General features: G+C 65.3%; 50 protein-coding genes (2 of these 50 running past the window's edge). 26 read left to right on the top strand and 24 right to left on the bottom strand.

Going from position 1 to position 55,859, the window contains the following annotated elements; translation table 11 throughout:
- From RTH46_RS06005 to RTH46_RS06030, 6 genes are all read left to right on the top strand, one after another.
- Positions 1-1,874, top strand: partial view of a heavy metal translocating P-type ATPase gene (locus RTH46_RS06005; protein WP_153785493.1) — the 3' portion only. It extends 379 nt beyond the left edge of the window; only the last 1,874 of its 2,253 coding nucleotides appear in the window; its start codon lies beyond the left edge, outside the window; it ends in the stop codon at positions 1,872-1,874.
- Between the two features lie 152 nt (positions 1,875-2,026).
- On the top strand, positions 2,027-2,896 hold the full coding sequence (locus tag RTH46_RS06010) for a LysR family transcriptional regulator (RefSeq protein WP_153785494.1): 870 nt from the start codon (positions 2,027-2,029) through the stop codon (positions 2,894-2,896).
- 198 nt (positions 2,897-3,094) lie between these two features.
- A complete protein-coding gene (locus RTH46_RS06015) occupies positions 3,095-4,153 on the top strand; it encodes a putative 2-aminoethylphosphonate ABC transporter ATP-binding protein (protein ID WP_153785495.1) in 1,059 nt (352 codons plus the stop codon).
- Between the two features lies 1 nt (position 4,154).
- Complete coding sequence (locus RTH46_RS06020; protein WP_316905223.1) at positions 4,155-5,879, top strand: putative 2-aminoethylphosphonate ABC transporter permease subunit; 1,725 nt, start codon at positions 4,155-4,157, stop codon at positions 5,877-5,879.
- A 30-nt stretch (positions 5,880-5,909) separates the two neighbouring features.
- Positions 5,910-6,935 carry a putative 2-aminoethylphosphonate ABC transporter substrate-binding protein gene (locus RTH46_RS06025; RefSeq protein WP_316905224.1) on the top strand — a complete coding sequence of 342 codons (1,026 nt, stop codon included), beginning with the start codon at positions 5,910-5,912 and terminating at the stop codon, positions 6,933-6,935.
- Positions 6,936-7,019: 84 nt separating this feature from the next.
- Complete coding sequence (locus RTH46_RS06030; protein ID WP_153785498.1) at positions 7,020-7,571, top strand: phosphonate degradation HD-domain oxygenase; 552 nt, start codon at positions 7,020-7,022, stop codon at positions 7,569-7,571.
- A 105-nt stretch (positions 7,572-7,676) separates the two neighbouring features.
- Here RTH46_RS06030 and RTH46_RS06035 read toward each other — a convergent pair whose 3' ends face one another.
- Positions 7,677-9,035 carry a GTPase/DUF3482 domain-containing protein gene (locus RTH46_RS06035; RefSeq protein ID WP_316905225.1) on the bottom strand — a complete coding sequence of 453 codons (1,359 nt, stop codon included), beginning with the start codon at positions 9,033-9,035 and terminating at the stop codon, positions 7,677-7,679.
- The gene (locus tag RTH46_RS06040; protein ID WP_316905226.1) at positions 9,028-10,419 is read right to left on the bottom strand and encodes a DUF2868 domain-containing protein; all 1,392 of its coding nucleotides are present in this window, start codon (positions 10,417-10,419) and stop codon (positions 9,028-9,030) included. Before RTH46_RS06040 ends, RTH46_RS06035 begins: the two co-directional genes overlap by 8 nt.
- A gap of 54 nt (positions 10,420-10,473) precedes the next feature.
- Between RTH46_RS06040 and RTH46_RS06045 the strand changes: the two genes are divergently transcribed.
- The 4 genes from RTH46_RS06045 to RTH46_RS06060 all read left to right on the top strand — a co-directional run bounded on the left by RTH46_RS06045 (position 10,474) and on the right by RTH46_RS06060 (position 15,084).
- On the top strand, positions 10,474-10,992 hold the full coding sequence (locus tag RTH46_RS06045) for a dihydrofolate reductase (protein ID WP_316905227.1): 519 nt from the start codon (positions 10,474-10,476) through the stop codon (positions 10,990-10,992).
- Positions 10,993-11,066: 74 nt separating this feature from the next.
- Entirely contained in the window at positions 11,067-11,600 is a 534-nt protein-coding gene (locus RTH46_RS06050) for an RNA polymerase sigma factor (protein WP_110992128.1), read from the top strand.
- Positions 11,597-12,580, top strand: coding sequence for a FecR family protein (locus tag RTH46_RS06055; protein ID WP_316905228.1), 984 nt, complete (start codon positions 11,597-11,599; stop codon positions 12,578-12,580). The genes RTH46_RS06050 and RTH46_RS06055 overlap by 4 nt, the downstream gene beginning before the upstream one ends.
- A gap of 119 nt (positions 12,581-12,699) precedes the next feature.
- Entirely contained in the window at positions 12,700-15,084 is a 2,385-nt protein-coding gene (locus tag RTH46_RS06060) for a TonB-dependent siderophore receptor (RefSeq protein ID WP_316905229.1), read from the top strand.
- Positions 15,085-15,187: 103 nt separating this feature from the next.
- On the opposite strand, the gene RTH46_RS06065 is transcribed toward RTH46_RS06060, so the two are convergent.
- The gene (locus tag RTH46_RS06065; RefSeq protein ID WP_316905230.1) at positions 15,188-16,579 is read right to left on the bottom strand and encodes an L-cystine transporter; all 1,392 of its coding nucleotides are present in this window, start codon (positions 16,577-16,579) and stop codon (positions 15,188-15,190) included.
- 247 nt (positions 16,580-16,826) lie between these two features.
- Here RTH46_RS06065 and RTH46_RS06070 point away from each other — a divergent pair, with 247 nt between their 5' ends.
- Positions 16,827-17,882, top strand: a complete 1,056-nt coding sequence (locus RTH46_RS06070; protein ID WP_316905304.1) for a haloacid dehalogenase-like hydrolase — start codon at positions 16,827-16,829, stop codon at positions 17,880-17,882.
- Positions 17,883-18,024: 142 nt separating this feature from the next.
- Here RTH46_RS06070 and ilvD read toward each other — a convergent pair whose 3' ends face one another.
- On the bottom strand, positions 18,025-19,866 hold the full coding sequence (gene ilvD / locus RTH46_RS06075) for a dihydroxy-acid dehydratase (RefSeq protein WP_316905231.1): 1,842 nt from the start codon (positions 19,864-19,866) through the stop codon (positions 18,025-18,027).
- Between the two features lie 320 nt (positions 19,867-20,186).
- Here ilvD and RTH46_RS06080 point away from each other — a divergent pair, with 320 nt between their 5' ends.
- On the top strand, positions 20,187-21,863 hold the full coding sequence (locus tag RTH46_RS06080; RefSeq protein WP_316905232.1) for a DUF4153 domain-containing protein: 1,677 nt from the start codon (positions 20,187-20,189) through the stop codon (positions 21,861-21,863).
- A gap of 152 nt (positions 21,864-22,015) precedes the next feature.
- Positions 22,016-23,083 carry a phosphatidylinositol-specific phospholipase C gene (locus tag RTH46_RS06085; RefSeq protein WP_153785506.1) on the top strand — a complete coding sequence of 356 codons (1,068 nt, stop codon included), beginning with the start codon at positions 22,016-22,018 and terminating at the stop codon, positions 23,081-23,083.
- A 57-nt stretch (positions 23,084-23,140) separates the two neighbouring features.
- Here RTH46_RS06085 and RTH46_RS06090 read toward each other — a convergent pair whose 3' ends face one another.
- The gene (locus tag RTH46_RS06090; protein WP_316905233.1) at positions 23,141-24,337 is read right to left on the bottom strand and encodes a class I SAM-dependent rRNA methyltransferase; all 1,197 of its coding nucleotides are present in this window, start codon (positions 24,335-24,337) and stop codon (positions 23,141-23,143) included.
- A gap of 362 nt (positions 24,338-24,699) precedes the next feature.
- Between RTH46_RS06090 and RTH46_RS06095 the strand changes: the two genes are divergently transcribed.
- Positions 24,700-25,518, top strand: a complete 819-nt coding sequence (locus RTH46_RS06095) for an HDOD domain-containing protein (protein ID WP_316905305.1) — start codon at positions 24,700-24,702, stop codon at positions 25,516-25,518.
- A gap of 3 nt (positions 25,519-25,521) precedes the next feature.
- Positions 25,522-26,334, top strand: a complete 813-nt coding sequence (gene mutM / locus RTH46_RS06100) for a bifunctional DNA-formamidopyrimidine glycosylase/DNA-(apurinic or apyrimidinic site) lyase (protein WP_153785508.1) — start codon at positions 25,522-25,524, stop codon at positions 26,332-26,334.
- A gap of 88 nt (positions 26,335-26,422) precedes the next feature.
- Here mutM and ggt read toward each other — a convergent pair whose 3' ends face one another.
- From ggt to RTH46_RS06130, 6 genes are all read right to left on the bottom strand, one after another.
- On the bottom strand, positions 26,423-28,105 hold the full coding sequence (gene ggt, locus RTH46_RS06105; RefSeq protein WP_316905234.1) for a gamma-glutamyltransferase: 1,683 nt from the start codon (positions 28,103-28,105) through the stop codon (positions 26,423-26,425).
- Positions 28,105-28,356 (bottom strand): YfhL family 4Fe-4S dicluster ferredoxin, encoded by a 252-nt coding sequence (locus tag RTH46_RS06110; RefSeq protein WP_011531711.1) that lies wholly within the window; start codon positions 28,354-28,356, stop codon positions 28,105-28,107. The genes ggt and RTH46_RS06110 overlap by 1 nt, the downstream gene beginning before the upstream one ends.
- Positions 28,357-28,475: 119 nt before the next feature.
- Positions 28,476-28,955, bottom strand: a complete 480-nt coding sequence (gene coaD / locus RTH46_RS06115; protein ID WP_153785509.1) for a pantetheine-phosphate adenylyltransferase — start codon at positions 28,953-28,955, stop codon at positions 28,476-28,478.
- Positions 28,956-29,066: 111 nt separating this feature from the next.
- Positions 29,067-30,665 carry a GMC family oxidoreductase gene (locus RTH46_RS06120; RefSeq protein ID WP_316905235.1) on the bottom strand — a complete coding sequence of 533 codons (1,599 nt, stop codon included), beginning with the start codon at positions 30,663-30,665 and terminating at the stop codon, positions 29,067-29,069.
- 66 nt (positions 30,666-30,731) lie between these two features.
- Entirely contained in the window at positions 30,732-31,217 is a 486-nt protein-coding gene (locus RTH46_RS06125; RefSeq protein WP_316905236.1) for a twin-arginine translocation pathway signal protein, read from the bottom strand.
- Between the two features lie 16 nt (positions 31,218-31,233).
- Complete coding sequence (locus tag RTH46_RS06130; protein WP_153785512.1) at positions 31,234-32,664, bottom strand: coniferyl aldehyde dehydrogenase; 1,431 nt, start codon at positions 32,662-32,664, stop codon at positions 31,234-31,236.
- A 170-nt stretch (positions 32,665-32,834) separates the two neighbouring features.
- Between RTH46_RS06130 and RTH46_RS06135 the strand changes: the two genes are divergently transcribed.
- Positions 32,835-33,500, top strand: coding sequence for a TetR/AcrR family transcriptional regulator (locus tag RTH46_RS06135; RefSeq protein WP_110996027.1), 666 nt, complete (start codon positions 32,835-32,837; stop codon positions 33,498-33,500).
- 35 nt (positions 33,501-33,535) lie between these two features.
- Complete coding sequence (locus RTH46_RS06140) at positions 33,536-34,390, top strand: sulfurtransferase (protein ID WP_316905237.1); 855 nt, start codon at positions 33,536-33,538, stop codon at positions 34,388-34,390.
- 99 nt (positions 34,391-34,489) lie between these two features.
- Here RTH46_RS06140 and RTH46_RS06145 read toward each other — a convergent pair whose 3' ends face one another.
- From RTH46_RS06145 to RTH46_RS06170, 6 genes are all read right to left on the bottom strand, one after another.
- On the bottom strand, positions 34,490-35,482 hold the full coding sequence (locus RTH46_RS06145) for a hydrolase (protein WP_316905238.1): 993 nt from the start codon (positions 35,480-35,482) through the stop codon (positions 34,490-34,492).
- Positions 35,483-35,542: 60 nt separating this feature from the next.
- Positions 35,543-36,748, bottom strand: coding sequence for a pitrilysin family protein (locus tag RTH46_RS06150; RefSeq protein WP_316905239.1), 1,206 nt, complete (start codon positions 36,746-36,748; stop codon positions 35,543-35,545).
- A 154-nt stretch (positions 36,749-36,902) separates the two neighbouring features.
- Positions 36,903-38,201, bottom strand: a complete 1,299-nt coding sequence (locus tag RTH46_RS06155; protein WP_316905240.1) for a pitrilysin family protein — start codon at positions 38,199-38,201, stop codon at positions 36,903-36,905.
- Positions 38,202-38,295: 94 nt separating this feature from the next.
- A complete protein-coding gene (rsmD, locus tag RTH46_RS06160; protein ID WP_153785517.1) occupies positions 38,296-38,898 on the bottom strand; it encodes a 16S rRNA (guanine(966)-N(2))-methyltransferase RsmD in 603 nt (200 codons plus the stop codon).
- Complete coding sequence (locus RTH46_RS06165; RefSeq protein WP_316905241.1) at positions 38,898-40,391, bottom strand: pitrilysin family protein; 1,494 nt, start codon at positions 40,389-40,391, stop codon at positions 38,898-38,900. Before RTH46_RS06165 ends, rsmD begins: the two co-directional genes overlap by 1 nt.
- Positions 40,384-41,739, bottom strand: coding sequence for a pitrilysin family protein (locus RTH46_RS06170; RefSeq protein ID WP_316905242.1), 1,356 nt, complete (start codon positions 41,737-41,739; stop codon positions 40,384-40,386). The genes RTH46_RS06165 and RTH46_RS06170 overlap by 8 nt, the downstream gene beginning before the upstream one ends.
- A gap of 234 nt (positions 41,740-41,973) precedes the next feature.
- Here RTH46_RS06170 and ftsY point away from each other — a divergent pair, with 234 nt between their 5' ends.
- The 4 genes from ftsY (at position 41,974) to rpoH (ending at position 46,184) form a co-directional block, all read left to right on the top strand.
- Positions 41,974-43,527, top strand: coding sequence for a signal recognition particle-docking protein FtsY (gene ftsY / locus RTH46_RS06175; protein WP_316905243.1), 1,554 nt, complete (start codon positions 41,974-41,976; stop codon positions 43,525-43,527).
- Positions 43,524-44,195 carry a cell division ATP-binding protein FtsE gene (gene ftsE / locus RTH46_RS06180; RefSeq protein WP_011531723.1) on the top strand — a complete coding sequence of 224 codons (672 nt, stop codon included), beginning with the start codon at positions 43,524-43,526 and terminating at the stop codon, positions 44,193-44,195. The genes ftsY and ftsE overlap by 4 nt, the downstream gene beginning before the upstream one ends.
- On the top strand, positions 44,192-45,220 hold the full coding sequence (gene ftsX / locus RTH46_RS06185; RefSeq protein ID WP_125465933.1) for a permease-like cell division protein FtsX: 1,029 nt from the start codon (positions 44,192-44,194) through the stop codon (positions 45,218-45,220). Before ftsE ends, ftsX begins: the two co-directional genes overlap by 4 nt.
- A 109-nt stretch (positions 45,221-45,329) precedes the next feature.
- Positions 45,330-46,184 carry an RNA polymerase sigma factor RpoH gene (gene rpoH, locus RTH46_RS06190; RefSeq protein WP_153785522.1) on the top strand — a complete coding sequence of 285 codons (855 nt, stop codon included), beginning with the start codon at positions 45,330-45,332 and terminating at the stop codon, positions 46,182-46,184.
- A gap of 213 nt (positions 46,185-46,397) precedes the next feature.
- Here rpoH and mtgA read toward each other — a convergent pair whose 3' ends face one another.
- Complete coding sequence (gene mtgA / locus RTH46_RS06195; RefSeq protein WP_153785523.1) at positions 46,398-47,108, bottom strand: monofunctional biosynthetic peptidoglycan transglycosylase; 711 nt, start codon at positions 47,106-47,108, stop codon at positions 46,398-46,400.
- 64 nt (positions 47,109-47,172) lie between these two features.
- Between mtgA and RTH46_RS06200 the strand changes: the two genes are divergently transcribed.
- The 5 genes from RTH46_RS06200 (at position 47,173) to RTH46_RS06220 (ending at position 50,326) form a co-directional block, all read left to right on the top strand.
- Complete coding sequence (locus tag RTH46_RS06200; RefSeq protein ID WP_153785524.1) at positions 47,173-47,544, top strand: DUF423 domain-containing protein; 372 nt, start codon at positions 47,173-47,175, stop codon at positions 47,542-47,544.
- A gap of 102 nt (positions 47,545-47,646) precedes the next feature.
- Positions 47,647-47,847 carry a sulfur carrier protein ThiS gene (gene thiS, locus RTH46_RS06205; RefSeq protein WP_153785525.1) on the top strand — a complete coding sequence of 67 codons (201 nt, stop codon included), beginning with the start codon at positions 47,647-47,649 and terminating at the stop codon, positions 47,845-47,847.
- Positions 47,848-47,899: 52 nt separating this feature from the next.
- Entirely contained in the window at positions 47,900-48,712 is an 813-nt protein-coding gene (locus RTH46_RS06210) for a thiazole synthase (RefSeq protein ID WP_125860906.1), read from the top strand.
- A gap of 9 nt (positions 48,713-48,721) precedes the next feature.
- Entirely contained in the window at positions 48,722-49,444 is a 723-nt protein-coding gene (gene trmB, locus RTH46_RS06215; RefSeq protein WP_110996014.1) for a tRNA (guanosine(46)-N7)-methyltransferase TrmB, read from the top strand.
- A 66-nt stretch (positions 49,445-49,510) separates the two neighbouring features.
- Complete coding sequence (locus RTH46_RS06220; RefSeq protein ID WP_316905244.1) at positions 49,511-50,326, top strand: hypothetical protein; 816 nt, start codon at positions 49,511-49,513, stop codon at positions 50,324-50,326.
- A gap of 1,296 nt (positions 50,327-51,622) precedes the next feature.
- On the opposite strand, the gene RTH46_RS06225 is transcribed toward RTH46_RS06220, so the two are convergent.
- The 6 genes in view from RTH46_RS06225 to RTH46_RS06250 are tightly spaced (at most 25 nt apart) and all read right to left on the bottom strand, a layout consistent with a single transcriptional unit that may run on beyond the window.
- Positions 51,623-51,949 carry a DUF3392 family protein gene (locus RTH46_RS06225; RefSeq protein WP_011531731.1) on the bottom strand — a complete coding sequence of 109 codons (327 nt, stop codon included), beginning with the start codon at positions 51,947-51,949 and terminating at the stop codon, positions 51,623-51,625.
- 9 nt (positions 51,950-51,958) lie between these two features.
- Entirely contained in the window at positions 51,959-53,137 is a 1,179-nt protein-coding gene (hemW, locus tag RTH46_RS06230; protein ID WP_316905245.1) for a radical SAM family heme chaperone HemW, read from the bottom strand.
- A complete protein-coding gene (gene rdgB, locus RTH46_RS06235) occupies positions 53,134-53,730 on the bottom strand; it encodes an RdgB/HAM1 family non-canonical purine NTP pyrophosphatase (RefSeq protein ID WP_153785528.1) in 597 nt (198 codons plus the stop codon). Before rdgB ends, hemW begins: the two co-directional genes overlap by 4 nt.
- On the bottom strand, positions 53,727-54,161 hold the full coding sequence (locus RTH46_RS06240) for a DUF4426 domain-containing protein (RefSeq protein WP_153785529.1): 435 nt from the start codon (positions 54,159-54,161) through the stop codon (positions 53,727-53,729). Before RTH46_RS06240 ends, rdgB begins: the two co-directional genes overlap by 4 nt.
- Before the next feature lie 25 nt (positions 54,162-54,186).
- Positions 54,187-54,807 carry a methionine biosynthesis protein MetW gene (gene metW, locus RTH46_RS06245; protein ID WP_153785530.1) on the bottom strand — a complete coding sequence of 207 codons (621 nt, stop codon included), beginning with the start codon at positions 54,805-54,807 and terminating at the stop codon, positions 54,187-54,189.
- A gap of 7 nt (positions 54,808-54,814) precedes the next feature.
- On the bottom strand, positions 54,815-55,859 hold the 3' portion of the coding sequence (locus RTH46_RS06250; RefSeq protein WP_110996008.1) for a homoserine O-succinyltransferase MetX. The gene runs 95 nt beyond the window's last position; 1,045 of the gene's 1,140 nt are visible here — the last part of the coding sequence; its start codon lies off the right edge, out of view — the gene reads right to left on this strand; it ends in the stop codon at positions 54,815-54,817.

The raw sequence follows: 55,859 nt of genomic DNA on the forward strand, positions 1-55,859 counted from the left end.
GCGCCGCGCCTGCCGCCAAGACCCGTTGGTGGCCGCTGGCATTGTCCGGTGTGGCCGCGATCGCCGCCGAGCTCGTGCACTTCTCTGGCAAGGCGCCGGAATGGGTGGTCGCAGCATTGGCCCTGGTCGCCATCCTCGGCTGCGGCCTGGGCACCTACAAGAAGGGCTGGATCGCCCTGAAGAACCGCAACCTCAACATCAACGCGCTGATGAGCATCGCCGTGACTGGCGCGGTGCTGATCGGCCAGTGGCCGGAAGCGGCCATGGTGATGGTGCTGTTCACCGTGGCTGAACTGATCGAGGCCCGCTCGCTGGACCGTGCGCGCAACGCGATCGGAGGCCTGATGCAACTGGCGCCGGACATGGCGACCGTGCAGCAGGCTGACGGGCAGTGGCGCGAAGTCGAGGTGCGCCAGGTGACGCTAGGCGCCCTGGTGCGGGTACGCCCGGGTGAGCGAATCGGCCTGGACGGCGAGGTGGTCAGTGGGCAATCCAGCGTCGATCAGGCACCGATCACCGGCGAAAGCCTGCCGGTCGAGAAGGGCGTGGGCGACAAGCTGTTCGCCGGCACCATCAACCAGGCCGGTTCGCTGGAGTACCGCGTCACTGCGGGAGCCGGCCAGTCGACCCTGGCACGCATCATCAAGGCGGTCGAGGAGGCCCAGGGCGCCCGTGCGCCGACCCAGCGCTTCGTTGACCAGTTCTCGCGCATCTACACCCCGGTGGTGTTCGCCGTGGCCCTGGCCGTGGCGATCATCCCACCGCTGTTCATGGCCGGCGCCTGGTTCGACTGGATCTACCGCGCCCTGGTGCTGTTGGTGGTGGCCTGCCCCTGCGCCTTGGTGATCTCCACCCCGGTGACCATTGTCAGCGGCCTGGCCGCCGCGGCGCGCAAGGGCATCCTGATCAAGGGCGGAGTGTACCTGGAAGGTGGGCGCAAGCTCGACTTCCTGGCCCTGGACAAGACCGGCACCATCACCCACGGCAAACCGGTACAGACCGACAGCAAGGTGCTCGACCCGTTGTTCGAAGGCCGCGCCCAGGCGCTGGCGGCAAGCCTCGCCGACCGCTCCGACCACCCGGTGTCCGGCGCCATCGCGCTCTTCGCCAAGGGGCAAGGCCTGGCACTGAGCGAAGTCACCGAGTTCGCCGCCCTGGCCGGCCGTGGCGTGCGCGGCGACATCGACGGTGAAACCTACCACTTGGGCAACCATCGCCTGGTCGAGGAACTGGGCCTGTGCTCGGCGCAGCTCGAGGCCGAGCTCGACCAGCTGGAGCGCCAGGGCAAGACCGTGGTGCTGCTGCTCGACCGCAGCGGCCCGCTGGCGCTGTTCGCCGTGGCCGACACGGTCAAGGACAGCAGCCGCCAGGCCATCGCCGAACTGCATGAGCTGGGTATCAAGACGGTCATGCTCACCGGCGACAATCCCCATACTGCCCAGGCCATCGCCGCCCAGGTGGGGATCGACCGCGCCGAGGGCAACCTGCTGCCGGCGGACAAGCTCGCCACCATCGAGCGCCTGTATGCCGAGGGCCACCGGGTCGGCATGGTCGGTGACGGCATCAACGACGCGCCGGCCCTGGCCCGCGCCGAGATCGGCTTCGCCATGGCTGCCGCCGGTACCGACACCGCCATCGAGACCGCCGACGTGGCGCTGATGGACGACGACTTGCGCAAAATCCCGGCGTTCGTCAGGCTGTCGCGCCAAAGTGCGGCGATCCTCACCCAGAACATCGTGCTGGCCCTGGGGATCAAGGCGATATTCCTGGCAATCACCTTCGCCGGCATGGCCACCATGTGGATGGCAGTGTTCGCCGACATGGGCGTGAGCCTGCTGGTGGTGTTCAACGGCCTGCGCCTGCTGCGCAAGTAGCACAGCGCTCAGCTCTGCTAAACGTGGCAACGTGGCAACGTGGCAACGTGGGAGCGGGCTTGCCCCGCGATGGAATGGCGCGGCAGCGCCGGTATCGCGGGGCAAGCCCGCTCCCACAGTTCATGCAACTGTTCCACAAGAGGTTATCCACAATGCTCAGCGCCGAGCTCAAAGCCTTCTACATGGTGGCCCGCCAAGGCAGCATCACCCTGGCGGCCAAGAAGCTCGGGCTCAGCCAGCCCACCGTAACCACGCAGATCCGCAACCTCGAAAGCCAGTACAACGTCGAGCTGTTCTACCGTGGCGGCCGGCGCCTGGTGCTGAGCGAGGAGGGCGTGCGCCTGCTGCCGATGGTCAAGGCACTGCTGCAGCAGGAAGCCGACATCGAGTTCGAACTGCGCAACAGCGGCCAAGCCCAGGGCAGCCTGCGCATCGCCGCCACCGCGCCGTACTACATCCTGGACCTTGTGAAGATCTTCCGCGAGCGCCTGCCCCAGGTCGAGGTGGCGGTGGAGATCGGCAACTCGCAGCAGGTGCTGGAAATGCTCGAGGACTACCGGGTGGACATCGCCGCCTCGTCGCAACTGCTGGAAGACGCACGCCTGGTACGCCGGGTGCTGGGCACCGACCCGCTGGTGCTGGCGGTGCACCGCAACCATCCCCTGGCACAGCGCCAGGCAGTGTCGATCGACGTGGTGGCCGGGCATTGCCTGTTGATGCGCGAGAAGGGTTCGACCACCCGCAAGCTCACCGAGCAGATGATGCAGGACGCCGGGGTGAAGGCCGGGGCGCTGCTGGAGATCGGCAGCCGTGAGTCGATCCGCGAGGCGGTGCTGCGCAATATCGGCATCAGCATCATTGCCCGCCATGAGGTGCCGCATAACCCCGAGTTGCGGGTGCTGGCGCTGGAGGATGCGCCGGTGATGCATGAATACCTGTATTGCCTGAAGGAGCGCCGCCAGGCGCGGTTGCCGGCGGCGTTCCTGGGGGTGGCGCAGGAGGTCGTTGGTTCGCAATTCTGACAGGGCCCTATCGCGGGGCAAGCCCGCTCCCACGCAGCCAATACGCAGACTGCGTGGGAGCGGGCTTGCCCCGCGATAGGGCCGGTATGGCCACTACCAAATCTGCCTATACCACTATCACCGGCTTTTGCCCCAACGCCACAGAACCTTCGCACAGCCTGCCTAGCATGGCCCCCATCGCTTCGATGAGGACCTGCCATGAACCACGTCACCCCGGGCGCACAGATGAAAGTGCGCGGCATCCACAAACGCTTCGGTGCCTTCACCGCGCTCAACGACGTGTCCCTGGACATCGCCGCTGGCGAGCTGGTGTGCCTGCTCGGCCCCTCGGGCTGCGGCAAGACCACCCTGCTGCGCTGCATCGCCGGCCTGGAACGCCAGGACCGCGGCAGCCTGTACATCGGCGACCGCGATATCTCCGAGCTGCCGCCCCAGGCCCGTGACTACGGCATCCTGTTCCAGTCCTACGCGCTGTTCCCCAACCTCACCGTCGAAGCCAACATCGCCTACGGCCTGACCGCCAGCAGCCGTGACCAGGTGCGCGAGCGTGTCAGCGAGATGCTCGAACTGGTCGGCCTGTCGGGCAGCGAAAAGAAATACCCCGGCCAACTCTCCGGCGGCCAGCAGCAACGCGTGGCCCTGGCCCGTGCCCTGGCACCCAAGCCATCGCTGCTGCTGCTCGACGAGCCGATGTCGGCACTCGACGCCCGGGTGCGCGAGCACCTGTGCACCGAACTGCGCCAGCTGCAGCGCCAACTGGGCATCACCACGCTGATGGTCACCCACAACCAGGACGAGGCCATGCTGATGGCCGACCGCATCGCCGTGATGAACAACGGCCAGGTCGAGCAGTACGCCACCCCGCAGGAAATCTACGACCAGCCGGCCACGCCGTTCGTCGCTGAGTTCGTCGGCCAGGGCAACTGGCTGCCGTTCCAGCGCAGCAGCGACAGTCATGCCCAGGTCGGCAGCATGAACATGCGCCTGGCGGCCAACGCCGGCCGTGCCAGCAGCGGCCGCTTGTTCTGTCGCCCCGAGGCGATCACCGTCAACCCGGTGGTGCACGAGGAAAACCTGTTCCCGGCCAAGGTCCGCGAGATCACCTTCCTCGGCAACCGCTGCCGCATGAGCTTCGAGCTCAAGGCCCTGCCGGGCCATGCTCTGCTCGCCGAGCTGGCCCCAGAAGCCATGCCGCGTCTGGGCTCGCAAGACATCTGGGTGGCCCTGCCACCGCAGAGCCTGCAGGTGTTTGCCTGAGATGGCCGCGCCCATGACCCTGCCCCTGAACACCGCCAAGGCCGCGCCGCGCAGTGGCGTCGCCTTCGGTGACCGCCTGTTCGTCGTAGGTGGCAAAAGCCTGCTGCTGACCCTGCTGGTGCTGGCGGTGCTGATGCCGTTGCTGGCGATCTTCTGGAAAGGCTTCAGTGCCGATGCCGGCCAGGGCGGTGGCCTGGTGGCAGCCCGCGAGTTGTTCGCCAGCGCCAACTTCCACTGGCTGCTCGGCAACAGCCTGTCGGTGGCCTTTACCGTCGCGGCCATCGTCGTGCCGCTGGCCTACCTGTTCGCCTATGCCCTGCAACGCACGCTGATCCCGGCCAAGGGCCTGTGGCGCGGCATTTCCTTGCTGCCGCTGCTGGCGCCGTCGATGCTGCCGGCCATCGCGTTGGTGTACCTGTTCGGCAACCAGGGCCTGCTGCGCGGGCTGCTCAGCGACAACATCTACGGCTTCTGGGGCATCGTCCTCGGCGAGGCCATCTACACCTTCCCCCATGCCCTGATGATCCTGCTGTCGGCGCTGTCGCTGGCCGATGCCCGGCTGTTCGACGCCGCCTCGAGCATGGGCGCCGGGCCAGCCCGGGCCTTCTTCAGCATCACCTGGCCGGCCACGCGCCAAGCCGTGTTCGCCGCGTTCTGCCTGGTGTTCACCCTGACCATCACCGACTTCGGCGTGCCCGTGGTGGTCGGTGGCGACTATCAGGTGCTGGCGCTGGAGGCCTACAAGGCCGTCGTTGGCCAGCAACAGTTCGGCCGTGGCGCGCTGATCGGCATGGTGCTGCTGGTGCCGGCCTTGCTCAGCTTTGCGGTCGATGCCTGGCTGCGTCGCCGCCAGGGCGATGCCATGAGCGGCCGGGCCCAGGTGTTCGAGCCCAAGCCTTGCAGGCTGCGCGATGCCTGCTTCCTGGCCCTGGTGCTGCTGGTGTGCGCGGCGTTGCTGGCGGTGATCGGCATGGCGGTGTATTCGTCGCTGGTCAAGTTCTGGCCCTACAACCTGTCGCTGTCGCTCAACCACTACCAGTTCGACGACACCGCCGGTGGCGGCTGGCTGGCCTACCGCAACAGCGTGACCATGGCCCTGTGCACCGCGCTGATCGGCAGCGTGGTGATCTTCAGCGGCGCCTACCTGATGGAGAAGACCCAAGGCCAACGCCTGCTCAACCAGGCCCTGCGTCTGCTCAGCTTCATTCCCATGGCCGTGCCCGGCCTGGTACTCGGCCTGGGCTACGTGTTCTTCTTCAACCTCAACGGCAACCCGCTGCATGTGTTCTACGGCAGCATGGCGCTGCTGGTGGTGTGCACCATCGCCCACTACCTGACCACCGCGCAGATGACCGCCACCACCGCCCTGCGCCAGCTCGACGGCGAGTTCGAAGCCGCCGCCCTGTCGCTCAAGGCGCCGCTGTACAAGCATTTCATGCGCGTCACCGTACCGATCTGCCTGCCAGCGCTGCTGGACATCGTCCGCTACCTGTTCGTCTCGGGCATGACCACCGTGTCGGCGGCGATCTTCCTCTACAGCCCCGACACCATCCTCGCCGCCGTCGCCGTGCTGAACATGGATGACGCTGGCAACGTCGGCGGCGCCGCCGCCATGTCCACCCTGATCCTGCTCACCAGCGCCGCCGCCTCTTTGCTGCTGGCCGCTGCTTCACGCGGCCTGCTGCGCCGCTCCCAGGCCTGGCGCCAACGCGCCCCCGGCCATTGACCGACTGCCCACAACGATAGGAACCGCACCATGTTCAAGCCCCTCGCACTTGCCGCTGCCGTATCCGCTGTGTTCAGCCTGCAGGCCTCGGCTGCCGCCACCCAGCTGACCGTCTACACCGCCCTTGAGGCCGAGCAGCTCAAGAGCTACAAGCAGGCCTTCGAGAAGGCCAACCCGGACATCGAGATCAAGTGGGTGCGTGACTCCACCGGCATCATCACCGCCAAGCTGCTGGCCGAAAAAGACCGCCCGCAGGCCGACGCGGTGTGGGGCCTGGCCGCCTCCAGCCTGGCCATCCTCGACCAGAACGGCATGCTCGACGCCTATGCGCCGAAAGACCTGGGCAAGATCTCGCCCAACTACCGCGACGCCGCCAACCCGCCGGCTTGGGTGGGCATGGACGTGTGGGCTGCGACCATCTGCTTCAACGCCGTCGAGGCTGAAAAGCAGGGCCTGACCAAGCCGCTGAGCTGGCAGGACCTGACCAAGCCCGAGTACAAGGGCAAGATCGTCATGCCCAACCCGGCCTCGTCCGGCACCGGCTTCCTGGATGTCAGCGCCTGGCTGCAGACCTTCGGCGAGCCCCAGGGCTGGGCCTACATGGACGCCCTGCACCAGAACATCGGCCAGTACGTTCATTCCGGCTCCAAGCCGTGCAAGCTGGCCGCCGCCGGCGAGTTCCCGATCGGCATCTCGTTCGAGTACCCGGCCGTGCAGCTCAAGCGCCAGGGCGCGCCGCTGGACATCGTGCTGCCGAAGGAAGGCCTGGGCTGGGAGATCGAGGCCACTGCCGTGATCAAGGGCTCGCCGAAAGCCGATGCGGCCAGGCGCCTGGCAGATTTTTCCGCCAGCCCCGCCGCGATGGAGCTATACAAAGAGAACTTCGCCGTGCTCGCCGCACCGGGCATCGCCAAGCCTCAGACCGAGTTGCCGGCGGACTACGAGCAGCGCCTGATCAAGAATGACTTCGCCTGGGCCTCGAAGAACCGCGACGAGATCCTCAGCGAATGGCGCAAGCGCTATGACGGCAAGTCGGAGAAAGTCGCCCAGCAGTAAGGGCCCCATCGCGGGGCAAGCCCGCTCCCACGACGCCCGTAGGAGCGGGCTTGCCCCGCGATGACGTCTTCAAAGGAAAACACGATGCCCAATTCGCACCAGACCATCGACAACACCTTCGCCCTCTATGAACACCACGGCAGCGCAGACTACATCGGCGAAGCCATCACCCAGCTCGAACATATGTCCCAGGCCGCGCAACTGGCTATGGCTGAGGGCCATGACGACGAAGTGGTGCTGGCGGCGTTCTTCCACGACATCGGTCACTTGCTGGGTGAAGGCGAAGCCAGCATGGGCGGCTATGGCGTGGTCAGCCACGAACGCCTCGGCGCCGACTACCTGCGCCGTTGCGGCTTCGGCGAGCGTATGGCGCGCCTGGTGGAGTACCACGTCGAGGCCAAGCGCTACCTGACTTTGCGTCAGCCGGGGTACTACGACCGGCTGAGCGAGGCCAGCCGGCGCACGCTGGGGTATCAGGGTGGGGTGATGAGCGATGCTGAAGCGGATGCGTTCGAGGGGGATCCGTTGTTTGCGGTGAGCCTGCGGATGCGGGAGTGGGATGAGCTGGCTAAGGAGGTCGGGGTGCCGGTGATGGACCTGATGGTGCTGAAGCAGAAGGCCTTGGCATTGCTCTGAGACTTTGATGGCCTGCACCGGCCTCTTCGCGGGTAAACCCGCTCCCACAGGTCATGTGCAGGTCCTGTGGGAGCGGGTTTACCCGCGAAGGGGCCGGACCTGTTCTCAAAGCTGTGTGACCAACGCCACCAACTGCTCCTGGCGTTCTGCCTGATTCACCTTGCCCCCCGGGTTGAGCGTCGACCACTGCGGATGTGCCCGCGCCTTGCTCAGCGCCTCGGGCAGCTTGCCTTCGCGCCAGGCCTTCTCGTCCAGCGCGCCCAGGCGAATGCTGTCCTGCGCCGCATGCCCGCGGCTATCCAGCGTCACCATCAACTGCTGCTGACGCAGCGCCAGCAGGCGCAGCACGGTGTCATCCACGGTCAATTCCCGTTGGCCCTTGAGCTTGCCCATCAACCGCGCGCCATAGTTGCGCGCCGTTTGCAGCGCGCCACCGGCAATGGCCCCGGCCAGCGCGGCGGCGCCCAGGGTCAGGCCGCCGACCAGCAGATCGACGCCGGCACCGGCCGCGGCACCCGCCGCCACCCCGCTGCCCAGGCGCACGCCCAGCAACTTCAGGGTTTCCGGGTTGAACAGGTCATCGCCCCAGCGGCCATCCAGCAATGGCAGGTCACCGGCATCGGCATCTTCGCGGCGGAAGGCATACAGCTTGAGCAGCGCCTCGACACAGCGCTGCTCGCGCTGGCGCACGTCCCGGCGCAGGGCCTCGATGGCCTTGGCTTCGTCGGCGGGCTCGACACTGCGCCGGCAGGCGGCGCAATCGAGCAGCAATTCGGCGATCAGGCGTTTGCCGCTGTGCTGGCGGGCCAGGCGCTGCGCCTGCTGGTCATCGATCAGCCGCTGCAGGGCCGGGCGGGCTTCTTCCAGCAACAGGGCGAGGCTTTCGTACAGGCGTCGTTCGCCGTCCTCCGGCGGGGCCACGCTGTCAAACCGCACCAGCGCGTGCAGGCCCAGCCGTGCCAGGGCTTCGCGCCATTCCGGCTCGCGGTGCTGGTGGCTGGCGACGAAGTTGAGCACCGGCAGCAGTGGCTTGCCGCAACCGGCCAGTACCTCCAGCTCGTCGCGGTACTTGGCCAGCACCGGTTCGCGGGCGTCGATCACATACAGCCCGGCGTTGCTTGCCAGCAACTGGCGCAGCACCTTGGCTTCCTGTTCGAAGCGTTGGCGCGCCTCGCTGCCCTGGAGGAAACGCTCAAGCCGGGCCGGGCCATCGAGCCGCTCGCCTGGTCGCTCGAGGCGTTCGAGGTAGTCGAGCAGGGCGATGGCGTCTTCCAGGCCAGGGGTGTCGTACAGCTCCAGCAGCGGCTCGCCGTCCACCGACAGGCGCGCGCCTTCGACATGGCGGGTGGTGCTGGGGCGGTGCGAGACCTCGCCGAACCCGACATCGCGGGTCAGGGTGCGCAGCAGCGAGGTCTTGCCGACGTTGGTGTGGCCAACCACGGCCAGTTTCAGCGGCTCAGTCATGGCCATGCTCCAGCCAGGTCAGCGGCGAGGTGTCGGCGTGGGGCAGGCCCAGGCGGTCGAGGGCGTCGTGCCAGTCGCCCAGGCGCGCGGCGTCCAGCGCCTGGCCGGGTTGTGGCTGCAGCAGCCAGATGCGCGTGGCGCCGGCATTGCGCGCCAGCTCCGCGAGCAGTGCCAGGCTGCCACGGTCCGGTGAGCGGCGCGGATCACAGGCGATGGCCAGGCGCGCCGGGGGGAAGCGGCCAAGCTGTTCGAGCAGTTTGTTGCGCGATTCGCGGCTGTCGAGTACGCCGGCGTTGGTCACGCTTTTCGGCAGGGCTGGTGGCCAGGGATGCTGGTCGTCCAGCTCCAGGCCCACCAGCAGCGCGCCGCTGCTGCCGCTGTCCAGTTGCCCGGCCGCGAACTGCGGGAGCGCCTCCGGTGCCGCGTCCTGCACGCCGATCCGCTCGCTGCGTGGCATCAGTGCTTCACGCAATTGCGCATAGCCGGGCAGGTTGAGGTCCAGGGCCAGCCGCTGGCGGCCCTGGCGCCAGCGCCACAGGCACAGCGCGGCCAGCACCAGGCGCGGCAACAGGCCGTAGACCAGCACCACGCCGAGCAGCCAGCTGGCCCAGGCCTGGCGCGCCAGGTCGAGGGCCGGCAGGGTGTCGCCGCTGGCGCGGATCATGGCCTCGTCCGGCACGGCGAAGCCCAGCAGCGAGGGCAGGGCGCCGAGGGCGTGGGTGAGGGCGATGAAGGGTTCGGCGGCGAGCAGCGTGGTTTCCCAGACGAAGCCGTAGCGCCGGGTCGCCAGCAACGCCAGCAACATGCCCAGCGCCGCCAGCATCGCCAACAGCCACAGGCCATGCACCAGGGCACCGAGCAGCCAGCGATTCAGGCGTTGGCGCTGCAACAGCACCAGCAGCGCCGGGGCCAGCTGCGCGGCCTTGGCATCACGGGCCAGGCGTTCGCTCAGCCACAGCCACAGGCGGCCCAGCGTTGCGCCCTGTTCGCCGGCGTAGAAAAAGCCGATGGCCCAACCGGCCAAGAGCAAAACGTTGAGCCCGAGCAGGCTGCCCAGGGCCCAGAATACGTTCACCGGGCGCTGGCCATCGCCCAGCGCGGCAAGGCCCAGGCCGGCGCCGCTGAACACGGCCAGCACCATCAACGCCATCAACGCCAGGCGGGCGCCTTGCTTCCAGTGGCGCAGCGCCTCGGCCATGCCGTCGCGTTCGGCCAGCCACAGGGCCCGGGCCTCGATGCGGGTAGCCAGGTCGCCACCCTGCTGGCGGGCGCGGCGGTTGGCTTCCTGGTCCTCCAGGGGGCCGGCGTGTTCTTCGCGCAGGCGCACCGCTTCGGTGAGCCAGCGCTTGTCCAGTTCAGTCAGTGCAGTCACAAGCTCGTCCATTGCACAGGTCAGGGCGCAAGCATAACCCACGTGCCCGGTGCTATCCTCGCCGCCATGACTACCTCACTCCCCCTCAGCCTGATCGCGGCCCTCGCCGAGAACCGTGTGATCGGCATCGACAACACCATGCCCTGGCATCTGCCGGGGGACTTCAAGTACTTCAAGGCCACCACCCTGGGCAAGCCGATCATCATGGGGCGCAAGACCTGGGATTCGCTGGGCCGGCCGTTGCCGGGGCGCTTGAACATCGTCGTCAGCCGCCAGCCTGGCTTGCAACTGGCCGGCGCCGAGTTGTTCGCGTCGCTGGAAGCCGCGCTGGTACGCGCCGAGCAATGGGCCCGGGAGCAGGGCGTCGAGGAGCTGATGCTGATCGGCGGCGCGCAGCTTTACGGCCAGGCGCTGGAAAAAGGGCTGGTGAGCCGCATGTATCTGACCCGGGTCGAGCTGTCGCCCCAGGGCGATGCCTGGTTCCCCGAGTACGACCTGGGGCGGTGGCAGTTGGCCTCGAGCCAGGCCCAGGCCGCCGAGGGCGATGGCCCGGCCTACCATTTCGAGGTCTGGGATAAACGCTGATCAGCAGCAATTGCGAATTCATCTCATCTTCTGCTAGCGTGCGCACCTCTTGAGACCTAGAGCCAGGACGTGCCGTGTCTTCATGGAACAAGCAGATCGCCCGGCTGTTCACCGAGCACAAGAAGGCCCTTGAGGCCTTCGTGGCACGGCGCACCGGCAATGCGCAGGTGGCCGCCGACCTGACCCAGGAGTCCTTCCTGCGGCTGGCGCGGCTGCCTGCCGACAAGCAGATCGATAACCTGTCGGCTTTTCTGTTCACCATCGCCAGCAACCTGGTGCGCGACCACCAGCGCCAGGCCATTCGCCGTGAGCGCCTGGACGCCGGCGAGCCGAGCGAGGAGCTGGCCAGCGAAGCTCCCGCTGCCGAAGACCAGTTGGCCGCACAGCAGGAGCAAGCCCTGATGCAGGCCGCCATCCAGGCCTTGCCCGAGGCGACCCGGCACATCTTCCTGCTCTATCATGTCGACGGTTGCACCTACCGCGAAATCGGCGAGCGCATGAACACCACGCCACGCAGCGTCGAATACCAGCTGCGCAAGGCGCTGCTCGACTGCCGTGCCTTCATCAAGGCGCAGCTGGCCGGCGACGGTGGGAGGCAACGCCCATGAGCCAGGATCCCGAGAGCACCATTGACCCCATGAGCGACATGCCCGACAGCGAGCAGCTGTTCGCCGAAGCCACCGCCTGGTACTACCGCCTGCAAGCCGACGATGTCACCGCGGCCGAACGGCAGGCGTTTGCCGACTGGCACCTGCAGGGGCCGGAGCAGGCTCAGGCCTGGGCCGAGGTGATCACCTTGCTGGGCGCCCTGCAGGCCCCGGCCAGGCGCGTGCGCGAGCAGCAGCGCGGGCAATGGCGCACAGCGCCACGGCGGGCCTGGCCCAGGGTTGCAAGTGCTGCCGCCGCGGTGCTGACGCTGGGGCTGCTGCTCAGCCAGACGCCCTGGCTGGACCGCTGGCGTGCCGACTACGCCACTGGCACCGGCGAGTCGCGCAGCGTGCAGCTGGCCGATGGCTCGCGTATCCAGTTGAACACTGACAGCGCGCTGCAGGTGGAGCTGGCCCATGGCGAGCGGCGCGTGCACCTGTTGCGTGGCGAGGCCTGGTTCGAGGTGACCCGTGACCCCGACCGGCCCTTCGTGGTGCGCGCCGGCGACGGTTGGGTGCGGGTGGTCGGCACGCAATTCAGTGTCGCCCTCGAAGGCGAACAGGCCCGTGTGCAATTGGCCCAGGGCAAGGTACAGGTACGTGCGGGGGAAAGCCCCGGGGTGTTCCTGGCTCCGGGGCAGGCGGTGGAGTACGCGGCCAACGGGCCGGGGGCCGTACACCCGTTCGAGCCGGGCCGGGCGTTCGCCTGGCGGCAACGGCAACTGGTGTTCAGCCAGCAGCCCCTGGCTGAAGTGGTGGCCGAACTGAACCGCTATTGGCCGGGCCAGACCCTGGTGCTGGGCGATGCCCTGCGCCAGCGCAAGGTGTCCGGGGTGTTCGAAATCGACAAGCCGGACGCCGTGCTCCGGGCCCTGACCCACACCCTGGGTGTCCACGCCGAGCAATACACCCCTTACTTGCGCATTCTGCGCGAGGGATGAAAAAAGTTTCGGGGATTCCCGCGGGTCCGTCGTCCTTGAATGAGCAGGCGTAAATAATAAGCACTCTCAGATGGTGCAGCGCCACTCAATGACTTGGACGATTTCGGGGAGCTCCACTGATGAAGATTACCGCCACTCGGACCGTGCTCGGCCTGGCCATCGCGCTGGGCAGCGCAGCACTGGCCGCGCCGCTGCAGGCGCAGGCCGCAGCGCAGGCACAGGTTTACCGTTTCGAGATCCCGGCGCAGTCGCTGGACTCGGCGCTGGCGGCCTTCAGTGCAGTCACCCGGGTGCAGGTGCTGGTGCCGGGCGAGTTCACCCAGGGCCTGCGTTCGTCGGGCCTCAATGGCAGTTATCCACAGGACCAGGCACTGGCCAGGCTGCTGCAAGGCACCGGGCTGAGCGCCAGCGTGATCGACGCCGACAGCGTCACCCTGGAGCGCCAGCGCGCGGCCGGCGACACCTCGATGCAGCTGGGCGCAACCAAGATCGACAGCAGCGCGCTGGGGGCCACCACCGAGGGCAGCGGCTCCTACACCACGGGTGCGCTGACCATCGGCAAGGGCGAGCAGAAACTCAAGGACATCCCCCAGTCGGTCTCGGTGGTTACCCGCCAACGCTTGAACGACCAGAACATGAACAGCCTGCAGGACGCCATGCGCCAGGTGACCGGGGCGACGATCAAGAGCTACAACAGCGGCTCCAACCTCAACGATGTGTACATGCGCGGCTTCCTGGTCGACCAGGTGCAGGTGGACGGCGTTTCGCAGCTGACCGGGCAGGGCGACATGGCCACCAGCTTCGACCTGGCGATGTTCGACCGGGTCGAGGTACTGCGCGGCCCCTCCGGCCTGTACCAGGGCGCAGGGGAGCCGGGCGGTACCATCAACCTGGTGCGCAAGCGTGCGCTGGGCACCTTCGGCCTGAGCGGCGAGCTGTCGGCCGGCAGTTGGGACCGCTACCACTCCACTGTCGATGTCACCGGCCCGCTGAACGGCGACGGCACCCTGCGCGGGCGTTTCGTGACCGCCTACGAGAACAACCAGTCGTTCGTCGACCATGCGCAGAACGAGCGGCCCATGGTCTATGGCCGCCTGGAATACGACGTGAGCCCGGCCACCACGCTGTCCCTGGGTGGTGCCTATCAGCGCAACAACTCGACGCCGGCGTTCGGCCTGCCGGCCTATGCGGACGGCAAGCTGCTGGATGTGAGCCGCTCGAGCTTCGTCGACGCCAAGTGGAACGAGTTGGACGAGCGCGTGTGGGAGGGCTTCTTCGAGGTGGACCACGCCCTGGACAATGGCGGCCAGTTCAAGACCTCGCTGACCTACCGCGATGCCGAGACCCCGACCCGCAACTTCACCTGGACCGATGGCGCGGTGGACCGGGCGACCGGCGCCAGCTCCGCAGTGGCCTACGCCTACTACACCCATATCAAGACCCTCGGCCTGGACAGCTTCGTGACCTTGCCGGTGGAGGCGTTCGGGCGCAGCCACGAACTGACCGTGGGCGCCGAATACCAGCACCTGGACAAGGACTTCACCTACGGCGGAGGGGAGTACTTCGACATCAATGTGTACGACCCGGGCAGCATCAATATCCCCAAGCGCGACTACGAGATGGTCAACGGCAACTGGGTCAAGTCGCAGCAGTACGGTGTGTATGCGCGCACCAAGATCAGCGCCACCGACTGGCTGGACGTGATCCTCGGCAGCCGGGTGACCTGGTTCGAGAGCGAAGGGCGTAACGCCAATGCCTTCTTCGACAACTTCAGCAACACCGAGACCAACATCGACCGCAAGGTGATCCCTTACGCGGCGCTGGTGGCCAAGCTCACCCCGGAGCTTTCGGCCTACGCCAGCTACACCAGCGTGTTCAAGCCGCAGACCGACGTGGACGCCAGCGGCAAGCCGATCGACCCGCGCGAGGGCGAACAGTACGAGCTGGGGCTCAAGCGCGAGTTTCTCGATGGCCGCCTGAACGGCAGCGTGGCGTTGTTCCGCATCTATGACGAGAACCGTGCGCAGTCGGTGCAGCGCACCGCCTACTTCGAGGCTCAGGGCAGGGTCCGTAGCCAGGGTTGGGAAACCGAGCTGTCCGGCAACCTGACCGACAACTGGAGCATCAGCACCGGTTACGCCTTCACCATGCTCAAGTCGATGAACGAGGAGAACTACCAGGGCATCAGCATCACCCCCAAGCACAACTTCAACCTGTGGACGCGTTACGAGTTCAAGGATGGGCCGTTGGACGGTTTCAGCGTGGGTGGCGGTGTGCGGGCGGTCAGTCAGACCTATTACAAGCGTGACGTGGACTTCGTCCAGGGTGGTTACAGCGTGGCCACCGCGCAGGTGGGGTATCGCTTCAACAAGCACCTGTCGTCCACGCTCACGGCCAACAACCTGTTCGACCGCAAGTATTACGAGCGGGTGGACAGTGCCTGGGGGTCGAACTTCTATGGCGAGCCGCGCAACCTGACGTTGACGTTGCGGGCCAGTTACTGACTTGCAGCCCTATCGCCGGCAAGCCGGCTCCCACAGGAAAATGCATGACCCCGTGGGAGCCGGCTTGCCGGCGAAAGGGGCGCAAAGCGCCCCCAGCAATTTCTCAGGAGTGACTCAGCTCGGCATGCTCATCCCCGCCCAGCACCTGCTGGTCGGTCTGCTTGAGCAACTGGCTGGTCACCACGCCCGCAGTCATCGAGCCATTCACGTTCAACGCCGTGCGCCCCATGTCGATCAGCGGCTCCACCGAGATCAGCAGCGCCACCAGTTCCACCGGCAGGCCCATGGCCGGCAGCACGATCAGCGCGGCGAAGGTCGCACCACCGCCCACGCCGGCCACACCGGCCGAGCTCAGGGTGACGATGGCCACCAGGGTAGCGATCCACAGCGGGTCGAAGGTGTCGATGCCCACCGCCGGGGCGACCATCACCGCGAGCATCGCCGGGTACAGGCCGGCGCAGCCGTTCTGGCCGATGGTGGCGCCGAACGAGGCGCTGAAGCTGGCGATCGACTGCGGCACGCCCAGGCGCTGGGTTTGCGCCTCGATGTTCAGCGGGATGCTGGCGGCGCTGGAGCGGCTGGTGAAGGCGAAGGTCAGTACCGGCCACACTTTACGGAAGAAGCGCAGCGGGCTGACGCCGGTCAGCGCCAGGATCACCCCGTGCACCACGAACATCAGGCCCAGGCCGATGTACGACACCACCACGAAGCTGCCCAGCTTGAGGATGTCGTCGAGGTTGGAGCTGGCCACCACCTTGGTCATCAGCGCCAGCACGCCATAGGGGGTGAGTTTCATCACCAGGCGCACCAGGCGCATCACCCAGGCTTGCAGCACGTCGATGGCCGACAGCGCGCGTTGGCCTTTGTCCTTGTCGTCCTTGATCAGTTGCAAGGCGGCCAGGCCCAGGAACACGGCGAAGATCACCACGCTGATGATCGAGGTCGGCTTGGCCCGCGCCAGGTCGGCCACCGGGTTGGTGGGGACGAACGACAGCAGCAGTTGCGGGATGTTGAGGTCGGCGACCTTGCCTGCGTAGTCGCTGTGGATCGCCTGCAGCCGCGCGCTTTCCTGCACGCCGGCCACCAGACCCTCGGCGCTGAGGCCGAACAGGTTGGTCAGGGCGATGCCGAGCAGCGCGGCGATGGCGGTGGTCAGCAGCAGGGTGCCGATGCTCAGCACGCTGATGCGGCCCAGGCTCGAGGCATTGTGCAGGCGGGCCACGGCGCTGAGGATCGAGGCGAAGATCAGCGGCATGACGATCATCTGCAGCAGGCCGACATAGCCGTTGCCGACCAGGTCGAGCCAGGCAATGGTGGCTTTGAGTACCGGGTGGCCGGCGCCGTAGACCGTGTGCAGGACCAGGCCGAAGCTCACGCCCAGGGCCAGGCCCAGCAGTACTTTCTTGGCCAGGCTCCAGTCGGTGCGGCGGGTTTGCGCCAGGCCCAGCAGCAGGGCCAGGAACGCCAGCAGGTTGAGAGACAGCGGCAGGTTCATTGAAGCTCCAGAAAAAGCAGAAGAGGCATCGCCTCTGATGAGCGATTGCGAACCGAAATGCTAACAGCCTGAAAACAAACGAATTTATACCTAAAAGGAATTTGCATAGTCGTTTATGGAATAACGCCGTGTCGTTATTGGCAACGCACATGGCGTTTGCGGCTGTGTCGGGGTCGGTCGCGAGCGTCCGGTTGTCACAAAACGGGTCTAGGGTTGAGCGGCCACGTCTTTGGGAGAACTGCACATGATGTCTGCGCCGAAACTGCTTGCCGGCGGGTTGGCCCTGTTGCTCAGCGCCAGCAGCTGGGCGGCCACCGAGCTCAAGCATTGGCCCGCCGAGGCGGCCAGCAAGCTGGACGCGATGATCGCCGCCAATGCCAACAAGGGTAACTACGCGGTGTTCGACATGGACAACACCAGTTACCGCTTCGACCTCGAAGAGTCGCTGTTGCCGTTCATGGAGAACAAGGGCCTGCTGACCCGCGACAAGCTCGACCCCTCGCTCAAGCTGATCCCGTTCAAGGACACCGCCGAGCACAAGGAGAGCCTGTTCAGCTACTACTACCGCCTGTGCGAAATCGACGACATGGTCTGCTACCCGTGGGTGGCCCAGGTGTTCTCGGGCTTCACCCTCAAGGAGCTCAAGCAGCAGGTCGACGAGTTGATGGCCTCGGGCAAGCCGATCCCCAGCACCTATTACGAAGGGGATCAGGTCAAGAGCATCGAGGTGCAGCCGCCCAAGGTCTTCACTGGCCAGGCCGAGCTGTACAACAAGCTGATGGAGAACGGCATCGAGGTGTACGTGATCTCGGCGGCGTCGGAAGAGCTGGTGCGCATGGTCGCCGCCGACCCCAAGTACGGCTACAACGTCAAACCTGAGAACGTGATTGGCGTGAGCCTGCTGCTCAAGGACCGCGCCACGGGCCAGTTGACCACCGCGCGCAAGCAGATCAGCGCCGGTCACTATGACCCCAAGGCCAACGAAGGCCTGGAGCTGACCCCGTACCTGTGGACCCCGGCGACCTGGATGGCCGGCAAGCAGGCGGCGATCCTGACCTATATCGACGAATGGAAGAAACCGGTGCTGGTGGGCGGCGACACGCCGACCAGCGATGGCTACATGCAGTTCCACAGCGTCGATGTGGGCAAGGGCGGCATCCACCTGTGGATCAACCGCAAGGCCAAGTACATGGACCAGTTGAACGGCATGATCGCCAAGCATGCGGCGGCCCAGGCCAAGGAAGGGTTGCCGGTGACGGCGGACAAGAACTGGGTGATCGTGACGCCGGAGCAGATTCAGTAATACGTCATGGCCATCGCGGGGCAAGCCCGCTCCCACGCAAAGCCGCGCTTACTTCGTGGGAGCGGGCTTGCCCCGCGATAAGGGACGAGCGGATAAAAAAAACCGGCGCACCAGGCGCCGGTTTTTTCATGCCATCAAAGCCTCACAGCCCTTCAAGCATCGCCTTGTTACGCACCGCACCCTTGTCGGCACTGGTAGCCAGCAGGGCGTAGGCCTTCAGCGCGGTTGTCACCTTGCGTGGGCGCACTTCGGCCGGCTTCCAGCCTTTCTTGTCCTGCTCGACGCGGCGCTGGGCCAGCTCTTCATCGCTGACCAGCAGGTTGATCGAACGGTTGGGGATGTCGATCAGCACCTTGTCGCCGTCGCGCACCAGGCCGATGGCACCGCCCGCGGCGGCTTCCGGCGAGGCGTGGCCGATCGACAGGCCCGAAGTACCGCCCGAGAAGCGGCCGTCGGTGAGCAGGGCGCAGGCTTTGCCCAGGCCTTTGGATTTCAGGTACGAGGTCGGGTACAGCATCTCCTGCATGCCCGGGCCGCCTTTCGGGCCTTCGTAGCGGATGATGACGATGTCGCCGGCCTTCACTTCGTCGGCAAGGATGCCGCGCACGGCGCTGTCCTGGCTTTCGAAGATCTTCGCGTTGCCTTCGAACACATGGATCGACTCATCCACGCCGGCGGTCTTCACCACGCAGCCGTCCAGGGCGATGTTGCCGTACAGCACGGCCAGGCCGCCTTCTTGCGAGTAGGCGTGCTCGAAGCTGCGGATGCAGCCGTTTTCACGGTCGTCGTCCAGGGTTTCCCAGCGGGTCGACTGGCTGAACGCGGTCTGCGTCGGGATGCCGGCCGGGCCTGCCTTGAAGAAGGTGTGCACGGCTTCGTCATCGGTCTGGGTGATGTCCCACTTGGCGATGGCTTCTTCCATGCTGGCGCTGTGCACGGTCGGCAGGTCGGTGTGCAGCAGGCCACCACGGGCCAGCGAACCGAGGATGCTGAAGATGCCGCCGGCGCGGTGCACGTCTTCCATGTGGTACTTCTGGATGTTCGGCGCCACCTTGCACAGCTGCGGCACCTTGCGCGACAGGCGATCGATGTCGCGCAGGTCGAAGTCCACCTCGCCTTCCTGGGCCGCGGCCAGCAGGTGCAGGATGGTGTTGGTCGAACCGCCCATGGCGATGTCGAGCATCATGGCGTTCTCGAACGCCTTGAAGTTGGCGATGCTGCGCGGCAGGACCGAGGTGTCGTTGTCGCCGTAGTAGCGTTTGCACAGTTCGACGATGGTGCGGCCAGCGGTGAGGAACAGCTGCTCGCGGTCCGAGTGGGTGGCCAGGGTCGAGCCGTTGCCCGGCAGGGCCAGGCCCAGGGCCTCGGTCAGGCAGTTCATCGAGTTGGCGGTGAACATGCCGGAGCACGAACCGCAGGTCGGGCAGGCGCTGCGCTCGTACTCGGCGACCTTTTCGTCGGAGGCGCTGGAGTCGGCGGCGATGACCATGGCGTCGACCAGGTCCAGGCCATGGCTGGCCAGCTTGGTCTTGCCGGCTTCCATCGGGCCGCCGGAGACGAAGATCACCGGGATGTTCAGGCGCAGGGCGGCCATCAGCATGCCGGGGGTGATCTTGTCGCAGTTGGAGATGCAGACGATGGCGTCGGCGCAGTGGGCGTTGACCATGTACTCGACGGCGTCGGCGATGATTTCGCGGCTGGGCAGCGAATAGAGCATACCGTCGTGGCCCATGGCGATGCCGTCATCGACTGCGATGGTGTTGAACTCTTTGGCCACGCCACCGGCGCGTTCGATCTCGCGGGCGACCAGCTGGCCCAGGTCCTTCAGGTGCACGTGCCCCGGGACGAACTGGGTGAACGAGTTGGCGATGGCGATGATCGGTTTCTTGAAATCGTCGTCCTTCATCCCGGTGGCGCGCCACAGGGCGCGGGCGCCGGCCATGTTGCGGCCGTGGGTGGAGGTCTTGGAACGGTAATCAGGCATGGAGCGCTCCTGGCGGCTAAATCACGTCACGTAAATAGGGAGTGAGCTTCTCTTGTCCTGAAACGCCGAAGGCCGGTTGCCGCTGGCAAGGATGGGGGCCGAAGACCACGCGGGATCGCCGCAGGCTCGACCAGAGCTCATAAACCCGCCGGGGATGTCTGGCGATGAATAGGCCCGATTCTACACCGCCGCGCCTGCGAGGGAATGCCGTTGTGATAATTGGCAGTCGGCCCAGGCCGCACGGTAAAGCCCTTGGCATCGGTTGCGCAGGGTTCGGTAGACTGGCGCGCTTCGTCCCCCACTGGCCAAAAGGATTTGCCATGCCGGCGCCTGCTCGCTCGTTGTTGTATTACGTTGTCATCGGCCTGGTCCAGGGCCTGGTATTGCTCGCCACCGTGCTGGAGCGCGGTGAAGTGCTCGGCTTCGGTATGTCGGTGGCCGTCTGTGTCGCGATGGTGGTGGCGGGCCTTAACCTGCAGTTGCTCGGCAGCGCTGTGCGCCAGCGCGGCACGGGCTGGCTGGTACTGGGCCTGACCTTGTTGATCAGCGGGATCAGCGGCTGGGTGTTCAGCGCCGAGCCCAATGGCTGGCTACAGATGACCTGGTGCCTGGCGGCGGTGGTGCTGGGCTATATCGGCACCGCGTTCATCCTGGCCTGGCCGACCGGCGAAGGGCTGCGGCTGCGCTACGAAGACCTGTTCCGGCATGCCTGGAACAATGTGTTCATCCTGTTCCTGGCGCAGATGCTGACCGGCCTGTTCTGGCAGCTGCTGTGGCTGTGTGCGCTGCTGTTCAGCATGCTGGGTATCCCGCAGGTGAAGGACGTGGTGGAGTCGCCGGTGTTCCTCTGGCTGGTGCTGCCGGTGGTGTTCTCCCTGGGGATGCGCATGGGCCGGGAGAACGAGAAGGTCATCGGCCTGCTGCGTGGCATCCTGCTGACGCTGTGCCGCTTCCTGCTGCCGCTCGGCGCGCTGATTACCCTGCTGTTCACCCTGACGCTGCCGTTCACCGGGCTGCAGCCGGTGTGGGACACGGGTTACTCGACGACTCTGTTGCTGGCGCTGGCGATCATCACCCTGTTCCTGGTCAACGGTGTGTTCCAGGAGGGGCATCAGGGCAGCGTCTATCCCGTTGCACTCAAGCGCCTGGTAAACGCCAGCCTGCTGTGCCTGCCGGTGCTGGTGGGCCTGGCGGCCTACGCCAGCTGGATGCGCATCGACCAGTACGGGCTGACACCGTCGCGAATCCTGGCGCTGTTGCTGGTGGGGGTGATGCTGGTCCACGGCCTGGCGGCGGCCTGGGCGGTGCTGGCGTCGCGCCAGGGCTGGCTTAACAGCCTGCGGGTGAGCAACCCGTGGATCGCCCTGCTCAGCGCGGTGCTGGTAGTGCTGTTCTATACGCCGTTGCTCGCGCCACAGCAGCTGAGTGCGAAAAACCAGGTCGAGCGCCTGGTCAGTGGGCGTACGTCGGTCAGCGACTTCGATGCGCGAAACCTGTACCACGACCTGGGCCAGCCGGGGCGCGAGGCCTTCGAGCAGCTTGAAAAACGGCTGCAAACGGATGAGTTGTTCGATGCGCCAGAGCGTGCGCAACTGCTGGCGACGCTGGAGCAAGTGCGACGGCCGGCAGCGGCCGAGGAACGCGGGCCAAAATTGGAGTGGCTGGGGCCGGTACAGTCCAGCACTGAAGCCTTGGCTGACTCGACCCTGGCCGAAAGCCAGTGCGGCGGCAAGGGCTGCTATCTGTGGGCGGTCGACCTGGATGACGATGGGCACAACGAAGTGCTGATGATTCCGCGGCACACTTACGCATCGCGCCTGTTCGTGCTCACCTGGGACAACCGCGAATGGCGGGAAGTGGGGAGTTTGAGCGGCAACATGGACAACCTGGATGGGTTGGTCAACGGCATTCGCGAAGGGGCGGTGAAGCTGGTCACGCCGCGCTACAGGACCTTGAGCATCGGCGGGCAGGAGCTGATGCAGGACTTCAGGCGGTAACAGGGGCTGTCCTGCAGCCCTTCGCCGGCTTGTCGGCGATGAAGCCGCAACGCGGCCTCATGCTGTCAGGCCAACGGGTAACTATCTAACGCCTGGTCGTTTGCCTGCTTGCTAGCGTGGCCGCACTTCTCACAGTCCAAGGAGGACACCCCATGGGACCTTTGCGTTGCCTTGCCGGTCTGCTCTGCTGCCTGGCCAGCTCAGCCTTCGCTCACCTCGACGATGCCTACTCCCACGATGCCCATGATCCATTCACCGACAAGCACGCGTGGATGGGCATGATCCGTGACAATGTGCGGCTAAGCGAAATGGCACTTCCGGGCACCCACGATTCGGCGACCTTTGATGTCAGACTGTTTCCGATCGTCACAGACATCGTCAGCACCCAGACTCTCGATTTCGACGAGCAGTTGCGCTACGGCATTCGTGTGCTCGATCTACGTATCCGGCAAACGGGTGATGCATTCGCCTTGCACCATGGCTCGGTCTATCTCGACAAGATGTTCGGCAGCGCGCTTGAGTCGATTCGACGCTTTCTCAAGGCCAACCCCAGCGAAACCGTATTGTTTCGCATCAAGCAGGAGCATACCCCCGAGAGCAATGTAACCCTGAGCCTGGCGCAGGTCTTCGAGCAGTACATGGCGCAGTTCTCGGACATCTACCTGAAGGCGCCGGGTGGCGGTGTCACGCTGGGCGAGGCGCGAGGGAAATTCGTCGTGCTGTCCAACATCGCCGAGCTCAACAACCAAGGGCTCGACTACGCCAGTTTCGACGTCCAGGATGATTCAACCCTGAAAACCAACTGGGACCTGCACGAGAAGTACCTCAAGGTACGGCGCCACCTGCACCGAGCTGCCGCGGGCAGCCCGGATACGTTCTATGTGAACTACCTGTCGGGCAGTGTCGGTTCGTTTCCCTACTTCGTTGCCAGCGGCCACGTCAGCCCGGGGACGGATGCCGCGCGGTTGTCCACCGGGCTCATCGCGCTGGGGGAAGTCGACTGGTACCCGTTCTTTCCCCGGACAACCTGTGCCATGCGGGTCTGCTCGATATCCTTCGAAGGCACCAACACCCTCGCGCGTGACGACATCAAGGATCTGAACGGCCCTGGGCCGACGCAAAGGACGGTTGGCATCATCATGGCCGATTTCCCGGGCGAGTCGTTGATTGCCAACATCATCGCCAACAACCACAACTCGACCCATGACTTGGGACGATGAGTCGGTCTGTGTTTCTGCCGCTGCCTGGGCCATGCAGTGGCCCAGGCAGGGATTTGATCAGCTGTTCGGCAGCAAGCGGCAGGTAATGCTCTTGATGTAACGGGTCTCGCTGATCGCCGGGTGCACCGGGTGGTCAGGGCCCTGGCCGCCACGTTCGAGCAGCTGCAGGTTGCGGTCCAGGTGGCGGGCGCTGGTCAGCAGGATGTTGTTCAGGTCGTCCTCGGGCAGGTGCATCGAGCACGAGGCGCTGACCAGGATGCCGTCCTTGTTGAGCATGCGCATGGCCTGTTCGTTGAGGCGGCGGTAGGCGGCCTCGCCGTTTTTCAGGTCTTTCTTGCGTTTGATGAAGGCGGGCGGGTCGGCAACGATCACGTCGAAACGCTCTTCGGCGGCTTTGAGCTCGCGCAGGGCTTCGAACACATCGCCTTCGATGCAGGTCACTTTCTCGCTGATGCCGTTCAGCGCGGCATTGCGCTCCACGCCGTCCAGGGCGAAGCCCGAGGCGTCCACGCAGAACACTTCGCTGGCGCCGAATGCGCCGGCCTGCACACCCCAGCCACCGATGTAGCTGAACAGGTCGAGTACGCGCTTGCCTTTGACGTAGGGCGCCAGGCGCGCGCGGTTCATGCGGTGGTCGTAGAACCAGCCGGTCTTCTGCCCTTCACGTACCGGGGCTTCGAACTTGACGCCGTTCTCTTCCAGGGCGACCCAGTCCGGCACTTCGCCGTAGACGGTGTCGACGTAGCGCTCGAGGCCTTCGGCGTCACGGGCGGCGGAGTCGTTCTTGAACAGGATGCCGCTGGGCTTGAGCACCTGGATCAGGGCGGCGATCACTTCGTCCTTGTGCGCTTCCATGGTGGCCGAGGCCAGTTGCACCACGAGGATGTCGAAGAAACGGTCGACCACCAGGCCGGGCAGCAGGTCGGAGTCGCCGTAGACCAGGCGGTAGCACGGTTTGTCGAACAACCGCTCGCGCAGCGACAGGGTCACGTTCAGGCGGTGTACCAGCAGCGACTTGTCCAGTGGCAGCTTGGCGTCACGCGACAGCAGGCGGGCGCAGATCAGGTTGTTCGGGCTCATGGCCACCACGCCCAGCGGCTTGCCGTTGGCGGCTTCGAGGATGGCTTGCTGGCCGGCCTTCAGGCCCTGCAGCGGGGTGGCGGCAACGTCGACTTCATTGCTGTAGACCCACAGGTGGCCGGCGCGCAGGCGGCGGTCGGCATTGGCTTTGAGACGAAGGCTGGGCAGGGACATGACGTCGCTCCGGGAAAAAAGAGCGGGAGTATACCGTGTTGGCTCAGGGTTCGGCGCGCGGGCACGACCAAGTGTGGGATGGATAAAATCAGGCGTGGGAGCGGGCTTGCCCCGCGATGGCGTCAGTATGGCCAGCGATGTTCGCCGGGTAGGACCTATCGCGGGGCAAGCCCGCTCCCACGCAGGCCAACCACGCAGGCCACCCATGCCCAAGGGTCTAAAGAAAAACCTGGAACGAACGATCCACTCATTGGGTGCCCTGGCGGACTACAGGGTTTAGAATCCCCCGTCCCCAAGGAGCCCGAACCATGTCCCAGGAACTTACCGCCGAACAGATCCAGCAAGCCTTGCAAGGCATCACCATTCCGCCGCAGCCGCAGATCATGGTCGACCTGCAGTTCGAGCAGTACATGCCCGACCCGGACCTGGAGACCATCGCCAAGCTGATTTCCCAGGACCCCGGCCTGGCCGGCGCCCTGCTCAAGCTGGTCAATTCGGCGCAGTTCGGCCTGTCGAACAAGATCGGTTCGATCCAGCGCGCGGTGAACCTGCTGGGCAGCCGCTCGATCATCAACCTGATCAACGCCCAGTCGATCAAGGGCGAGATGAGCGACGAGACCATCGTCACCCTCAACCCGTTCTGGGACACCGCCCAGGACGTGGCCATGACCTGCCTCACCCTGGCCAAGCGCACCGGCATCCAGGCGGCGGACGAGGCCTACACCCTGGGCCTGTTCCACGATTGCGGCGTGCCGCTGATGCACAAGCGCTTCCCCAACTACATGGAAGTGCTGGAAGAGTCCTACGCCAAGGCCAATGACGAAGTCCGCGTGGTGGACACCGAGAACCGCGTGTTCAACACCAACCACTCGGTGGTCGGCTACTTCACCGCCAAGTCGTGGCGCCTGCCGGAGCATATCAGCGCCGCCATCGCCAACCACCACAACGCTCTGTCGGTGTTCCGCGACGAGTCCTCGCGCAACGCCCAGACCCAGCTGAAGAACCTGTTGGCGGTGTTGAAGATGTCCGAGCACATCTGCGCCTCGTACCGCGTGCTGGGCAATCAGAGCGTCGACCACGAGTGGAACATGGTTGGTCCGCTGGTGCTGGAATACATCGGGCTGTCGGAGTACGACTTCGAGCAGCTCAAGCAGGACATCCGCGAACTGGGCGGGCGCTGAACCATGCCGGAATTGCCAGAGGTCGAAACCACCCGGCGCGGTATTGCGCCGCATCTGGTGGGCCAGCGGGTCAGCCGTGTGGTGGTGCGTGACCGGCGCCTGCGCTGGCCGATCCCGGAAGACCTCGACGTGCGTCTGTCGGGGCAACGCATCGTCAGCGTCGAGCGCCGCGCCAAGTACCTGTTGATCAACGCCGAGGTGGGCACGCTGATCAGCCACCTGGGCATGTCGGGTAACTTGCGCCTGGTCGAGCTGGGCCTGCCGGCAGCCAAGCATGAGCATGTGGACATCGAGCTGGAGTCGGGGCTGATGTTGCGCTACACCGACCCACGGCGCTTCGGCGCCATGCTCTGGAGCCTCGACCCGCTCAACCATGAACTGCTGCTACGGCTGGGGCCGGAGCCTTTGACCGACCTGTTCGACGGCGAGCGGCTGTTCCAGCTGTCCCGTGGCCGTTCGATGGCGGTCAAGCCGTTCATCATGGACAACGCGGTGGTGGTCGGGGTGGGCAACATCTATGCGACCGAAGCGTTGTTCGCCGCCGGCATCGACCCGCGCCGCGAGGCGGGCGGGATTTCCCGGGCGCGCTATCTGCGGCTGGCGATCGAGATCAAGCGGGTGCTGGCGGCGGCCATCGAGCAGGGCGGCACGACCTTGCGCGATTTCATTGGTGGCGATGGGCAGCCGGGGTATTTCCAGCAGGAGTTGTTCGTTTACGGGCGCGGTGGGCAGCCGTGCAAGGTGTGCGGCACCGAGTTGCGCACGGTGACGCTGGGACAGCGGGCGAGCGTGTTCTGCCCGAAATGCCAGCGTTGACCGGCTGATCGCTATCGCGGGGCAAGCCCGCTCCCACAGGATCCACTCCGGGCTCGTGGGAGCGGGCTTGCCCCGCGATAGGGCCGGATCAGTCGATTACCGTCGCTTGCCCTACACCCCTGGGATCACTGGCCGCCTCGACAGTCCCGCCAGCCTTGTCCCAATACAGCACCTGCTGGTTGCCGTAGTTACGCCCCACATCCTTCAACCGATACCCGCGCGCCTGCAGCTCGGCCTTTTGTGCATCGCTGAACGTCCTCGGCTCATGCTCCACCACATCCGGCAAGTACTGGTGGTGGTAGCGCGGCGTCGCCGGCCATTCGGCCACGGGGCGGCCTTCGAGCAAGCCCATTACCGACAGCAACACCATGCTCGGGATCCGGCTGCCGCCGGGTGTGCCGAAACTGGCGAACTGGCTTGGGCTTTCGATGAAAGTCGGGCTCATGCTCGACAGCGGCCGCTTGCCCGCCGCCACGGCATTGGCCTGGCTGCCGGCCAGGCCGTAGCTGTTGCTGCCGTTGGGGTCGGCGGCGAAATCGTCCATCTCGTTGTTCAGCACCACGCCGGTGCCGGGCACGCTGAACGCCGCGCCGAACGGCAGGTTGACCGACAGGGTGGCGGACACCGCGTTGCCGTCGGCGTCGATCACCGTGAAGTGGGTGGTGTGGTCGCCTTCACGCCAGGCCGGTGACGGCGGCAGGGCGCTGCTGGAGGTGGCCTGGCGCACGTCGATGCTGTCGGCCAGGCCAGTGAGGTAGTGGCGCGCCAGCAGGCGGTTGACGGGGTTGGCGACGTAGTCCGGGTCACCCAGCAGACCACGGTCGCGGTACGCCCGGCGCAATACCTCAATCACGTAGTGGTTGCGCTGTACCGGCTCGGCGCTTTGCCAGGGCAGGCGCTGGAGCATGGCCAGGCTCTGGGCCAGGGCAATGCCCCCGGCCGAAGGCGGTGGGCTGCTGATCAGTTCACGCTGTTCGGCCAGCTGATAGCGCAGCGGCTCGCGCCAGGCGGTGTGGTAACCGGCGAGGTCGTCGAGGCTCCACAGGCCGCCGGCCCGACGTACGCCATCGACCAGGCGCTGGGCGGTGGGGCCACGGTAGAAGCCGTCGCGGCCATGCTCGGCGAGGGTTTGCAGGGTGCTGGCCAGCTCAGGCTGGCGGATCACCGTGCCCAGGGCCGGTACGTCATTGGCGCTGAGGAACAGCCGGGCGCTTTCGGGGTCATCACGCAGCGCCGCCAGGCGCATGGTCGCGCGGTCGCGGTAGATGCGGTCGACGGCAAAGCCCTGATTGGCCAGGCGGATTGCCGGTGCCAGGCTGTCCTTGAGCGGCAGTTTGCCGTGGCTGGCGGCCAGGTCGGCCAGGGCCTGGGGCAGGCCGGGGATGGCCGCCGCCAGCGGGCCGTTGATCGACAGGCCGGGCTGGACCTTGCCGTCCTTGAGGTACATGTCTGCCCGCGCGGCGGCAGGTGCGCGCTCACGGGCGTCGAGGAAGGCGTAGCGCGGGGTGGCCGCTTGTTCGCGCAGCAGGAAGAAACCACCGCCGCCAAGGCCCGAGCCGTAGGGCTCGACCACTGCCAGCGCGGCGCCGATGGCCACGGCGGCATCGAAGGCGTTGCCGCCTTGTTCGAGCACCTGCCGGGCGGCGGCGGTGGCTTCGGTGTGCGGGCTGGCGATGGCGGCGCGGCCCGGGCCGTCGGCCTGGGCTGCCGTGGCCAGCAGCGCCAGGGCGGCGCCCAGCGCGGCGCGGCGTATCGCGGCGACGAACGGCATCAGGCCTTGCCGGTGATCCGGCGGTACTTGGCCATCAGCTCGTCTTCGGTTTCCGGGTGGGCTTCATCCAGTGGGATGCAGTCGACCGGGCAGACTTGCTGGCATTGCGGCTCGTCGTAGTGGCCCACGCACTGGGTGCACAGGTTCGGGTCGATCACGTAGATCTCTTCGCCTTGCGAGATGGCAGCGTTCGGGCACTCGGGTTCGCAGACGTCGCAGTTGATGCAATCGTCGGTGATGATCAGGGACATGGGGACTCCGGCCGGGGCGTCGGGCCCGGGCATGTTTCAATGCGATAGGCGCAATTGTGCCGGATTCGCGCCCGCAGTGCACGCGGGCGCGTCAGCGGGACGCGCCCCGGGCACTCAGGTTACTTGCGAAAGCGCTCGGTCAGCGCGTCGGCCACCGCCGGGTGGACGAACTTGGTGATATCGCCGCCCAACGCGGCAATTTCCCGGACCAGCGTCGAGGAAATGAACGAATAACGCTCGGAAGGCGTGAGGAACAGGCTCTCGACGTCCGGCGCCAGCTGGCGGTTCATGTTGGCCAGCTGAAACTCGTATTCGAAGTCCGAGACCGCGCGCAGGCCACGCAGGAACACATTGGCGTTCTGCTCCTTGGCGAAATGCGCCAGCAGCGAGGAGAAGCCGATGACTTCGACATTGGGCAGGTGCTTGGTGACCTCGCGGGCCAGCGCCACCCGTTGCTCCAGCGGGAACAGTGGGTTTTTCTTCGGGCTGGCGGCCACGGCAATGATCACGTGGTCGAACAGCCGCGAGGCGCGCTCGACCAGGTCGCCATGGCCTTTGGTAATGGGGTCGAAAGTACCCGGGTACAACACTCGGTTCATCGCGTCATCCTGGCTGGAGTGCGTTGGGGAGTCGGATGGTAGCTCAGCGACCGCGCCCGGCCAAGCCGCGTGGCTGGCTGATGGCACTATAGACATTGTGTGTATCGGCTGTCATGCAGTCTGTGTCAGGCGGCCAACCAGTGCCTCGCTGAGCCGCGCCGCCAGGGCGTACACCGACAGCTGCGGGTTGGCGCCGATGCTGGTGGGGAACAGCGAGCCGTCGTGGATCGACAGGTTTTCCAGCTGATGATGCCGGCCCAGGCTGTCGCATACCGCCTGGCGCGGGTCTTCGCCCAGGGCGCAGCCGCCCATGACGTGGGCGCTGCCCAGGCGCATGCGGAACAGTTCCATGGGCAGGCCGTCGATCATCGCGGCCGCTTGCGCGGGGGTGTCGACGTAGCGGGCATCGCCATGCACGGGCATCACCTGGCGGGCCCCGGCGGCGAACTGGATCTGCGCCATGCTGTGCCAGGCCCGGCGCAGGCCGTCGCGCAGGTAGTCGGTGACGGGGTAGTCGAGCACCGGCGAGCCATCGCTGCGCAGTTCTACCTGGCCGCCCGGGCTGTCCGGGTGGAAACCATCGCGCAGCAGCGCCAGCATCACATGGGTGTGCGGCAGCTCGGCCATGCGCAGGGCGTTGTCCTGGCCGTGGCCCCCGAGCAGGGTGCTGGCCAGGGCCGGGTGCAGCGGCGGCACCTCGAGTTTGTAGCCGACCGGCCCGTCGACGCCGCCCTGCCATTGGAACTGGTCGCTGTAGATCGACTGCGGCGCGCCGTAGTACGGGTCGATCCTGTCGGCAAACTGCGCGGCGCTGAAGTTGACCAGGTGCAGGAAGGTGCGTTTGCCCAGGCGCTGGTGCGGGTCGGGGGCTTCGGAGCGCAGTAGCAGGGCCGGGCTGTTGATGCCTCCACCGGCCAGCACGTAATGGCGGGCGCGCACCTGGATCTGCCGGTCGGTCGGGTGTATGCCGCGGGCATCCAGGGCCTGGCACAGCAGGTGGTCGATACGTTGGCCGTCATGGCTGAAGCGCTCGGCGCGGGCCAGGTAAAGCAGCGTGCCGCCCTTTTCCAGCAACGCCGGGATGCTGGTGACCAGCATCGACTGCTTGGCATTGACCGGGCAGCCCATGCCGCAGTAACCCAGGTTCCAGCAGCCGCGCACGTTGCGCGGGATCACCGCCCAGCGGTGGCCGAGCGCCTCGCAGCCACGGCGCAGCACGTCGTTGTTGGCGTTGGGCGGCAGCGCCCAAGGGGTGATGCCCAGGCGCTGCTCCATGCGTTCGAACCAGGGGGCCAGGGTGGCGCTGTCCAGGCCTTTGACGGCGTGCTCCCGGGCCCAGTGCTCGAGGGTTTGCGTTGGGGTGCGAAAGCTCGAGGTCCAGTTGACCAGGGTGGTGCCGCCTACCGCGCGGCCCTGGAGGATGGTGATGGCGCCCTCCTTGCTCAGCCGGCCCAGGCCTTCCTGGTAGAGCTCGGCGTAGGCTTGGTGCTCCAGCAGGTGGAAGTCGCTGCTGGTCTTCAGCGGGCCTTCCTCGATCAGCAGCACGTTCAGGCCGGCGGCACTCAGCGCCTCGGCCGTGGTGGCGCCGCCTGCGCCGCTGCCGATCACGGCGACATCGGCTTCGAAGGTCAGGTCCTGCTGCAGGCGCGAGGCATCGTGGGTGATCCAGCCTCGTTCGAGGCCTTGGCGAAACGGGTCGGGGACGGGCATGGCGTGGCCTTTGTTGTTGGGTTTTGGTCGTGCTGGGGCCGCAAAGCGGCCCCGGCAGCCTGAAGTTCAAATCTTCGGTGGCCCTGGATAGCCACACGCAGCCCAAGATTCCGGCCGCTCATACCAAGCCATCGACAACAGCTGCAGCAACGACGCATGCCCCTGGCGCAGCAGGTTCAGCCCACTACCGCCCCAACGTGCGAGAAAGGCCTCCACATCAGCGTTGCTGGCCTCGCTCCAACTGCCCCAGACGCCGGTCAGCGGCCCCCGGGTCAGCGGCAGACTGAGCACGTCGAACAACTGCCGGGTGAGCTTGAGCATGGCCGGCGACAGCGCCGCCAGCTTGCCGTCGAGGCTGTGCAGCACCAGCGCTTCAGTGGCCTGCGTGCCGGCCAGTACCACGGGGATCAGGGCTCGCAACAGCGGCAGGTCGTCATCACGCAGCACCTGGTAACCCGCCGAGGGTGTTTGTTTCGAGCAGCCAATCAGGCTGGCGGTGCCGAGGAACACGCTGGCGCCCAGGCTGAACCTGAGCAGGTCGCGACGGTGCATGCGCAGCCTTCCTCGCTCAACGGATGAACAGTTTGTAGACCAAGCGCTGCAAGGCCTTGCCATAGGGCGGGTAAATCAGCCGGGCAGCGTTCAGGCGCTGCTTGGCCAGCACCCCTTTGGCTTTGCTGAAGGTCTGGAAGCCTTCATGGCCGTGGTAGTGCCCCATGCCGGAGGGGCCGACACCGCCGAATGGCAGGTCATCCTGGGCCACGTGCAGCAGGGTGTCGTTGAGGCACACGCCGCCGGAGTGGGTGTCGCGCAGCACTCGGGCCTGCTGGCCACGGTCGTAACCGAAGTAGTACAGCGCCAGCGGGCGCGGGCGCTGGTTGATGTAGGCCAGCGCCTGGTCCAGGTGGTCGTAGGGCACCAGCGGCAGCAAGGGCCCGAAGATCTCGTCCTGCATCACCTGCATGCTGTCGTTCACCTCCAGCAACAGGTGCGGCGGCAGGCGGCGGCCCTGGCGCGGTTCGTCGGGGTAGAGGTCGCGCACTTGCGCGCCCTGCGCGCGGGCATCGGCCAGCAGGCGCTCCAGGCGGTCGAGCTGGCGCGGGTTGATGATCGCGCTGTAGTCGGGGTTGTCGGCGATACGCGGGTAGAGCCTGTGTACCGCGCGCTGGTAGGCATCGGCAAAGGCATCCAGGCGTTCGCGTGGCACCAGCACGTAGTCGGGTGCCACGCAGGTTTGCCCGGCGTTGAGGGTCTTGCCGAAGGCGATGCGTTCGGCGGCGGTGTCCAGCGGCACATCCGCCGAGACGATGGCGGGGGATTTGCCGCCCAGTTCGAGGGTGACCGGGGTGAGGTTGGGCGCCGCCGCCAGCATCACCTGGCGGCCGATGCTGGTGGCGCCGGTGAACAGCAGGTGGTCGAAGGGCAGGCGGGCGAAGGCCTGGCCGACTTCCACCTCGCCCAGCGCCACGCTGACCAGGTCGCTGGGGAACACCCGCTCCAGCAGTGCCTTGAGCACCAACCCTGTGGCCGGCGTGGCTTCGCTGAGCTTGAGCATTACCCGGTTGCCGGCCGCCAGGGCACAGGTCAGGGGCCCGATGGCAAGGAACAGCGGGTAGTTCCACGGCACGATGATCCCCACCACGCCCAGCGGCTGGTACAGCACTTTGGCGCTGGCGGGCTGGAAGGCCAGGCCGACGCGCCGGCGCGACGGCCGCATCCAGCGTTGCAGGTGGCGTTCGGCATGGCGCAGGCCTTGCACCGAGGGCAGCAGCTCGGCGAGCAGGGTCTCGTCGCGGCTGCGCCCGGCAAAGTCGCTGTCGATGGCCGCGATCAGGGCCTCCTGCTCACGCAGCAGTGTTTCGCGCAGGCTTTTCAGCCACTGCCGGCGTTGTGCCGCCGGTGGCATGGGGTTGCCGGCGAATGCCTGGCGCTGGGCGGCGAACATCGCCTCGAGCGTGCTGTCGCAAGTAACAGGGGGTGAGGTGATGATCGAGGTCATGGCGCAGGCACCCGTGGGAAAGAGTGAGTAGAGCCTATACTCTAATTCCTGTCGGGGTGAGTGATTTATCGGCCAGATCAGCGGACATTTGCGCTGCCGTGCCCTGACGTCGCGGGGCGATAGCCCGTAAGATGCCCCATCACTTGAACGCACGGAGACTGGAGCTGAGCATGGCCCCGCGCATGAAGACCCGAGAACGCATCGTGCAGAACAGCCTGGAGCTGTTCAACCAGCAGGGCGAGCGCAGCGTCAGCACCAACCACATTGCCGCGCACATGGAAATATCGCCCGGCAACCTGTACTACCACTTCCCCAACAAGCAGGCGATCATCGCCGTGCTGTTCAGCCAGTACGAAGAACTGGTCGACAGCTTCCTGCGTCCGCCTCAGGGCCGCGTCGCCACGGTTGAAGACAAACGCTTCTACCTCAAGGCACTGCTGGCAGCGATGTGGAACTACCGCTTCCTGCACCGCGACCTTGAACACCTGCTCGAAAGCGATCCGGAGCTGGCCGCCCGCTACCGGCGCTTTTCGCAACGCTGTCTGCAGCAAGGCCAGGCGATCTATCGTGGCTTTGTCGAGGCCGGCATCCTGGCCATGGATGCCGCGCAGATCGAATCACTGACCATCAATGCCTGGATCGTGTTGACCTCGTGGGTGCGTTTTCTCAGCACCACCCGCGAACATTCCGCGCATTTGGGTGAAGAAGCCTTCAAGCGCGGCGTCTATCAGGTGCTGGTGCTGGAACTGGGCTTCGTCACGCCTGGCTCGCGCGCCGTCGTGGACACCTTGTGCGACGAATTCCATGTACCGTTCAACCAGGCCCTGGAGCACTGAACCAGCGCCTTCGAGCCCTTCATCAGGAGACTGTCATGCCCCTTGCGCAACTGATCACCCCGCAGCAACTGGCCGAGCAACTGGACGCGCCCGGCCTGGTGATCCTCGACTGCCGCTTTGCCCTGGAAGATGTCGATTACGGCCAACGCAGCTATGCCCAGGGGCATATCGCCGGGGCGCATTTCGCCGATCTGGAACGTGACCTGAGCGGGCCGGTGGTCAAGGGCCGCACCGGCCGCCACCCGTTGCCGGACCCGCAGCGGCTGGTCGAGCGCCTGCGTGAGTGGGGTGTGGACGATGACAGCCGAGTGGTGCTGTACGACGACGGCCCTGGTGCCTTCGCCGCTCGGGCCTGGTGGTTGCTGGTCTGGCTCGGCAAGCGCGAATCGGTGTACCTGCTCGATGGTGGTCTCAAGGCCTGGCACGCGGCGCATCTGCCGCTCAGCCTGGATCCGCCGGTCAAGCGTGAAGGCCAGTTCAGCGGTGAGCCGGACATGAAGCTGCTGATCGATGCCGGGCACCTGGTCAAACGCCTCGGTGATCCTGAACTGACCCTGATCGATGCCCGGGGTTTGCCGCGTTTTCGCGGTGAAGTGGAACCGATCGACCCGGTGGCCGGGCATATCCCGGGCGCCCACTGCGCGGCGTTCACCGACAACCTCGGCGCTGATGGGCGATTCCTGCCGGCCGAGCAGCTCAAGCAGCGGTTTGCCGAGAAGCTTGGCGGCCGCTCGCCGGAGCAGCTGGTGGCTTATTGCGGGTCGGGGGTGACGGCTTGCCACAACTTGTTTGCGCTGGCGCTGGCCGGGTACCCGCTGGGGCGCTTGTATGCCGGGTCGTGGAGTGAGTGGATCAATGATCCGCAGCGCGGGGTCGCGACCGGTGATTGACTGACGCAACCATCGCGGGGCAAGTCGCAGCGGCGCACCGCCGCTCCCACGCCCAACTGCAAAGCAGTCGTGGGAGCGGGCTTGCCCCGCGATGAGGTCTTACCTGCCGTCCACCAGCCACTGCGGAATCCGCCGCTCCAGGTAATACCCCGGGTTGCGCAGGCTGCCGTCGACAAACCCCACATGCCCACCGCGGCTGTGCAGCTCGAACTGCGTTTGCGGCGCCAGCTCATCGGCGCTTGGCAGGCTGTGGCTGAACACGAACGGATCGTCGCTGGCGTGGATGATCAGCGTCGGCGTGCGGTTTTCTCTCAGGTAATAACGGCTGGAGGCGCGCCGGTAATAATCGTGCACGTCGCTGAAACCGTTGAGTGGCGCGGTCACCTTGCCGTCGAAATCCCAGAAGGTGCGCAGGTTGCGCAGCGAGCCCAGGCGTTCGATCTCGGCCAGCCCTTCATGGTGCCCTTTGTCGCGAAAGTGCCGCTGCTTGTCTTGCACATAAGCCAGCATCTCGCGCATGAAATGCGCCTGGTAGATCTTCGAGAAGCCCAGGCCGATGCGGTCGGCGCACTGGTCCAGGCGAAACGGCACCGATACAGCCACCGCCGCCTCCAGCTCGCTGGCAGAGCCACTTTCCCCCAGGTACTTGAGCAACACATTGCCGCCCAGTGAATAACCCACCGCATACAGGGGGGCGAGCGGGCGCTGGGCGCGCAGGTGGCGGATGGTTTCGGCGAGGTCTTCGCTGGCGCCGGAATGGTAGCTGCGCGCCAACAGGTTGGGCTCGCCCGAGCAGCCGCGCCAGTTGATCGCGACGCTGGCCCAGCCACGCAGTTGCAGCGCCTGCTGCAGGCCTTTGACATAGGGCGAGTTGGACGACCCGGTCAGCCCGTGCAGCACCAGCACCAAGGGGGCGTCGGGCTGGTGCGGGCCGTGCCAGTCGAGATCAAGGAAGTCGCCATCCGCCAGCCATAGGCGCTCACGGTTGCGCTGAAGGTCCGGCAGCTTGCGCCACAGTGGCCCCCAGAGCGTCTGCAGGTGCGGGTTGGACAGGCCGGTGGCCGGGCGGAACGTGGCGGTGAGGCTGGGCATGCTGGGCGACTCGTGATGTGCCTGCCTAGAGTGCCATGAAACACCGCCACTGTACCTGCGCTATTGGTCGTTATCGTCTCGTTGCGCAAGGGGCTGTTGGTCAGCGCTCGGACCTACGCTGACCAGTAGCTTGCGAGCCAGGTCGAAGTGATACTGGACAACCGCACGGACGTGCTCCGTATCGATGCTGGCAAGGGTTTGCAGATAGGTACCGAGGCGGTCGTCCGCCAGCCCCAGGTGGCTGTCACGGGCCAATAGCTCAGCCAGGCCTTGGTTGCGCGCGACATCTTGCATCAGGCGCCCTGCCAGTTTCTGTCGCGCCAGTTGCAGCTCTTCGTGCGTAGGGCCCTGCTCGATGAAGTGCTCCAGCAATTCGCAAACCAGGGCCTGCGAGGCCTGGACCTTCGTTGCCGCGACATTCCAGTGGATGACGAACATGCCGCTGCCCTTCAGGCAGGTCAATTTACTGCGAATGTCATAAGTCAGACCCTGTTGCTGGCGCAAGGCGGTCATCAAGCGGGAGTCCAGGCCTGAGCCAAGTACTTCGCTGGCGAGTGCCAATGCATGGTAGTCCGGGCTGGCGGGATGCAGCCGTAGAGGCAGGGTGAGCTGTACCGAGCTGACTGCGGCGGCTTGGTCGAAGTGCAGCGTCGCGCTTGCTGCTTGCGGCAGCGGAGCAGGTTCCTGGACCGCCCAGCCCTGCGGCAGAGCCTGGCTGATGCGTTGCGCGAGCGTCTCGGCCTCGTGCCGGGACACATCGCCGACCAGAATCAGGTCCAGATTGTTGGCGCTGTACCCGCGCTGATGGAAGGTCGTCAGCGCATCAACGTCGAGTGCCTCGATACTTTCAGGCGTACTGCTGATCGAGTTGGCGTAGGGGTGCCCGCGATACAGGTGCTTGCAAGTCTCGAAATGGGCGCGGGCTTGCGGTTGGTTGCGCAGTGCCGCGTCATGCTGCAGCAGCTGTCGCTTGATCTTGTCCAGGGCACCAGCTGGAAAGTCGGGGCGAGCCACGAGGTCGGTGAACAGCGCCATGACCGGTTCGAGCACCGCCTTATCGGTCAGCGTGCGCACACTCACAATGGCCCTTTCCAGCTTGATCTTCTTGTCGACGATGGCTCCCAGGCCTTCGAGGCGTTCGGCAAATTGGCTGACGTCCAGGCCGTTGACCCCTTCATCCAGCATGTGCAGCGTCAATGCCGCGCGCCCAGCGTGCTGGTCGTCCAGGGCGCTGCCGGCATCGAACGACAGGATCAGGTCGAGCATTGGTAGCCCTGGCGCATGGACGAATTTCACCCGGGTTCCTTCGCCGGTTTGCCACGACTGTACCTGGGTCGTGATGTCGTCGAACCGATCGAGGTCCAGATCCTGGGCGCTGACCAGGCCAGAAGGGGAAGCCGATTCGATTGGCTGTAGGGTGTCATTCATGGTTGCTCTCCTTGCCGAGCATGTAGGTGACCGTCAAGCGGTCGTGCGTGAGGCAGTCGTGCGCAGCCTGGCGAATCTGCTCCGCTGTCACGCTCTTGATGGCCTGGCGCTCGCGGTCCAGCAGGGTAGGGTCGAGCCCGGCGCTGGCGTACTGGCCGATCTGCTCGGCCCGCGTGGCGATGTTGTCCTGCTCGAAGACCCGTTGGGACAAGACCTTGGCCTTGGCCCTAGCCAGCTCCGCCGCGTCCACAGGCGTGTGCCGACAGCGCTCCACCTCGGCCAGCAGGCGATCCTTGAGCTGCTCGGGTGTCGCCTTCTCTGGGTTGGAATAGGCAAGGAAGGAAAGCAAGCGGTCACCCCGTCGGACCATGCTGTAGTCAGAGCCCATGGCCATGGCCATCTGTGTCTCATCGAGCATCTGGCGGCGCATCCTCGAGCTGTTGCCGACGGCCAACAGGTAGCGCAACAGATTCAGGGCGTGGGCTTGCACCGGCGAATCCGCGGTGGCGAGGCTGGGCACCTCGTAGCTCATCAGCAATCCGTCGCGCTGGCCTTGGTGCTGCAGTGCTTGGCTGCGTTGCAGGGGGGCCACGTCCATCCTGGGGCGCTTCACGTCTGGCAGACGGTTTGGCGGTATCGCGTCGAAATGACGTTCCACCAGCAGGCGCAGTTGCTGTATGTCGATCGCGCCGTCCACGGCGAGGGTCGCATTGTTGGGGTGATACCAGGTGCGATACCACGTACGAACTGCAGCATTGGTCATTTGCAGCAGGTCAGCGTGGTGCCCGATCTCCGGCGTGGCATACGTGCTTTTGCCATAGGCCAGTTGCGTATGCTTTTCCCATGCAAACGCCAGGGGGTTGTTGTCGATTCGCTCACTGCGCTCGGCCATGATCACTGCCAACTCGCGAGCGAAAGGCGCTTGATCGAGCGTGGCCGAGACCATGCAGTCGGCCATGGCCTCCAAGGCAATTTCCAAATGCCTGGCAGGCAGTGTCAGGGGGAACACCGTGGCGTCTTTCTGTGTGAATGCATTGGGCTGGCCACCCAGGCGCGTCATGAGTCTGGTGTACTCGCCGGGTGCCAGTTTTCTGCTGCCTTCGAACATCAGGTGTTCGAGCGCGTGGGACAGGCCGCTATGGCCTTCGGGCTCGTAGCTGGAACCGACGTGGTACCAGAGCTGCGCGCTGACCAGTGGGGCACGATGATCTTCGCGCAGGTATACGCGAAGGCCATTGGCAAGGGTGAAGTGCTGCAGGGGAATGGATGAGGCGTGTTGTGCATCGGGCATGGCCGAGGCGCTCCATTGAGGCGTTTGGAGCTTCAGCTTCGGTCATGCCAAAGCCCCACCTGCGGTACTTAGCTATGCAGGCGGGGCCGAGAGGTCAAGTGCGCTGCCAGAGCGCGTAGTGCACTTGGCCGGTCTTTTTCTCGCGGTGCAGGCGCCAGTTGCCCGGCATCGGCAGGGTGGAGGGTGCGGCCTCGCTCTCGGTGTAGATCCACGCCTGCTCGCGCAGCCATTGGCCTTGTTCCAGCAGGTTGCAGGTGTTGGCCAGCAGATCCTGGTGGAATGGTGGGTCGAGGAACACCAGGTCGAACTGCTGCTTGGCCGGGCCTTGCAGGTAGCGCAGGGCGTCGGTTTGCAGGATCTGCCCGCGCGGGCAGCGCAGCAGTTCGAGGTTGTGCTTGAGGTTGGCGATGGCGGCCGGGTTGCTGTCCAGCGCCACGGCGTTTTCCGCGCCGCGGGACAGGGCTTCGAGCACCAGCGCGCCGCTGCCGGTGAAGGCATCCAGCACGCGGGCGCCCTCGATGTACGGCGCCAGCCAGTTGAACAGGGTTTCGCGCACGCGATCGGGGGTGGGGCGCAGGCCGTCGCCTTCGGGTACGTCGAGACGGCGGCTGCGCCACTCGCCAGCGATGATGCGCAGCTGGCCGGGGCCTTTGCTGGCGCCTGGGGCGCTGCGCGCGGGGGTATTGGGGCGTGCCATTAATGCTCCGGTACGCCGAGCGGCCGCTCGGCGGGTTTGTCAGTGGGGGCCGGCAGCGGCTGCTGCGCCACCTTCGGGCCGACGGTGACGATCACCAGCTTGTCCGCCGCCAGGTGCTTGTTCATGGCGGCCTTGACCTGCTCGACGGTCAGCGCCTGGGACTGCTGCATGAAGTCCTCCAGCCAGCTCAGCGGCAGGTTGTAGAAGCCGATCGCGCCCAACTGGCCGACGATACTGGCGTTGCTGGCATTGGACAGCGGGAAGCTGCCGGCCAGTTCGCGTTTGGCGTCGTCCAGCTCTTGTTGCGTCGGGCCGTTCTTGAGGTAGTCGGCCAGCAGGTCCTGGACCAGCTTGAGCGTGCCTTCGCTGAGCTCGGCACGGGTTTGCAGGTTGATCATGAACGGGCCGCGTACCTGCATCGGGCTGAACACCGAGTACACCCCGTAGGTGAGGCCGCGCTTTTCGCGCACTTCGCTCATCAGCCGGGTGCCGAAGGCGCCGCCGCCGAGGATCTGGTTGCCCAGCGACAGGGCCGGCCAGTCCGGGTCGTTACGGTCGATGCCAAGCTCGGCCAGCATCAGGTGGGTCTGTTTGGAGGCAAAGTCGATGTGGGTCATGCCTGGCTTGGGTTCAACCGGCTGCTCGGGCTTGGCCAGGGCCGGGCCCTTGGGCAGGCCGGCGGAAACCTGGGCGGCAATGGCTTCGGCTTCGCTGCGGCTGAGGTCGCCGACCAGCGCGATCACCGCATTGCCGGCGGCATAGGCTTTGCCATGGAAAGCGCGCAGCTGGTCGAGGGTGATGGCGGTGACCGACTGGGCCGTGCCGTCGCTGGGGTGAGCGTAGGGGTGGTTGCCGTACAGATTGGCGAACAGCGTCTTGCCGGCGATCTTGCCGGGGTTCTGCTTCTCATACTCGAAGCCGGCCAGCATCTGGTTCTTGATGCGCTTGAGGGCGTCCTCCGGGAAGGTCGGCTTGCCCACCACTTCGGTGAACAGCTTGAGTGCCGGTTCGCGCTTGTCGACGGCGCTGAGGCTGCGCAGCGAGGCCACGGCCATGTCGCGGTAGGAGCCATTGCCAAAATCTGCGCCCAGGCCCTCGAAGCCTTCGGCGATGGCGGTGACGTCCTTGCCGGCCACCCCCTCGTTGAGCATGGCGTTGGTCAGCGTGGCCACACCTGGCGTGGTGCCGTCCTGGCTGCTGCCGGCGGCGAAGGTCAGGCGCAGGTCGAACATCGGCAGCTCGCGGGCTTCGACGAACAATACGCGGGTGCCTTCGGCGGTGGTCCAGTGCTGGATGTTCAGTTGACGGCGGCTGGGGGCCTTGCCGTCCAGTTCGGCCAGCGATTGCAGCGAGTTGGCCGGCCGTGCCGCGGTAGCGGGCTGGCTGGCGCTGTCGGACTGGGCCGGACGGGCCAGCAGCACGGCGATGGCCACCACCAGCACGATGATGCCAAGGCCCAGCAGGGTGTAGCGGGGTGCGCTGCGGTCACTCATGAGCGGACTCCTCGGGCAGTACATGGGCAGCGCTCAGGCGTTCGCGGGTGAAGTAGGTGCGGGCAGCGGCCTGGATGTCTTGCGGGGTCACGCGCTTGAGGTCGTCGAGTTCGCTGTCGATCAATTTCCAGGACAGGCCGACGGTTTCCAGTTGGCCGATGGTGGTGGCCTGGCTGCTGATGGAGTCACGGTCGTAGACCAGGCCGGCGATCACCTGGGCGCGCACGCGCTCTAGCTCTTCGGCGGTCGGTGGGGTGGTCTTGAGTTCTTCGAGCAGTTGCCAGACGCCTTTCTCGACCTCGGCCAGGGTCTTTTTCTTCTGCACGTTGGGGGTGGCCGAGATCAGGAACAGGCTGTCGCCCCGGGTGAAGGCGTTGTAGCTGGACGAGGCACCGGCCACCAGCTCCTGGCCGCGCTCCAGGCGCGCCGGCATGCGGGCGCTGTAGCCGCCGTCGAGCAGGGCGGAAATCAGCCGCAGCGCGTTGACCGTGCGCGGGTCCTTGGCGGTGGCCAGGGCCGGCACGTTGAACCCGTAGATCAGGCTCGGCAACTGCGTCTGCACGTGCAGGGTCAGCTTGCGCAGGCCCGGTTCGGCCAGCTCCAGCGGCAGCTTGCTGGGGGGCACGGCGCGCTTGGGGATGGGGCCGAAGAATTTTTGTGCGAGGGTTTTCACTTCGTCGGGGGTGACGTCGCCGACCACCACCAGGGTGGCGTTGTTCGGCGCGTACCAGGACTCGTACCAGTGGCGCAGTTCTTCGACCTTCATGCGTTCGAGGTCGGCCATCCAGCCGATGGTCGGGGTGTGGTAGCCGCTGGCCGGGTAGGCCATGGCACGGAACAGCTCGAAGGCCTTGGAGGTGGGCTGATCGTCGGTGCGCAGGCGGCGCTCTTCCTTGATCACCTCGATCTCGCGGCTGAACTCGTCGGCCGGCAGGCGCAGGCTGGCCAGGCGGTCGGCTTCCAGTTCGAAGGCCACCGGCAGGCGGTCGCGGGCCAGCACCTGGTAATAGGCGGTGTAGTCGTCGCTGGTGAAGGCGTTCTCTTCGGCGCCCAGGTCACGCAGGATGCGCGATGCCTCGCCAGGGCCAAGCTTGGCGCTGCCCTTGAACATCATGTGCTCCAGGGCGTGGGACAGGCCTGTCTGGCCCGGGGTTTCGTAGCTGGAGCCGACCTTGTACCAGATCTGCGAAACCACCACCGGGGCACGGTGGTCCTCGCGCACGACCACTTTCAGGCCGTTGTCGAGGATGAATTCGTGGGTGGGTTGCACATCGGCGGCGAAGGCCGCAAGCGGCAGGCACAGCGTGCCGAGCAACAGGCCAGCGGCGCGGCGGGCTAGAGCATTCATACGGTGTTTAACCTGTTCTGCGGCCCGCTTGGGTTTAGCGTCGGCGGGCCAGGAGGTGCTAGGATACTGATCCGGTTGCCTGGCGACCATGCCTGTCGCCGTTCTGGCCCGCAGGCCCTAAAGACAAAACGTTGCGCATGAACCAGTCGGTTACAAAATAGTCTGTTCTGCGTGACTCAAGAATTCCCGATGCGCCACTGCTGGCGCATCGCTACCCTGAGATAGCCGTCTTCCATGTTTGGTTCCAACGACGACAAAAAAGCGCCGGCTGCGGCTGGCGAGAAGAAAGGCCTGTTCAGCTGGTTCCGCAAGAAGCCGGAACAACCTGTCGCCGAACAGCCGCAAACCCCAGAACCGCAGGCCGCAGAGCCGGCCGCACTGCAGGTGCCGGCTGCCGAGCCGCTGCCGACGGCAGTGCCCGAGCCCGTGGTGGCCGAGCCCGTGCCGGAGCCGGTGGTTGCAGCGCCTCAGGCTGTGTCCGAGCCAGTGATTGCCGCACCGCAGCCAGCGCCTGTGCCTGAGCCAGTGGTCGCTGCACCGCAGCCAGAACCGGTGTTCGTCACGCCACAATATGCACCTGCCGCTGCCCCGGTGGCTGCCGCACCTGTAGAGCCGACTCCGGTCGAGGTGCCTGCGGCCCCGGTGAGCAACCTGGTACTGCCTGTCGCCGAAGAACCGGTGGCACTGGTCGAGGACCTGGAACCCAAGGCGCCGCCTGCCATTCCCGCTCGCCCGGCCGCCGAGCCGGCTGCCGCTGTCGCACCTGCCCCAGCGCCGGTTGTCGAAGCCAAACCGGTCATCGCGCCGGCCCCGGTCGAACCCGAGCCCGTTGTCGCGGCAGCCACCGAACCGTCCAAGCCCGGTTTCTTCGCCCGTCTCAAGCAGGGCCTGTCGAAGACCAGCGCCAGCATTGGCGAGGGCATGGCCAGCCTGTTCATGGGCAAGAAGGTCATCGATGACGACCTGCTCGACGAAATCGAAACCCGCCTGCTGACTGCCGACGTAGGCGTCGAGGCCACCTCGGCCATCGTCCAGAACCTCACCCAGAAAGTCGCCCGCAAGCAGCTGGCCGACGCCGACGCACTGTACAAGTCGCTGCAGGAAGAGCTGGCCGCGCTGCTGCGCCCGGTCGAGCAGCCGCTGAAGGTCGAGGCGCAGAACAAGCCCTACGTGATCCTGGTGGTCGGCGTGAACGGTGCCGGCAAGACCACCACCATCGGCAAGCTGGCGAAAAAGCTGCAGCTCGAAGGCAAGAAGGTCATGCTCGCCGCCGGTGACACCTTCCGTGCCGCCGCCGTGGAGCAGCTGCAGGTGTGGGGCGAGCGCAACCAGATCCCGGTGATCGCCCAGCACACCGGCGCCGACTCGGCTTCAGTGATCTTCGACGCCGTGCAGGCCGCCAAGGCGCGCAACGTCGATGTGCTGATCGCCGACACCGCCGGGCGCCTGCACACCAAGGACAACCTGATGGAAGAGCTGAAGAAGGTCCGTCGGGTGATCGGCAAGCTCGACGCCGAGGCGCCCCACGAGGTGCTGCTGGTACTCGACGCCGGTACCGGGCAGAACGCCATCAGCCAGGCCAAGTACTTCAACCAGAGCGTGGAACTGACCGGCCTGGCCCTGACCAAGCTGGACGGCACCGCCAAGGGTGGGGTGATCTTCGCCCTGGCCAAGCAGTTCAACATTCCGATCCGCTTCATTGGTGTGGGAGAGGGTATCGATGACCTGCGCACCTTCGAGGCTGAACCTTTCGTCAAGGCACTGTTTGCCGAGCGGGAACCTGCATGATCCGATTCGAACAGGTCGCCAAACGCTACCCCAACGGCCACGTCGGCCTGCATGAGCTGAGCTTCCGGGCGCGGCGTGGCGAGTTCCTGTTCGTCACCGGCCACTCCGGCGCCGGCAAGAGCACCTTGCTGCGTCTGTTGTTGGCCATGGAGCGCCCGACCAGCGGCAAGCTGCTGCTGGCGGGGCAGGACCTGGGGCAGATCAGCAACGCGCAGATCCCGTTCCTGCGCCGGCAGATCGGCGTGGTGTTCCAGAACCACCAGTTGCTGTTCGACCGCACCGTGTTCAACAACATCGCCCTGCCGCTGCAGATCCTCGGGCTGTCCAAGGCCGAGATCGCCAAGCGCGTCGACTCGGCGCTGGAGCGCGTGTCGTTGAGCGACAAGGGCGAGCTGTTCCCGGCCGACCTGTCCACCGGCCAGCAGCAGCGCGTCGGTATCGCCCGGGCGATCGTCCATCAGCCGGCATTGCTGCTGGCGGACGAGCCCACCGGTAACCTCGACCCGCGCCTGGCCGCCGAGATCATGGGTGTGTTCGAAGACATCAACCGCCTGGGTACCACCGTTTTGATCGCCAGCCACGACCTGGCGCTGATCGCGCGCATGCGCCACCGCATGCTGACGCTGCAACGCGGCCGCTTGATCGGCGATGGGGAGGCCGGGCAATGAGCACCACACGTACACCTAAGGTTTCCGAGCGGGTCGCACCCAAGCCCGCCGACCCACAACCTGCGAAGAAAAAGCGCGGTGACCACGACGACGATGGCCCGGACTTCAGCACCTTGCTGCACGCCTGGCTGGAAAGCCACCGTGCCAGCCTGGCCGACAGCCTGCGCCGCCTGGCCAAGCAGCCGATCGGCAGCTTCTTCACCTGCCTGGTGATGGCCGTGGCGCTGAGCATGCCCATGGGCCTGTCGCTGCTGCTCAAGAACGTCGAGAAGCTCGGCGGTTCATGGCAACGCGCGGCGCAGATTTCGCTGTACCTCAAGCTCGACGCCAGCAGCCGCGATGGCGAAGCCTTGCGTGACGAGATCAAGGGCATGCCCGGCGTTGCCGAGGCCCAGTACGTCAGCCGCGAGCAGGCGCTGGAAGAGTTCCAGCAGCAGTCTGGCCTGGGCGAGGCCCTGCGCGAGCTGCCGGACAACCCGCTGCCCGGTGTGGTGGTAGTGACCCCGAGCGAAGTCGACAAACCGGCCTTGGAAGCACTGCGCCAGCGCCTGGCAGAGCTGCCGCGGGTGGAAGCGGCGCAGCTGGACCTGGTCTGGGTCGAGCGCCTGGCGGCGATACTCAAGCTGGGTGATCGCTTTGTCTTCGGCCTGGCGGTGATGCTTATTTCTGCCTTGCTGTTAGTAATCGGTAACACAATTCGTCTACATATCGAGAACCGCCGCGTCGAGATCGAAGTGATCAAGCTGGTGGGCGGCACCGACAGCTACGTGCGTCGGCCTTTCCTCTATATGGGGGCGCTGTATGGCCTGGGTGCCGGGGTGCTGGCCTGGGGGATCCTGGCGTTCGGCCTGAACTGGCTCAACGACGCGGTCGTCGGGCTTTCCGGCCTGTATGGCAGCGATTTCGCCCTGGGCGGGGTGCCGGCCGCCGATGGTCTTTCCCTCTTGATCGGCGCGGTGCTGTTGGGGTATATCGGTGCATGGATCGCGGTGGCTCGGCATCTGAACGAGCTGGCACCACGATAATGTTTCATCGCCAGCATTGACTTTTTTTCATCCAGGAACTTGTCTCGCGGTTCCGGGTCTATGCTGGCAGTGCCCACAAGGCACGAGTCTGTAAGTCGGAGGTACTTGAATGACCACATCGTTGCAACCTGCCTATGCCCTGGTACCCGGTGCAAACCTGGAAGCCTACGTGCACACGGTCAACAGCATCCCGCTGCTGACGGTCGAGCAGGAGCGTGATCTGGGCGAGCGTCTCTATTACGAACAGGATGTCGAGGCCGCCCGGCAAATGGTGATGGCCCACCTGCGTTTCGTCGTCCATATCGCCCGTAGCTATGCTGGCTATGGTCTGGCCCAGGCCGACCTGATCCAGGAAGGCAACGTCGGCCTGATGAAGGCGGTAAAGCGTTTCAACCCGGAAATGGGCGTACGTCTGGTGTCCTTCGCGGTGCACTGGATCAAGGCCGAGATCCACGAGTTCATCCTGCGCAACTGGCGTATCGTCAAGGTGGCCACCACCAAGGCCCAGCGCAAACTGTTCTTCAACCTGCGCAGCCAGAAGAAGCGCCTGGCCTGGCTGAACAATGACGAAGTGCATCGCGTGGCCGAAAGCCTCGGCGTAGAGCCTCGCGAAGTGCGTGAAATGGAAAGCCGCCTGAGCGGCCAGGACATGGCCTTCGACCCGGCAGCCGAAGCCGATGACGACAGCGCCTTCCAGTCGCCCGCGCATTACCTGGAAGACCACCGCTACGACCCGGCTGTGCAGCTGGAGGACGCTGACTGGAGCGACAACTCCACCAGCAACCTGCATGAAGCCCTGCAAGGCCTGGACGATCGCAGCCGCGACATTCTCTACCAGCGCTGGCTGGCTGAAGAGAAGGCCACGCTGCATGAGCTGGCGGACAAGTACAGCGTTTCGGCCGAGCGTATTCGCCAGCTGGAAAAGAACGCAATGAGCAAGGTCAAGGCACTGATCGCCATCTGATCGGCGCCCTGGCTGGATTGAAAAACCGCTGCTCTCGCAAGAGGCAGCGGTTTTTTCATTTGGCATGTTGCTGCGCGCATCCAGACGGATCGCAGGACCCTGTGGGAGCGGCTTCAGCCGCGAACACCAGCGAAGCTGGTGCCATCCACCGCGCTGCCTATTTCGCGGCTGAAGCCGCTCCCACGGGTTACTGGATGCCCTTGCGCGCGCAGCTCACTGCCTGCGCGACGCATCCAGCTGCATCAGGTAGCTCGGCCCACCCAGCTGGCTCATCTGCCGGCGAATCCACCCCGCGCGGCTGGCCACATAGGTGCTTGGCCGGCTGGCGCTCCATTTGATCGGGCTCGGCAGCACGGCAGCGAGCAGTGCGGCCTGTTGTCGCGTCAGGCGGCTGGCATCCACGCCAAAGTGATAGCGAGCCGCCGCCTGGGCGCCGAACACGCCCTTGCCCCATTCGGCGCTGTTCAGGTACACCTCGAGAATCCGCTCTTTCGACCAGAACAGCTCGATCAGTGCAGTGAACCAGGCCTCCAGGCCTTTGCGCAGCCAACTGCGGCCGGACCACAGGAACATGTTCTTGGCCACCTGCTGGGTGAGAGTGCTGGCGCCACGGACCTTGCCGCCCCGTTCGTTGTAGGCCAGCGCCGCCTGGATGGCCGGGATGTCGAAGCCCCAATGGCTGGCGAACTTCTGGTCCTCACCGGCGATGACGGCCACCTTCAACTCATCGGAGATCTCTTCCCATGGCGTCCAGTCGCGCTGCAGGTCGATCGGCTCGCCGCTGAACCATGACTCCACCTTGCGCTCGACCATCAGCGCCGTGCCGGGCGGCGGTACCCAGCGCAGTACCAGCACCACGGCAATGCTTGCGGCAGCGAACCAGAGCAGGCCGCGGGTGAAGTGGCGCAGGAAGGATGACAGCATGGTGATGGCTTGGCCGGACCGTTGGAACGGGCCATTATACAGACCCCTTTCGAGGAGTCGTCCCATGCTTCGCAGCTTCCTGATGCTCGCCGCCTTCTTCGGCTTCACCGGTGTTGCACTCGGCGCCTTTGCCGCCCATGGCCTGAAGAGCCGTCTCAGTGCCGATTACCTGGCGGTCTTTCACACCGGTGTTACCTACCAGCTGGTGCATGCCCTGGCGATCCTCGCCGTGGCCGTGCTCTCGGTGCATCTGCCCGGGCGCCTGGTAGGCTGGGCTGGCGGTTTGTTCGCGCTGGGTATCCTGCTGTTTTCCGGCAGCCTCTACGTGCTCACGCTGACGGGCCTGGGCAAGCTCGGCATGATCACCCCCCTGGGTGGCCTGTGCTTCCTCGCCGGCTGGTTGTGCCTGGGCCTGGCCGCCTGGCGCCTGGGCTGACCGAGTGGTCCACAATCGCGACTAATGGCGCGCGCCACCCTTGGGTTGCAAGGCTGATCGGGGCTAGAATGCCTGCCCCAACGAACAATGGTGGCCGTGCGCATGCGCATTCAACTGAACGGTGAACCTTACGAACTGCCCGCGAGCGAGAGCGTCGCGGCCCTGCTCGGCCGGCTCGAGCTGGCCGGCCGTCGGGTGGCGGTGGAACTGAACCTGGACATCGTGCCGCGCAGCCAGCACGAGAGCACGATGCTGAGCGAAGGCGACCAGGTCGAAGTGGTCCACGCCATCGGCGGTGGTTGAGCAAGCCCGGCGATTCACCCGTAAGCCCCGTAACCTTTCCTGAGGAACATCGATGAGCAACGTTCGCAGCGACAAGCCCTTCATCCTGGCCGGGCGCACCTTCCAGTCGCGCCTGCTGGTCGGTACCGGCAAGTACCGTGACATGGAAGAAACCCGCCTGGCCACCGAGGCCTCGGGTGCCGAAATCGTCACCGTCGCCGTGCGCCGCACCAACCTGGGCCAGAATGCGGGCGAGCCGAACCTGCTCGACGTGCTGTCGCCGGACAAGTACACCATCCTGCCGAACACCGCAGGCTGCTTCGATGCGGTGGAAGCCGTGCGCACCTGCCGCCTGGCCCGTGAGCTGCTCGATGGTCGCAAGTCCCATGAGTCCCGCACGCTGGTCAAGCTGGAAGTGCTGGCTGACCAGAAAACCTTGTTCCCCAACGTCATCGAAACCCTCAAGGCCGCCGAAGTGCTGGTCAAGGAAGGTTTCGACGTGATGGTCTACACCAGCGACGACCCGATCATCGCCCGTCAGCTGGCTGAAGCCGGCTGCATCGCGGTGATGCCCCTGGCTGGTCTGATCGGCACGGGCCTTGGCATCTGCAACCCCTACAACCTGCAGATCATCCTCGAGGAATCCAAGGTGCCGGTGCTGGTCGATGCCGGCGTGGGTACCGCCTCCGACGCCACCATCGCCATGGAAATGGGCTGCGAGGCGGTCCTGATGAACTCGGCCATCGCCCACGCCCAGCAGCCGGTGCTGATGGCCGAAGCCATGAAGCACGGCATCCTGGCCGGGCGCATGGCCTACCTGGCCGGCCGCATGCCCAAGAAACTCTACGCCAGCGCCTCTTCGCCGCTGGATGGTCTGATCAAGTAAGAGCCCCAGATGACTGAATCGCAAGAAACGCCGATCACCGCCGACGGCGAAGATCGCCCGCACCGTCGCATCAAGAGTTTCGTGATGCGCGCCGGGCGCATGACCGAAGGCCAGCAACGTGGCCTGGAGCAGGGCGGCCCGCTGTTTGTCCTGCCGCTGGCTGACAGCCCGGTGGACTACGACCAGGTGTTCGGCCGTTCGGCGCCGCGCACCCTGGAGATCGGCTTTGGCATGGGCCATTCGCTGCTGGAGATGGCCGCCGCCTCGCCCGAGTTGGACTTCATCGGCGTCGAAGTGCACCGCCCGGGTGTCGGCGCTTTGCTGAACGGCGTGCTTACCCAAGGCCTGAAGAACCTGCGGGTGTACGACTGCGACGCCATCGAAGTGCTCAACCGCTGCGTGGCCGACAACAGCCTCGACCGCTTGATGCTGTTCTTCCCAGACCCCTGGCACAAGGCGCGTCACCACAAGCGCCGGATCGTCCAGCTGGAGTTCGCCGAACTGGTGCGTCGCAAGTTGAAGCCCGGTGGCGTGTTCCACATGGCGACCGACTGGGAGCCCTATGCCGAATACATGCTGGAAGTGATGAGTGCTGCACCGGGCTATCGCAACCAGGCGGCTGATGGTGCATACGTGCCACGCCCCGAAGAGCGCCCGATCACCAAGTTCGAGCGTCGTGGTGAGCGCCTTGGGCACGGTGTGTGGGACCTGAAGTTCGAAAAACTGGCTTGACCTTCCCCCTGCCAGAGGCGCCGGTGTGCCTCTGGCTCCTCATTACATCGCGTAAAGGATTGCGCCTTGAAGCCTCGGGTCCTGTTACCACTGGTTGGTCTGGTCGTTATTGTCGGCCTTGTGCTCGCCGCGTTGCTGCGCGAGCCCCTTTCGCCCTCTGAGCAGCACCTTGAGCGTGCCGTAGCCTTGATTCAGCAGGCCAACGTGAATGTGCAGGCGCTTGCCGAAGCCGAGGCAAACGGCGAAGCCATCAGTACTGAACAGTTAATGCCGATGAGCGAATTGATAGATGAAGCACGCGCGCACATCGAGCTGGCAGCAGAGGCGGGCAACACCCTGGCGCTGTTCTGGCAGTCCAATTTGCAAACCTCTGCGGACCGGCGCGACAGAGCACGCAGGCAGGGCTCCTGTGCGCGTTTGCATCAGGCTGTAGCGCAAGGTTTTTTGGCGGCAGCGGTCGCCTATTACTACCGTTGCAAGCCAACCACCGACAGCTTCGACTTCATGGGGGCGGAGCAAGTCGCCTTGCTTGAGGTGTTGAAAGCGGCGTTGCAGCGGGATGATCCGCACCAGTCGCTCTATCCGCAGTTTGTGCGTGAGGTGCATTGTTTCAGGCCGGCTACCGACATTGCTTCGGCCCTGCCCTCGGTGTCACTCACAGTGGGCGAGATGCTGGAGAAGTCCAGACAAGTGCTTTCATACGACCAGTTCAAAGCCGAGGCGCTTTACTTGTTGGCCACTCATCCCGCCATCTGGCAGCAGACACCAATGGCCGAGCGGCTGGCGATGTTGCGCGAGGCTGAGTCTTTGGGATGCGGGCGTGCATCTGACTGGAGGCAAAGGCTGGAAGCGAACGCGGAGCAGACGCCAAAAGGGCGCTGAACGTGATGGGGCCGCGCAGTGCTGGCGTTGCCAAGGGTTGGGGGGTAAGCGAAAAACGAAAAAACCGCCTTGCGAAGGGCGGTTTTTTTATGCGGGCTTCGGGTTACGAATCCTTGGCCTGCGGACTTCACTGGAGACAACCACAGCTGGATCTTAGGTTTGCCGGCAAAACGCGTCAATAAAGGAAATATCCGGCATTAGGTGTGACAGCGCTGGAAACAGCTCTTGGTGATCGACTCACGTAAGCTCGCTGGGCTCCCATGGGGTTCATCCAGTGGCGGGCCGGGAACACCAACGGTTTCTCGGCCCCTTCGACGCGGCCTACGACCCGCGCCGGTGATATACATCGAAGGGCCATCAACCTGGCCACTTCACTGGAGGCAACCACAGGGTCTCTGAAGGTGTCGAAGTGCCGGTTAGATACTGGAAGATTGGCCTGGCCAGTATGGAGGCCAAGGCATATGAAGCATCTGCTGAAAATGCTGAGCCACGCCTGGAAGCTCGCCCGGCTCTTGATCCTGTTCAAGACCGCGAGGGACTTCCTGCGTGATCACTTCGATGATGCCCGCTGAGGGCAAGTGGAATGAGGAGCCGCCCTGGTTCGCCAGGGTGGCTTTTAGCCGCCGCACATCCCCGCCGGTCAGCCACCACACCAATCAACACCAGCAGACAACCCTCCAGTCATGCTTCGAAGCCTGGGTAACTGCAGGCAAAAAAAAAACCGCCTTGCGAAGGGCGGTTTTTTTATGCGGGCTTCGGGTTGCGAATCCTTGGCCTGCGTACTTCGGTTTCACTGGAGATAGTCCACAAACGGAATACTAGGGCTGCCTGGAAATTGCGTCAATCATAGAAACATCCAGCAGTATGTGTGACTGAATGGTTAACAGCGTTCAAGTCTCGGCTGACGTAAGATCACCCCGCTCTGATGTGAATTTTTCCAGTGGCGGGCCGGGAAACAGGTTTTTTATTGTATCGGCCCCTTCGACGTGGCCTGCGAGCCGTGCCGGTGTTTTTTCGAAGGGCCATCCACCTGGCCACTTCACTGGAGATAGTTCACATGATCTCTGAAGGTGTCGAAGCGCCGGTTAGATACTGGAAGATTGGCCTGGCCAGTACGGAGGCCAAGGCATATGAAGCATCTGCTGAAAATGCTGAGCCATGTCTGGAAGCTCACCCGGTTTTTGATCCTGTTCAAGACCGCGAGAGACTTCCTGCGTGATCACTTCGATGATGCCCGCTGAGGGCTAGTGGAGTGAGGAGCCACCCTGGTTCGCCAGGGTGGCTTTTAGCCGCCGCTCACCCGCGCCGGTCAGCCACCACCCCAATCAACACCAGCACCACCAGCAACACCGGTGCCAGCGCATAATTGTTGAACTGCCCCAGCCCCTTGACGATCCACGGTGTGGCATAGATCAGCGCCGCGCCACTGCCGATCATCACCAGCAGCGCCATGAACGGTACGCGCAGGGCGCCGGCCAGGCCGCCCAGGCGCCCCTCGACCCAGCCCTTGATATCGGTGCCGAACAGCACCAGCAGGCAGCCCACCAGGGCCAGCGAGATCTCCGACAGGTTGCTGCGGCTCCAGCGGGAGACGGTCGAGAGCAGGTCAAGTACCAGGTCCATGGGTCATCCTTAATTCAAGAAGTACTGCAGCAGGTCGTTGAGGAACAGCTGGCCGCGCGGCGTAGCCGCCAGTCGATCCGCTTCGACCTGCAAAAGGCCCTTTTGTTCGGCGGCGCGGCGGGCTTGCGCAAGTTGCGCCAGGGGTAGCCCCGTGCGTTGCGTGAACAGCTCGGCTTCCACGCCCTGGGTCAGGCGCAGCGCGTTCATCAGGAACTCGAAGGGCAGTTCATCGGCCGGCAGCAGCTTCTCGCCTGCCTTGAAGGGCTTGGCCGGGTTCAGGTAGTCCTTGGGCAGGCGGGTCTTCCAGGTGCGCAGGATGCGCCCGTCGGGGAACGACAGCTTGCCGTGGGCACCGGCACCGATACCGATGAAGTCGCCGAAGCGCCAGTAATTGAGGTTATGCCGTGCGGCGCGCCCTGCCTGGGCGTAGGCCGACACTTCGTATTGCTGGTAGCCGTGCTCGGCCATCAGCGCCTGGCCGGCCTCCTGGATATCCCAGAGGATGTCGTCCTCGGGCAACTCGGGCGGCTGGTTCCAGAACACGGTGTTGGGCTCGACCGTCAGCTGATACCAGGACAGGTGCGTCGGCGCCAGCTCGATGGCCTGGCGCAGGTCGCCAAGCGCGTCGTCCAGCGACTGGTCCGGCAGGCCGTGCATCAGGTCCATGTTGAAGTTGTCGAAGCCGGCTGCGCGGGCCATGTCGGCGGCGCGCACCGCTTCATCGCCGTTGTGGATGCGCCCGAGCTTCTCGAGCTTGGCTGGCTGGAAGCTCTGCACGCCGATGGACAGCCGGTTGATGCCGGTCTGCCGGTAGGCCTTGAACTTTTCCTGCTCGAACGTGCCCGGGTTGGCTTCGAGGGTGATCTCGATGTCCGCGGCAAACGGGATGCGCTGCTCGACACCCCGCAACAGGCGGCCAAGCGCAGCCGCGCTGAACAGGCTGGGGGTGCCGCCGCCGAAGAAGATCGTGCTGATCGGGCGGCCCGCAACGGCATGCATTTCCTGGTCGAGGTCGGCCAGCAGCGCATCGATGTACTCGTCTTCGGGCAATGTGGGCCCGGCCTGGTGCGAGTTGAAGTCGCAATAAGGGCATTTGCGCACGCACCAGGGGATATGGATGTACAGCGACAGCGGTGGGAGTTCGGGGAGGATCAGGCCGGCCGGCTGTACCAACAGCTTTTCGCTCATGCCAGGCCCAGACGCTGACGCAGCAAGGCCATGGCGCGGGCGCGGTGGCTGAGCTGGTTCTTGTCGACGGGCGCCAGGTCGGCGCTGGAGCACTTGCGCTCCGGGACCCAGAACAGCGGGTCGTAGCCGAAACCATGCTCACCGCTGGCCTCGAACAGGATGCTGCCATGCCACAGGCCTTCACAGAGGATCGGCAATGGGTCGTCGGCATGGCGCACAAGCGCCAGTACGCAGACGAACTGCGCGCCACGCTGTTCCTTGGGCACATCCTTCAACGCTTCAAGCAGCTTGGCGTTGTTGGCCGCGTCGCCCTTGCCGTCGGCGTAGCGTGCCGAATAGATGCCCGGCGCGCCGCCGAGGAAGTCCACCGCCAGGCCCGAGTCGTCGGCCAGCGCCGGCAGGCCGGAAATGCGTGCGGCGTTGCGCGCCTTGAGGATGGCGTTCTCGACGAACGACAGGCCGGTTTCTTCCGGCTCCACCTGGCTGAACTCACCGATCGAGCGCAGGTGCACGGACTCGCCGAGCATGGCCTGCAGTTCCTTGAGCTTGCCGGCGTTATGGCTGGCCAATACGAGTTGCTGGAAATTCATCATTCGCCTGGGAACACTTCCTGGTTGAAGCTGAGTTGATTGCTGACACCACCGGTTTCGACATTCAGGTCGAAGGTCAGGGTCTCTGCCTGTTCGATCTTGAACTGGGCAATGTAGTACACCGCACCCTGATCAGTGATTTGCTTGAACGACAGCGGGCTGCTGCGCCCGGTCAGGTCCTTGACCGTGCCGCTGACCACCGAGGTGGCCGGCTTGCCACCCTTGAGCACGGCGATGTTGAGCACGCCCTGATTCTTGCTGCGGGTAAGGCCGGTGGCGGCAGCGATGTCCGGCTGCAGCATGCTCGAGGTGAAGGCGCTGTAGTGGACCGTCACGTCGCCAAACACTTCCTTGCGCTCAGGTTTGGCGGCATCGGCAGCCAGTACCGGCAGGGCCAGGCACAGGCTGATCAGAAACAGTGCTAGTCGACGCATGATCCCATTCCTCCGTTCACGAGCGTCAGACCGCGAGCTGGTGCTCCTGCAGGCCCGGGCTGCTGACGCGATAAATACCGATTTCACCTAGAAGATTAGGCCAAAGCCGGCCGCCCAACCCATTACGGTGCAAGTGGTCGACGGCCAGGCGGTCGAGCACCTTGGCGTGGCGTTCGTGACACAGGTTCTCGAAGTCTTCGAAGGTGCAGAAGTGAATGTTCGGCGTGTTGTACCAGGTGTATGGCATGAAGTCCGACACCGGCATGCGGCCTTTGGTCGCCAGGTACCAGCGGCAGCGCCAGTGGCCGAAATTGGGGAAGGTGATGATGCACTGGCGGCCCACCCGCAGCATTTCGTCGAGAATCCGGTCGGGGTACTCCACGGCCTGCAGGGCCTGGGTCATGACCACCACGTCGAAGCTGTTGCTGGCGAAGTTGCCCAGGCCCTTGTCCAGGTCCTGCTCGATCACGTTGACGCCCTTGGCCACGCACTCGGCGATGTTGTCGGCGTCGATCTCTAGGCCGTAGCCGGTGACGTTCTTGCGCTCGCGCAGCGAGGCCAGCAGCTCGCCGTTGCCGCAGCCCAGGTCGAGTACCCGGCTGCCGGCGGGGATCCAGTCTTGGATGATTTCCAGGTCGGCTCTCATGGGGTCCTCACAGGGCGATGCGGTTCATGTAGTTGGCGAAACCCTGCATGTAGCGAGGCGTGGGGATAAGGAAGGCGTCGTGGCCGTAGGGCGAGTCGATATCCAGGTAGCAGACGTTCTTGCGCGCGGCCATCAGCGCGTCGACGATCTCCCGCGAACGGGCCGGCGAGAAGCGCCAGTCGGTGGTGAACGACATGATGCAGAAGTCTGCCGTGACATGCGCCAGGGTCGCCGCCAGGTCGCCGTCATGGGCCGCCGCCGGGTCGTAGTAGTCCAGTGCCTTGGTCATCAGCAGGTAGGTGTTGGCGTCGAAACGCCCGGAGAACTCCTCGCCCTGGTAGCGCAGGTAGCTCTCGACCTGGAACTCGACGCTGTGGAAGTCGTAGTTGAGCTTGTCGCTCTTGAGCTCGCGGCCGAATTTTTCGCCCATCGAGTCGTCGGACAGGTAGGTGATATGGCCGACCATCCGCGCCAGCATCAGGCCGCGCTTGGGGATCACACCCTGATCCTGGAACGAACCGCCGTGGAATTCGGGGTCGGTGAGGATGGCTTGGCGCGCCACTTCGTTGAAGGCGATGTTCTGCGCCGACAGCTTGGGGGCCGAGGCGATGTCCACGCAGTGACGTACCCGGTCCGGGTAGGTGATGGTCCACTGCAGCGCCTGCATGCCGCCGAGGCTGCCGCCGACGATGGCGGCCCAGGTGTGAATGCCGAGGCGATCGGCCAGGCGCGCCTGGCTGTGCACCCAGTCTTCCACCGTCAGCACCGGGAAATCGGCGCCGTAAGGTTTGCCGGTAGCCGGGTTGAGACTGCTGGGGCCAGTGCTGCCGTTGCAGCCGCCGAGGTTGTTCAGGCTGACCACGAAGAAGCGGTTGGTGTCGATCGGCTTGCCGGGGCCAATGCAGCTGTCCCACCAGCCCGGCTTGCGGTCGGTGGCGGCATGGTAGCCGGCGGCATGGTGGTGGCCGGACAACGCGTGGCAGATGAGCACGGCGTTGCTGGCGTTGCTGTTGAGCTCGCCATAGGTTTCGTAGATGAGTTCGTACGAGGCC

Source organism: Pseudomonas sp. zfem004, from assembly GCF_032621715.1.
GTDB lineage: Bacteria > Pseudomonadota > Gammaproteobacteria > Pseudomonadales > Pseudomonadaceae > Aquipseudomonas > Aquipseudomonas sichuanensis.

Bases quoted from the DNA above. Each gene is read 5' to 3' on its own strand.
- RTH46_RS06010 (WP_153785494.1), top strand. From the start codon at position 2,027: ATGCTCAGCGCCGAGCTCAAAGCCTTCTACATGGTGGCCCGCCAAGGC.
- RTH46_RS06015 (WP_153785495.1), top strand. From the start codon at position 3,095: ATGAACCACGTCACCCCGGGCGCACAGATGAAAGTGCGCGGCATCCAC.
- RTH46_RS06020 (WP_316905223.1), top strand. From the start codon at position 4,155: ATGGCCGCGCCCATGACCCTGCCCCTGAACACCGCCAAGGCCGCGCCG.
- RTH46_RS06025 (WP_316905224.1), top strand. From the start codon at position 5,910: ATGTTCAAGCCCCTCGCACTTGCCGCTGCCGTATCCGCTGTGTTCAGC.
- RTH46_RS06030 (WP_153785498.1), top strand. From the start codon at position 7,020: ATGCCCAATTCGCACCAGACCATCGACAACACCTTCGCCCTCTATGAA.
- RTH46_RS06035 (WP_316905225.1), bottom strand. From the start codon at position 9,035: ATGACTGAGCCGCTGAAACTGGCCGTGGTTGGCCACACCAACGTCGGC.
- RTH46_RS06040 (WP_316905226.1), bottom strand. From the start codon at position 10,419: ATGGACGAGCTTGTGACTGCACTGACTGAACTGGACAAGCGCTGGCTC.
- RTH46_RS06045 (WP_316905227.1), top strand. From the start codon at position 10,474: ATGACTACCTCACTCCCCCTCAGCCTGATCGCGGCCCTCGCCGAGAAC.
- RTH46_RS06055 (WP_316905228.1), top strand. From the start codon at position 11,597: ATGAGCCAGGATCCCGAGAGCACCATTGACCCCATGAGCGACATGCCC.
- RTH46_RS06060 (WP_316905229.1), top strand. From the start codon at position 12,700: ATGAAGATTACCGCCACTCGGACCGTGCTCGGCCTGGCCATCGCGCTG.
- RTH46_RS06065 (WP_316905230.1), bottom strand. From the start codon at position 16,579: ATGAACCTGCCGCTGTCTCTCAACCTGCTGGCGTTCCTGGCCCTGCTG.
- RTH46_RS06070 (WP_316905304.1), top strand. From the start codon at position 16,827: ATGTCTGCGCCGAAACTGCTTGCCGGCGGGTTGGCCCTGTTGCTCAGC.
- ilvD (WP_316905231.1), bottom strand. From the start codon at position 19,866: ATGCCTGATTACCGTTCCAAGACCTCCACCCACGGCCGCAACATGGCC.
- RTH46_RS06080 (WP_316905232.1), top strand. From the start codon at position 20,187: ATGCCGGCGCCTGCTCGCTCGTTGTTGTATTACGTTGTCATCGGCCTG.
- RTH46_RS06085 (WP_153785506.1), top strand. From the start codon at position 22,016: ATGGGACCTTTGCGTTGCCTTGCCGGTCTGCTCTGCTGCCTGGCCAGC.
- RTH46_RS06090 (WP_316905233.1), bottom strand. From the start codon at position 24,337: ATGTCCCTGCCCAGCCTTCGTCTCAAAGCCAATGCCGACCGCCGCCTG.
- mutM (WP_153785508.1), top strand. From the start codon at position 25,522: ATGCCGGAATTGCCAGAGGTCGAAACCACCCGGCGCGGTATTGCGCCG.
- ggt (WP_316905234.1), bottom strand. From the start codon at position 28,105: ATGCCGTTCGTCGCCGCGATACGCCGCGCCGCGCTGGGCGCCGCCCTG.
- RTH46_RS06110 (WP_011531711.1), bottom strand. From the start codon at position 28,356: ATGTCCCTGATCATCACCGACGATTGCATCAACTGCGACGTCTGCGAA.
- coaD (WP_153785509.1), bottom strand. From the start codon at position 28,955: ATGAACCGAGTGTTGTACCCGGGTACTTTCGACCCCATTACCAAAGGC.
- RTH46_RS06120 (WP_316905235.1), bottom strand. From the start codon at position 30,665: ATGCCCGTCCCCGACCCGTTTCGCCAAGGCCTCGAACGAGGCTGGATC.
- RTH46_RS06125 (WP_316905236.1), bottom strand. From the start codon at position 31,217: ATGCACCGTCGCGACCTGCTCAGGTTCAGCCTGGGCGCCAGCGTGTTC.
- RTH46_RS06130 (WP_153785512.1), bottom strand. From the start codon at position 32,664: ATGACCTCGATCATCACCTCACCCCCTGTTACTTGCGACAGCACGCTC.
- RTH46_RS06135 (WP_110996027.1), top strand. From the start codon at position 32,835: ATGGCCCCGCGCATGAAGACCCGAGAACGCATCGTGCAGAACAGCCTG.
- RTH46_RS06140 (WP_316905237.1), top strand. From the start codon at position 33,536: ATGCCCCTTGCGCAACTGATCACCCCGCAGCAACTGGCCGAGCAACTG.
- RTH46_RS06145 (WP_316905238.1), bottom strand. From the start codon at position 35,482: ATGCCCAGCCTCACCGCCACGTTCCGCCCGGCCACCGGCCTGTCCAAC.
- RTH46_RS06150 (WP_316905239.1), bottom strand. From the start codon at position 36,748: ATGCTCGACCTGATCCTGTCGTTCGATGCCGGCAGCGCCCTGGACGAC.
- RTH46_RS06155 (WP_316905240.1), bottom strand. From the start codon at position 38,201: ATGCCCGATGCACAACACGCCTCATCCATTCCCCTGCAGCACTTCACC.
- rsmD (WP_153785517.1), bottom strand. From the start codon at position 38,898: ATGGCACGCCCCAATACCCCCGCGCGCAGCGCCCCAGGCGCCAGCAAA.
- RTH46_RS06165 (WP_316905241.1), bottom strand. From the start codon at position 40,391: ATGAGTGACCGCAGCGCACCCCGCTACACCCTGCTGGGCCTTGGCATC.
- RTH46_RS06170 (WP_316905242.1), bottom strand. From the start codon at position 41,739: ATGAATGCTCTAGCCCGCCGCGCCGCTGGCCTGTTGCTCGGCACGCTG.
- ftsY (WP_316905243.1), top strand. From the start codon at position 41,974: ATGTTTGGTTCCAACGACGACAAAAAAGCGCCGGCTGCGGCTGGCGAG.
- ftsE (WP_011531723.1), top strand. From the start codon at position 43,524: ATGATCCGATTCGAACAGGTCGCCAAACGCTACCCCAACGGCCACGTC.
- ftsX (WP_125465933.1), top strand. From the start codon at position 44,192: ATGAGCACCACACGTACACCTAAGGTTTCCGAGCGGGTCGCACCCAAG.
- rpoH (WP_153785522.1), top strand. From the start codon at position 45,330: ATGACCACATCGTTGCAACCTGCCTATGCCCTGGTACCCGGTGCAAAC.
- mtgA (WP_153785523.1), bottom strand. From the start codon at position 47,108: ATGCTGTCATCCTTCCTGCGCCACTTCACCCGCGGCCTGCTCTGGTTC.
- RTH46_RS06200 (WP_153785524.1), top strand. From the start codon at position 47,173: ATGCTTCGCAGCTTCCTGATGCTCGCCGCCTTCTTCGGCTTCACCGGT.
- thiS (WP_153785525.1), top strand. From the start codon at position 47,647: ATGCGCATTCAACTGAACGGTGAACCTTACGAACTGCCCGCGAGCGAG.
- RTH46_RS06210 (WP_125860906.1), top strand. From the start codon at position 47,900: ATGAGCAACGTTCGCAGCGACAAGCCCTTCATCCTGGCCGGGCGCACC.
- trmB (WP_110996014.1), top strand. From the start codon at position 48,722: ATGACTGAATCGCAAGAAACGCCGATCACCGCCGACGGCGAAGATCGC.
- RTH46_RS06225 (WP_011531731.1), bottom strand. From the start codon at position 51,949: ATGGACCTGGTACTTGACCTGCTCTCGACCGTCTCCCGCTGGAGCCGC.
- hemW (WP_316905245.1), bottom strand. From the start codon at position 53,137: ATGAGCGAAAAGCTGTTGGTACAGCCGGCCGGCCTGATCCTCCCCGAA.
- rdgB (WP_153785528.1), bottom strand. From the start codon at position 53,730: ATGATGAATTTCCAGCAACTCGTATTGGCCAGCCATAACGCCGGCAAG.
- RTH46_RS06240 (WP_153785529.1), bottom strand. From the start codon at position 54,161: ATGCGTCGACTAGCACTGTTTCTGATCAGCCTGTGCCTGGCCCTGCCG.
- metW (WP_153785530.1), bottom strand. From the start codon at position 54,807: ATGAGAGCCGACCTGGAAATCATCCAAGACTGGATCCCCGCCGGCAGC.